At 59.8% G+C, this 56,354-nt stretch carries 53 protein-coding genes and 1 tRNA gene (1 of these 54 running past the window's edge); 25 read left to right on the forward strand and 29 right to left on the reverse strand.

All coding sequences use genetic code 11. The features are described from left to right. The coding region (locus EPK99_RS16880; RefSeq protein WP_164901804.1) for a methyl-accepting chemotaxis protein at positions 1-1,072 on the reverse strand (1,072 nt) is incomplete at its 3' end. A gap of 313 nt (positions 1,073-1,385) precedes the next feature. Here EPK99_RS16880 and EPK99_RS16885 point away from each other — a divergent pair. The 9 genes from EPK99_RS16885 (at position 1,386) to EPK99_RS16920 (ending at position 9,938) form a co-directional block, all read left to right on the forward strand. Further along, a tRNA-Ser gene (locus EPK99_RS16885) sits at positions 1,386-1,475 on the forward strand. Between the two features lie 158 nt (positions 1,476-1,633). Beyond that, positions 1,634-1,795, forward strand: a complete 162-nt coding sequence (locus tag EPK99_RS25345) for a hypothetical protein (RefSeq protein WP_164901805.1) — start codon at positions 1,634-1,636, stop codon at positions 1,793-1,795. Positions 1,796-1,972: 177 nt separating this feature from the next. Next, a complete protein-coding gene (locus EPK99_RS16890; protein ID WP_128444990.1) occupies positions 1,973-2,872 on the forward strand; it encodes a DUF72 domain-containing protein in 900 nt (299 codons plus the stop codon). Between the two features lie 119 nt (positions 2,873-2,991). Next, a complete protein-coding gene (locus tag EPK99_RS16895; RefSeq protein WP_128444270.1) occupies positions 2,992-4,875 on the forward strand; it encodes a peptidylprolyl isomerase in 1,884 nt (627 codons plus the stop codon). Positions 4,876-4,895: 20 nt separating this feature from the next. Beyond that, positions 4,896-5,912 (forward strand): anthranilate phosphoribosyltransferase, encoded by a 1,017-nt coding sequence (trpD, locus tag EPK99_RS16900; protein ID WP_128444271.1) that lies wholly within the window; start codon positions 4,896-4,898, stop codon positions 5,910-5,912. Between the two features lie 2 nt (positions 5,913-5,914). After that, entirely contained in the window at positions 5,915-6,730 is an 816-nt protein-coding gene (gene trpC / locus EPK99_RS16905; protein WP_128444272.1) for an indole-3-glycerol phosphate synthase TrpC, read from the forward strand. Next, a complete protein-coding gene (moaC, locus tag EPK99_RS16910; protein ID WP_128444273.1) occupies positions 6,730-7,209 on the forward strand; it encodes a cyclic pyranopterin monophosphate synthase MoaC in 480 nt (159 codons plus the stop codon). The genes trpC and moaC overlap by 1 nt, the downstream gene beginning before the upstream one ends. Before the next feature lie 2 nt (positions 7,210-7,211). Beyond that, positions 7,212-8,426 (forward strand): molybdopterin molybdotransferase MoeA, encoded by a 1,215-nt coding sequence (locus EPK99_RS16915; RefSeq protein WP_128444991.1) that lies wholly within the window; start codon positions 7,212-7,214, stop codon positions 8,424-8,426. 60 nt (positions 8,427-8,486) lie between these two features. Then, positions 8,487-9,938: a cryptochrome/photolyase family protein gene (locus EPK99_RS16920; RefSeq protein WP_128444274.1), complete on the forward strand. Its 1,452-nt coding sequence runs from the start codon at positions 8,487-8,489 to the stop codon at positions 9,936-9,938. Here the strand turns inward: EPK99_RS16920 and EPK99_RS16925 are convergent. Then, complete coding sequence (locus tag EPK99_RS16925) at positions 9,902-11,086, reverse strand: citrate synthase (protein WP_128444275.1); 1,185 nt, start codon at positions 11,084-11,086, stop codon at positions 9,902-9,904. The genes EPK99_RS16920 and EPK99_RS16925 overlap by 37 nt on opposite strands. Before the next feature lie 72 nt (positions 11,087-11,158). Between EPK99_RS16925 and EPK99_RS16930 the strand changes: the two genes are divergently transcribed. Further along, complete coding sequence (locus EPK99_RS16930; RefSeq protein WP_128444276.1) at positions 11,159-12,247, forward strand: citrate synthase/methylcitrate synthase; 1,089 nt, start codon at positions 11,159-11,161, stop codon at positions 12,245-12,247. A 48-nt stretch (positions 12,248-12,295) separates the two neighbouring features. Here EPK99_RS16930 and EPK99_RS16935 read toward each other — a convergent pair whose 3' ends face one another. From EPK99_RS16935 to EPK99_RS16950, 4 genes are all read right to left on the reverse strand, one after another. Next, positions 12,296-13,933 carry a CTP synthase gene (locus EPK99_RS16935; protein WP_342633750.1) on the reverse strand — a complete coding sequence of 546 codons (1,638 nt, stop codon included), beginning with the start codon at positions 13,931-13,933 and terminating at the stop codon, positions 12,296-12,298. 127 nt (positions 13,934-14,060) lie between these two features. Next, entirely contained in the window at positions 14,061-14,534 is a 474-nt protein-coding gene (gene secG, locus EPK99_RS16940; protein WP_128444278.1) for a preprotein translocase subunit SecG, read from the reverse strand. A gap of 93 nt (positions 14,535-14,627) precedes the next feature. Then, complete coding sequence (tpiA, locus tag EPK99_RS16945) at positions 14,628-15,398, reverse strand: triose-phosphate isomerase (protein ID WP_128444279.1); 771 nt, start codon at positions 15,396-15,398, stop codon at positions 14,628-14,630. A gap of 198 nt (positions 15,399-15,596) precedes the next feature. Further along, on the reverse strand, positions 15,597-16,484 hold the full coding sequence (locus tag EPK99_RS16950) for an alpha/beta hydrolase (RefSeq protein WP_425374214.1): 888 nt from the start codon (positions 16,482-16,484) through the stop codon (positions 15,597-15,599). 151 nt (positions 16,485-16,635) lie between these two features. Here EPK99_RS16950 and parE point away from each other — a divergent pair, with 151 nt between their 5' ends. Next, complete coding sequence (gene parE / locus EPK99_RS16955; RefSeq protein WP_128444280.1) at positions 16,636-18,726, forward strand: DNA topoisomerase IV subunit B; 2,091 nt, start codon at positions 16,636-16,638, stop codon at positions 18,724-18,726. A 47-nt stretch (positions 18,727-18,773) separates the two neighbouring features. Here parE and EPK99_RS16960 read toward each other — a convergent pair whose 3' ends face one another. Next, entirely contained in the window at positions 18,774-21,326 is a 2,553-nt protein-coding gene (locus EPK99_RS16960) for an HWE histidine kinase domain-containing protein (protein WP_128444281.1), read from the reverse strand. Between the two features lie 255 nt (positions 21,327-21,581). On the opposite strand from EPK99_RS16960, the gene EPK99_RS16965 reads away from it, so the two are divergent. Then, the gene (locus EPK99_RS16965) at positions 21,582-22,793 is read left to right on the forward strand and encodes an AI-2E family transporter (RefSeq protein WP_128444282.1); all 1,212 of its coding nucleotides are present in this window, start codon (positions 21,582-21,584) and stop codon (positions 22,791-22,793) included. A 105-nt stretch (positions 22,794-22,898) separates the two neighbouring features. Then, positions 22,899-23,354, forward strand: a complete 456-nt coding sequence (locus EPK99_RS16970; RefSeq protein WP_128444283.1) for a hypothetical protein — start codon at positions 22,899-22,901, stop codon at positions 23,352-23,354. Between the two features lie 2 nt (positions 23,355-23,356). Here EPK99_RS16970 and EPK99_RS16975 read toward each other — a convergent pair whose 3' ends face one another. The 3 genes from EPK99_RS16975 to EPK99_RS16985 all read right to left on the reverse strand — a co-directional run bounded on the left by EPK99_RS16975 (position 23,357) and on the right by EPK99_RS16985 (position 25,823). Next, positions 23,357-24,484, reverse strand: coding sequence for a DUF2336 domain-containing protein (locus tag EPK99_RS16975; RefSeq protein WP_128444284.1), 1,128 nt, complete (start codon positions 24,482-24,484; stop codon positions 23,357-23,359). Between the two features lie 143 nt (positions 24,485-24,627). Beyond that, positions 24,628-25,236, reverse strand: a complete 609-nt coding sequence (locus tag EPK99_RS16980; protein WP_128444285.1) for a flavin reductase family protein — start codon at positions 25,234-25,236, stop codon at positions 24,628-24,630. Then, positions 25,236-25,823, reverse strand: coding sequence for a nitroreductase family protein (locus tag EPK99_RS16985; RefSeq protein WP_128444286.1), 588 nt, complete (start codon positions 25,821-25,823; stop codon positions 25,236-25,238). The genes EPK99_RS16980 and EPK99_RS16985 overlap by 1 nt, the downstream gene beginning before the upstream one ends. A gap of 106 nt (positions 25,824-25,929) precedes the next feature. Between EPK99_RS16985 and EPK99_RS16990 the strand changes: the two genes are divergently transcribed. Next, positions 25,930-26,919, forward strand: a complete 990-nt coding sequence (locus EPK99_RS16990; RefSeq protein WP_128444287.1) for a hypothetical protein — start codon at positions 25,930-25,932, stop codon at positions 26,917-26,919. A 4-nt stretch (positions 26,920-26,923) separates the two neighbouring features. Here the strand turns inward: EPK99_RS16990 and EPK99_RS16995 are convergent, their stop codons facing one another. The 4 genes from EPK99_RS16995 to EPK99_RS17010 form a co-directional block, all read right to left on the reverse strand. Next, complete coding sequence (locus EPK99_RS16995) at positions 26,924-27,778, reverse strand: lysophospholipid acyltransferase family protein (RefSeq protein ID WP_128444288.1); 855 nt, start codon at positions 27,776-27,778, stop codon at positions 26,924-26,926. Positions 27,779-27,881: 103 nt separating this feature from the next. Then, a complete protein-coding gene (thrS, locus tag EPK99_RS17000; RefSeq protein ID WP_128444289.1) occupies positions 27,882-29,903 on the reverse strand; it encodes a threonine--tRNA ligase in 2,022 nt (673 codons plus the stop codon). A gap of 119 nt (positions 29,904-30,022) precedes the next feature. Beyond that, positions 30,023-30,376 carry a membrane protein insertion efficiency factor YidD gene (yidD, locus tag EPK99_RS17005; protein ID WP_128444290.1) on the reverse strand — a complete coding sequence of 118 codons (354 nt, stop codon included), beginning with the start codon at positions 30,374-30,376 and terminating at the stop codon, positions 30,023-30,025. A 4-nt stretch (positions 30,377-30,380) separates the two neighbouring features. Beyond that, a complete protein-coding gene (locus EPK99_RS17010) occupies positions 30,381-30,827 on the reverse strand; it encodes an iron-sulfur cluster assembly scaffold protein (RefSeq protein WP_128444291.1) in 447 nt (148 codons plus the stop codon). Positions 30,828-31,106: 279 nt separating this feature from the next. Between EPK99_RS17010 and folE the strand changes: the two genes are divergently transcribed. The 3 genes from folE (at position 31,107) to EPK99_RS17025 (ending at position 33,260) form a co-directional block, all read left to right on the forward strand. Beyond that, positions 31,107-31,721, forward strand: coding sequence for a GTP cyclohydrolase I FolE (gene folE, locus EPK99_RS17015; protein ID WP_128444292.1), 615 nt, complete (start codon positions 31,107-31,109; stop codon positions 31,719-31,721). A gap of 15 nt (positions 31,722-31,736) precedes the next feature. Continuing rightward, positions 31,737-32,198: a phosphoribosyl-AMP cyclohydrolase gene (gene hisI, locus EPK99_RS17020; protein ID WP_128444293.1), complete on the forward strand. Its 462-nt coding sequence runs from the start codon at positions 31,737-31,739 to the stop codon at positions 32,196-32,198. Between the two features lie 105 nt (positions 32,199-32,303). Continuing rightward, on the forward strand, positions 32,304-33,260 hold the full coding sequence (locus EPK99_RS17025) for a patatin-like phospholipase family protein (protein WP_128444294.1): 957 nt from the start codon (positions 32,304-32,306) through the stop codon (positions 33,258-33,260). Between the two features lie 37 nt (positions 33,261-33,297). Here the strand turns inward: EPK99_RS17025 and EPK99_RS17030 are convergent, their stop codons facing one another. Both EPK99_RS17030 and EPK99_RS17035 read right to left on the reverse strand, forming a co-directional pair. Then, positions 33,298-33,732, reverse strand: a complete 435-nt coding sequence (locus tag EPK99_RS17030) for a CBS domain-containing protein (RefSeq protein ID WP_128444295.1) — start codon at positions 33,730-33,732, stop codon at positions 33,298-33,300. Positions 33,733-33,830: 98 nt separating this feature from the next. After that, the gene (locus tag EPK99_RS17035; protein ID WP_128444296.1) at positions 33,831-34,589 is read right to left on the reverse strand and encodes a rhomboid family intramembrane serine protease; all 759 of its coding nucleotides are present in this window, start codon (positions 34,587-34,589) and stop codon (positions 33,831-33,833) included. Between the two features lie 211 nt (positions 34,590-34,800). Here EPK99_RS17035 and EPK99_RS17040 point away from each other — a divergent pair, with 211 nt between their 5' ends. The 3 genes from EPK99_RS17040 (at position 34,801) to EPK99_RS17050 (ending at position 37,153) form a co-directional block, all read left to right on the forward strand. Beyond that, positions 34,801-35,391, forward strand: a complete 591-nt coding sequence (locus EPK99_RS17040; RefSeq protein ID WP_164901807.1) for a PAS domain-containing protein — start codon at positions 34,801-34,803, stop codon at positions 35,389-35,391. An 89-nt stretch (positions 35,392-35,480) separates the two neighbouring features. Continuing rightward, complete coding sequence (locus tag EPK99_RS17045; protein WP_128444298.1) at positions 35,481-36,089, forward strand: PilZ domain-containing protein; 609 nt, start codon at positions 35,481-35,483, stop codon at positions 36,087-36,089. A gap of 452 nt (positions 36,090-36,541) precedes the next feature. Further along, positions 36,542-37,153, forward strand: coding sequence for a transglutaminase-like cysteine peptidase (locus tag EPK99_RS17050; protein WP_128444299.1), 612 nt, complete (start codon positions 36,542-36,544; stop codon positions 37,151-37,153). Between the two features lie 450 nt (positions 37,154-37,603). On the opposite strand, the gene EPK99_RS17055 is transcribed toward EPK99_RS17050, so the two are convergent. Continuing rightward, positions 37,604-38,248: an outer membrane protein gene (locus EPK99_RS17055; protein ID WP_128444300.1), complete on the reverse strand. Its 645-nt coding sequence runs from the start codon at positions 38,246-38,248 to the stop codon at positions 37,604-37,606. Between the two features lie 318 nt (positions 38,249-38,566). Between EPK99_RS17055 and EPK99_RS17060 the strand changes: the two genes are divergently transcribed. The 4 genes from EPK99_RS17060 (at position 38,567) to EPK99_RS17075 (ending at position 41,588) form a co-directional block, all read left to right on the forward strand. Then, positions 38,567-38,764 carry a hypothetical protein gene (locus EPK99_RS17060; RefSeq protein WP_128444301.1) on the forward strand — a complete coding sequence of 66 codons (198 nt, stop codon included), beginning with the start codon at positions 38,567-38,569 and terminating at the stop codon, positions 38,762-38,764. A 135-nt stretch (positions 38,765-38,899) separates the two neighbouring features. Further along, positions 38,900-40,429, forward strand: coding sequence for an aldehyde dehydrogenase (NADP(+)) (locus EPK99_RS17065; protein ID WP_128444302.1), 1,530 nt, complete (start codon positions 38,900-38,902; stop codon positions 40,427-40,429). 164 nt (positions 40,430-40,593) lie between these two features. Then, positions 40,594-40,809: a hypothetical protein gene (locus EPK99_RS17070; RefSeq protein WP_128444303.1), complete on the forward strand. Its 216-nt coding sequence runs from the start codon at positions 40,594-40,596 to the stop codon at positions 40,807-40,809. A 464-nt stretch (positions 40,810-41,273) separates the two neighbouring features. Beyond that, on the forward strand, positions 41,274-41,588 hold the full coding sequence (locus EPK99_RS17075) for a DUF1883 domain-containing protein (RefSeq protein WP_128444304.1): 315 nt from the start codon (positions 41,274-41,276) through the stop codon (positions 41,586-41,588). A gap of 13 nt (positions 41,589-41,601) precedes the next feature. Here EPK99_RS17075 and EPK99_RS17080 read toward each other — a convergent pair whose 3' ends face one another. Both EPK99_RS17080 and EPK99_RS17085 read right to left on the reverse strand, forming a co-directional pair. Next, positions 41,602-42,915: a replication-associated recombination protein A gene (locus EPK99_RS17080; protein ID WP_128444305.1), complete on the reverse strand. Its 1,314-nt coding sequence runs from the start codon at positions 42,913-42,915 to the stop codon at positions 41,602-41,604. Further along, a complete protein-coding gene (locus EPK99_RS17085) occupies positions 42,912-44,315 on the reverse strand; it encodes a DegQ family serine endoprotease (protein ID WP_128444306.1) in 1,404 nt (467 codons plus the stop codon). The genes EPK99_RS17080 and EPK99_RS17085 overlap by 4 nt, the downstream gene beginning before the upstream one ends. A 209-nt stretch (positions 44,316-44,524) precedes the next feature. Here EPK99_RS17085 and EPK99_RS17090 point away from each other — a divergent pair, with 209 nt between their 5' ends. Beyond that, positions 44,525-44,887, forward strand: coding sequence for a lysozyme inhibitor LprI family protein (locus EPK99_RS17090; RefSeq protein ID WP_128444307.1), 363 nt, complete (start codon positions 44,525-44,527; stop codon positions 44,885-44,887). A gap of 43 nt (positions 44,888-44,930) precedes the next feature. Here the strand turns inward: EPK99_RS17090 and EPK99_RS17095 are convergent, their stop codons facing one another. The 10 genes from EPK99_RS17095 to pcsA all read right to left on the reverse strand — a co-directional run. Further along, on the reverse strand, positions 44,931-45,260 hold the full coding sequence (locus EPK99_RS17095; RefSeq protein ID WP_128444308.1) for a DUF5615 family PIN-like protein: 330 nt from the start codon (positions 45,258-45,260) through the stop codon (positions 44,931-44,933). Further along, a complete protein-coding gene (locus tag EPK99_RS17100) occupies positions 45,260-45,484 on the reverse strand; it encodes a DUF433 domain-containing protein (RefSeq protein WP_128444309.1) in 225 nt (74 codons plus the stop codon). The genes EPK99_RS17095 and EPK99_RS17100 overlap by 1 nt, the downstream gene beginning before the upstream one ends. Before the next feature lie 82 nt (positions 45,485-45,566). After that, the gene (ilvD, locus tag EPK99_RS17105; protein WP_128444310.1) at positions 45,567-47,402 is read right to left on the reverse strand and encodes a dihydroxy-acid dehydratase; all 1,836 of its coding nucleotides are present in this window, start codon (positions 47,400-47,402) and stop codon (positions 45,567-45,569) included. 220 nt (positions 47,403-47,622) lie between these two features. Continuing rightward, a complete protein-coding gene (gene glmS, locus EPK99_RS17110) occupies positions 47,623-49,449 on the reverse strand; it encodes a glutamine--fructose-6-phosphate transaminase (isomerizing) (protein ID WP_128444311.1) in 1,827 nt (608 codons plus the stop codon). Between the two features lie 114 nt (positions 49,450-49,563). Then, entirely contained in the window at positions 49,564-50,925 is a 1,362-nt protein-coding gene (gene glmU, locus EPK99_RS17115; protein WP_128444312.1) for a bifunctional UDP-N-acetylglucosamine diphosphorylase/glucosamine-1-phosphate N-acetyltransferase GlmU, read from the reverse strand. A gap of 131 nt (positions 50,926-51,056) precedes the next feature. Then, positions 51,057-52,130, reverse strand: a complete 1,074-nt coding sequence (locus EPK99_RS17120) for a BMP family ABC transporter substrate-binding protein (RefSeq protein ID WP_128444313.1) — start codon at positions 52,128-52,130, stop codon at positions 51,057-51,059. Positions 52,131-52,174: 44 nt separating this feature from the next. Beyond that, positions 52,175-53,095, reverse strand: a complete 921-nt coding sequence (locus EPK99_RS17125) for an ABC transporter permease (RefSeq protein ID WP_128444314.1) — start codon at positions 53,093-53,095, stop codon at positions 52,175-52,177. Continuing rightward, complete coding sequence (locus EPK99_RS17130; RefSeq protein ID WP_128444315.1) at positions 53,092-54,177, reverse strand: ABC transporter permease; 1,086 nt, start codon at positions 54,175-54,177, stop codon at positions 53,092-53,094. Before EPK99_RS17130 ends, EPK99_RS17125 begins: the two co-directional genes overlap by 4 nt. Continuing rightward, positions 54,161-55,711: an ABC transporter ATP-binding protein gene (locus tag EPK99_RS17135; RefSeq protein ID WP_128444993.1), complete on the reverse strand. Its 1,551-nt coding sequence runs from the start codon at positions 55,709-55,711 to the stop codon at positions 54,161-54,163. The genes EPK99_RS17130 and EPK99_RS17135 overlap by 17 nt, the downstream gene beginning before the upstream one ends. A 188-nt stretch (positions 55,712-55,899) precedes the next feature. Then, positions 55,900-56,354, reverse strand: partial view of a phosphatidylcholine synthase gene (gene pcsA / locus EPK99_RS17140; protein ID WP_342633745.1) — the 3' portion only. The gene runs 274 nt beyond the window's last position; only the last 455 of its 729 coding nucleotides appear in the window; its start codon lies beyond the right edge, outside the window; its stop codon occupies positions 55,900-55,902.

The raw sequence follows: 56,354 nt of genomic DNA on the forward strand, positions 1-56,354 counted from the left end.
CGCTGTCGATGGAGGCGCCGCTTTCGGCAACCGTGTTCAGCGTGCCGCGCAGCTGCTCGATCGCCAGGTTGAAGTCTTCCCGAAGGCTTTCGAAGTCCGGCGCGAAGGGCTGTGCGAGCTGGAAGGTGAGATCGCCGGCGGCGAGGTGCTTGAGCCCGTCGGCTAAGCCGGATGTGGCCTGCGCCATCGCTTCCGCTTGTACCCGGTCCCGTTCTGCAGCTACACGACGCTGCTCCTCCGACTGGTTGCGCTGCGCATCCGCTTCCTGTTCCATATTGCGCACACGAAGGCCATTGTCCTTGAACACCTGAACAGCGCGGGCCATTCCGCCCACTTCATCCTTGCGCTCAACGCCGGACACGTCTGCGGCAAGATCGCCGTCCGACAGCCGCTTCATCACATCGCTCAGTGCCTGCACGGGCTTCACCAGCCAGATCTTGATCATCAGGAAGCTGAAAATGGTAATGACAACAAGACCCGCAATCACGCCGCCGATCGTGGTCCAGTAGATGGAGGCCGACGTGGAAGACAGGTCCGCCTTGCGCACAGTCGATGCCTTGGCGAGATCCTCCACTTTGGCCGCAAAAGATTGCGTCATCGTGCGGAAAAACGGCTGGCATTCGGTGAAGAATACCTCCGTCGCGTTTTTGATATCGATATAGGTCAGCGCCTTCGAGCCGAGTGTGATGGTCTTTGAGCAGGACTGGTCCAGAATGGTGATCGCCTGGGCCTTCAGATCCTTGATGCTGTTATCCTGCGGCATATCGACGGCGGCGCGATCGGCAAGGGCGTTGAACTCCTCGCGGGCTGCTGCGATTTCGTCGAAGGCTTTCTTTTCCTGCTCCTTGTTGGAAGTCAGCAGGATGTCACTGATCGCGGCACGCATGGTCTGAAAAGTTCGGCTGGCGCGGGCAAGTGAAACAGCGGCGTCCTCTTCTGCGGTCAATAGGCTGGAATATCCACTATCTACCTTTGTGATCTGGTCGCCGGCATAAAGAGCCAGGCCTAAAGCAAAAAGCCCGAAGGCGGCCAGCAGGACCAGGAATTTGCCCGTGATTGAAACGTTCTTCATCTGAGACCCATTTTCGTAAACGTTACGGATAGGCAGATGCGCGAGGCTGATATCGAGATGGCGCGCAAGCGTTTCCGAATATGACTTTATCCCCCTCCGAGGGTTGGAAGGACTATAGAGGCGGAAGCTTTTATCCTTTGTTAAAAACGGGCCGTGTCAAAGGCTGCTTTTAGATGACGGCGCGGCTTTACGGGGATGCCTTGGAGATGCCGGCTGGTTGACGCGGAGGATAGTCCGGTTATAAAGCCAAAACTTGCTGTGGCATGGTCCGCCGTTACCTCGAATCGAGAAGCTGCGCACCTGCATCGAGCTTGGAAGAGTGTCCGAGTGGTTTAAGGAACCGGTCTTGAAAACCGGCGTGCGGGAAACCGTACCGTGGGTTCGAATCCCACCTCTTCCGCCACAACCCTATGATTGCGGGCTGCAAGTCATTGCGGATCTCGTCACGTCTCCTCTATGCATCACGATCCTCCGCCCGATTGCCATTTGGTCCAGTTCGGCGCAAGGAATTGTCGCTAGCGTTCCTTTGCCGGGATGAGCCCGGCCAGAGGGGAACCATGTATGTCCAACACCAATGATCAGGTCACCGAGCCTTCCGAACAGGCCATCGCGCTGTTTCTCCAGGACAATGATATGGACAAGCTGACGGATGCGCTGGTCGATGCGCTTTATCAGGCCTTCCGGATCATGGACGACAACACCGGATCCGAGCGCCTTCACTGAAGAGTAAAAGCTGCCCACTGGCTTCGTGATCGTCTCTGTCGTCTATCTTGGCAAAGCCATCCATTGAAAGCAGATCATCGTCTTTATCGGCGCCTTCTTCATCTTCACCAAATAGCAGGAACCCGCCGTTCCCCCTGGCGTTCGTGCCTTGGAATAGCCAAGGTGCGAGTTGATGAAATGGGCAAGACCGGCGATCTCCGGATTGGAATTTCGGGCTGGACCTACAAGCCGTGGAGAGGCGTGTTCTATCCGCAGGGTCTGCCCCAAAAGCGGGAGCTCGCCTATGCTGCGGCGCACTTCCGATCCGTCGAGATCAACGGAACCTTCTATGGCCTCCAGCGACCGCAGAGCTTTCAGTTCTGGCATGATGCGACGCCTGAGGATTTCGTCTTCGCGGTCAAGGCGCCTCGCTACATTACCCATATGCTGCGCCTGACGCAGCTGGAGATACCGATCGCCAATTTTCTGGCGTCCGGGGTTCTCGCCCTGAAGCACAAGCTCGGACCCATCCTCTGGCAGTTCCCGCCGCAGATGAAGTTCGATCCGGATCGATTCGAACGTTTCTTTGCAGCACTCCCTGTGGACACGGTTGCGGCCTCTGTGCTGGCACAGCGTCACGATGCACGGCTTGACGATCGGTCTTATCTGGAGCCTGGGGATTGTCGTCCGATGCGCCATGCGGTCGAAATCCGCCACGACAGCTTTCGCAGTGACGCCTTCATCGCCCTGCTGCGCCGCTATGGAATAGGGCTGGTCGTTGCGGATACGGTGGACTGGCCGCTCCTGATGGATCTCACTTCAGACTTCGTCTATTGCCGGCTTCACGGCTCCGAACAGCTTTATGTGAGCGGCTATGATGACGATGCGCTCGACCATTGGGCTCATCTCATTTGCCATTGGGTGCAAGGCGAAGATCCGGAAGATGCTCTGCGGGTGGATGTCCCCTCGCCTTCCCTGGCGTCCGGCCGCGATGTCTTCGTCTATTTCGACAATGACGTGAAGGTAAGAGCGCCCCGCGATGCTGCAGCGCTTGCTGCGCGACTTGGAGGCGTAAGCGCGAAACCGGTAGCGGAATGAGCCTTCCAGATCATGCTCAAGCTTTTCCTGAGCTATCGCTTCATTTCCTCGGCAGATTGATTTAGAGACAGTCGCACAGCCCGCCCTTTCGGCGGAAGATTGCTCGCTAGGTTGTTTCGATGCTTGATTCCCTCAGAAATGCCGCCCGCTCCTGGGTGGCGAAAGCCCTTCTTCTTCTTCTTGTCGCATCGTTCGCGATCTGGGGCGTGTCTCGATCGCTTGTGACCGGCACGTCAAGTACCGTCATGACGGTTGGCGACCAGGAAATCTCTTCGGAAGAGTTCCGGCTCGCCTATCAGCGCCAGCTTGCCAATCTTGCACGACAATTCGGCACGCGGTTGACACCTGACCAGGCGAAGGCATTCGGCGTCGAAAACGAGGTTTTTCAGCAGCTTGCCGCCGGTGCCGCACTCGATCAGCTGTCGGACGACATGAACCTGGGGCTTTCGCAGGACAAGCTCGCCGCCCTGATCGCCGACGATCCTGCCTTCAAGAGCGTCAATGGCCAGTTCGACCGCACCCTGTTCACCTCGCGGCTGCGCAATGCCGGCCTGCGCGAGAACGACTACATTACCGAACGCAGCAAGGTCGCGGTACGCAGCCAGGTGGTTGAAGCAGTGTCGGATGGCTTCAAGCCACCGCAGGTTCTGGTCGACGCGCTGAAGCAGTATCGCGACGAAAGCCGCACGATCGAATACCTGCTGTTGTCGAATGCCAATATCGATCCGGTCAAGGCGCCGGCGGAAGACGTTCTCGCAAAGTGGTTCGACGGTGTGAAAAGTCGCTACCGCGCGCCGGAATACCGCACATTTACCTATGTGAAGCTGCAGCCTGCCGACATCGCCGATGCGTCATCCATCACCGACGAACAGGTTCGGGCGGAGTACGAAAAGCGCAAGGACAGCTACAAGACGCACGAGACGCGGACGGTGGATCAGCTGACATTTCCAAACAAGGAAATGGCCGATGCCGCCTTGGCACAGCTGAAGGCCGGCACCACCACCTTCGATCAAGTCATCGCCGACCAAGGCAAGACGCTTGCCGACGTTCGTCTGGGCGATTTCTCCAAGGAGACCATGCCGGACCAGAACCTTGCCGAGGCTGCCTTCAAGATCGGCACCAATGGCGGCACGACACCCGTTGTGGAGGGCACGTTTGGCCCGGTGATTCTGCGTGTCAGCAATGTTCGCCCTGAAACCACGCGCTCCTTTGACGACGTGAAGGAAGAATTGCGCCAGCAGATGGCCGTCACTTCAGCCGCACAGGAAGTCACCAGCGTCCACGACCGGTTTGAGGATCTGAAAAGCGGCGGCGCTTCCCTGGAAGACGCGGCTAACCAGCTTCACCTCAAGGCTGTTACCGTCACCACCGATTCGTCAGGGCAGAACGAACAGGGCCAGCGAATTACGGATCTGCCGGCATCGACTGCGCTGCTTGCCGAAGTCTTCCGCATTGAGGCGGGCGCGGACACCTTGCCGGTCAATCTCGGCAATGACGGCTATGTCTGGTTCGACCTGCGCAACGTGACGCCCGAACGTGAGCGGGCACTTCAGGATGTGCATGACAAGGCGGTTGTCGATTGGACGGCGGACCAGCAGCGTCAGGCTCTAGCGGCGAAGGCGACCGAGCTCAAGGCGCGTCTGGACAAGGGCGAGAGCCTTGCAACGATTGCCGGAGAGCTTGGGATCGCAGTGGAGACCAAGCAGGGTCTGCGCCGCAATGCCGAGGATCCGATTTTTGGGAGCGAGGCAACCTCCGCCACTTTTGCCGGACCTGTGGACATCACCGGCACCGCCCTTGCTGCAGATGGCGAAAGCCGTCTTCTCTTCAAGGTCACCAGCGTCGATCAGGCATCGCCGGATGCTTTGGCGGGCGACGAGCAGTTGCAGCGCATGGCGCAATCGGCAGGCGACGATATGCTTGACCAGATGGTGAACAGCTTGAAGACCACCTATGGTGTCACCATCAATCAGTCGGTCGTAAACCAGGCTACGCTCCAGTAAAGCCAACAGACGAGGCGCGCATGCCTGAGTTGAAACCGCTCATCGCGAAAGTGGCCAACGGCGAAAGCCTTGATGTGGACGAGGCCCGCCAGGCCTTCGAGATCCTGATGTCGGGGGAAGCCACGCCGTCACAGATCGGCGGCTTCCTCATGGCCCTGAGGGTGCGTGGGGAGACGGTTGCGGAAATTACTGGCGCCGTCGCCACGATGCGCTCCAAGATGCTGCCGGTTACCGCGCCTGCCGATGCCATAGACATTGTCGGCACTGGTGGTGACGGTGCAGGCACCTTTAACATCTCGACGCTCGCCTCCATCATCGTGGCAGGTGCCGGCGTGCCCGTCGCCAAACATGGCAATCGCGCACTGAGCTCCAAATCGGGAACAGCGGATGCTTTGTCTGCTCTGGGCGTCAATCTGGACATCGGGCCGGACATGATCGCCCGTTGCATCCGCGAGGCGAAGATCGGCTTCATGTTCGCGTCCATGCACCACGCTGCCATGCGCCATGTCGGCCCGAGCCGGGTGGAGCTCGGAACCCGGACAATATTCAATCTGCTCGGTCCGCTTTCCAATCCGGCTGGTGCCAAACGTCAGCTTCTCGGGGTCTTCGCGCCGAGATGGCTGCAGCCGATTGCCGAGGTGTTGCGCGATCTTGGATCCGAAAGCGTATGGGTCGTCCATGGCGACGGCCTGGACGAAATCACCACCACAGGCATGACTCAAGTGACGGCGCTGGAAAATGGCCAGATCCGCTCCTTCGAACTGACACCTATGGATTTCGGCGTCCAGCCGGCAACGCTCACGGAACTGAAGGGTGGAGATGGCGTAGCGAACGCGGCTGCCCTTCGGGGTGTGCTAGGCGGTGCGAAGAACGCCTACCGGGACATTTCGCTTTGCAATGCAGCCGCCTCCCTTGTCATTGCGGGCAAGGCGGAGACCATTGCCGACGGCATGCGGCTTGCCACGCAGTCCCTGGAGAGCGGACAAGCCGCGGCAGCGCTGGATCGGCTCGTCGCCATATCGAACGACAAGGAATGACCATGACGGACATCCTCAGGAAGATCGAAGCCTACAAGCGTGAAGAGATCGCGGCGGCAAAGACCAGCCTTCCACTCGTTGAATTGAAGGCGCGGCTGGCGGACCAGCCCCCGCCACGTGGCTTCCTCAATGCTTTGAGGGCGAAGCGCAAATCCGGTGCCCTCGGGCTGATCGCCGAGATCAAGAAGGCCAGCCCGTCGAAAGGCCTCATCCGCGCCGATTTCGATCCGCCGGCCTTGGCTGCGGCCTATGAAGCGGGCGGCGCCACTTGCCTTTCCGTCCTGACCGATGGGCCGAGTTTCCAGGGTGCGCCCGAATTCCTGACGGCGGCTCGCGCGGCCTGTTTCCTTCCCGCCCTGCGCAAGGATTTCATGTTCGAGCCCTATCAGGTCTTCGAGGCACGCGCCTGGGGCGCCGACTGCATCCTGCTGATTATGGCCTCGCTTACCGACGACAAGGCGCTTGAGCTCTATGACGTCGCCACCGAGCTGGGCATGGATGCGCTTGTCGAAGTTCACGACGCAGCGGAAATGGAGCGGGCGTTGAAACTCCCCTCGCCGCTCATCGGCATCAACAACCGCAACCTCAGAACCTTCGAGCTGAACCTTGCAACCAGTGAGGAACTAGCCCCCATGGTGACCGGTGACCGCCTGCTTGTCGGCGAAAGCGGAATCTTCACCCATGCTGATTGCGAGCGGCTGAAGAAGGTTGGGATCGACACTTTCCTCGTCGGCGAGAGCCTGATGCGCAAGGACGATGTTGCGGCGGCGACGCGTCTTCTATTGACGGGCGATGGCGCGGCCATAGCTGCCGAATGATGAGCGACCTCACGCATATCGGCCAAACTGGCGAAGCCAATATGGTTGATGTCGCCGACAAGGCTGAAACAAGCCGCTCCGCCACGGCGGAAGGCTATGTACGCATGCTTCCGGAGACCTTGGCATTGATCCGCAAGGGCGATGCCAAGAAAGGCGACGTGATCGGCACCGCCCGGCTTGCCGGTATCATGGCGGCCAAAAAGACCTCCGACCTGATCCCGCTATGCCACCCCCTGATGCTCGGCAAGGTCGCCGTCGAGATCACCGAGGACGAAGCACTTCCCGGCCTCCGCATTACCGCGACCGCCAAGGTCACCGGCAAGACCGGCGTTGAGATGGAGGCACTGACAGCCGCATCCGTCGCCTGCCTCACTATCTACGACATGGCGAAGGCGGTCGATCGGGGCATGGAGATCGGCGGCATCAGGCTGCTGGAAAAGATCGGCGGCAAGTCCGGTCATTACCGGGCGGAGACGTGATGATGGCGCTCCTGCCGGTTGCAGATGCCAGGAGCCGTCTTCTGGATCGTGCAAATCCGATCAGAGCCACGGAAACGGTTGTTCTCGGACAAGCAGACGGCCGCGTTCTGGCGGTCGATGTCGTGGCGCGCCTCACCCAACCGCCTTTTAACGCTTCCGCCATGGACGGCTATGCCCTGAAGGCAGCCGACGCTTCCCATCTCGGCTCGGAACTTCGTGTCGTCGGCAGCTCCGCTGCCGGGCATGCCTTCCATGGTGTTGTCGGAGACGGCGAAACCGTGCGCATCTTCACCGGCGCTCCTCTTCCGGACGGTGCCGATTCGGTGCTGATCCAGGAAGATGCGGAGGTGCTGGATGGTGATCGGATTCGCACGAAATTCGAAGTGGTGAAGGGGCGGCATGTTCGCCCGAAAGGTCAGGACTTTCTGGAAGGCGAAACCGTCCTGACGGCAGGCACTCTGCTGGATTTCTCCCATCTCACCGTGGCCGCCGCCATGAACCACCCGGAACTGACGGTCTATCGCCGCCCGCTTGTTGCGGTTCTGGCAACTGGGGATGAACTGGTGCAGCCCGGCGTGACACCCGGACCGGCACAGATCATTGCGTCGAACACATTCGGTGTTGCTGCGCTGGTCCGCCAGAATGGCGCCGAAGTTCTCGATCTCGGGATTGTCGGCGACCGGACGGAAGATATCGCCTCCGCCCTTGAAAAGGCGCAGGTGGCCAGGGCCGATGTTCTGGTGACGCTGGGTGGCGCCTCTGTCGGCGATCATGACCTGGTGCAGGCGACGCTGAAGGCGGTCGGCATGGAGCTGGATTTCTGGCGCATCGCCATGCGACCCGGCAAACCCCTGATGGTCGGTCGGCTTGGAGACATGCAGGTCCTCGGCTTGCCCGGCAATCCGGTGGCGAGCCTGGTGACCAGCATGCTTTTTCTGGAGCCCCTTCTGCGCCTTCTCGCACGACTGCCGGAAAAGCACCGGGAAGCAGAAGCAGTGGTCGCGAAACCGCTGCCTGCCAACGATCAGCGCCAGGATTATCTGCGCGCCAGGATATGGCGGAGCGAGGACGGCCGCCTGATGGCCGAGCCTTTCGAAAAACAGGACTCGTCGATGATGAAGGTCTTTGCGCATTCGGACGGCCTGATCATCCGCCCGCCCCATGCGCCGGCCCTGGTCGCAGGATCGCCCTGCCCTGTACTCCTCATCCGTCTGTAACCTGATCCAGATCTGCCGGCCGAACGTACTGCTCTAGCGGAACGTTACCCGGAGAACAGTGTGCCCTTAGAGAAGCCGCCGACAGTAATTCTCTGGTTCCGCAAGGATTTGCGGCTCGATGACAATCAGGCGCTCCACGCTGCAATCGGTTCGGGCGGAGACATCGTGCCCGTCTATATCCGGGAGCCGCAAGCGCTCAATGTCGGCCCGCTTGGCGGGGCGCAGGATTGGTGGCTGCACCATTCGCTAAGCGCGCTCAAAACCTCACTTCGTTCCGTGAGCAGCGACCTTGTCCTTCTCTCGGGTCAGGCAGTGGACGTGCTTGCCCGCCTTGCCAAAGAGACTGGCGCTGACACCGTCTTCATCAACCGCGCTTATGAGCGCGATGTGGTGGACCGCGAAATCGTGGCGCAGCTAAAGGCGCAGGGGATCCGGCTGATCGCCTTTCACGGAAAATTGCTGCATGAGCCCGGCAGGATTCGAACCGGCTCAGGCGGGTCGTTCAAGGTGTTTACGCCGTTCTGGAACGCCATCCAGAAGCTGGGCGAACCGCATGAGCCAGTCGATGCGCCAGCAAATGTCCCGGCGCCCGAACACCTACCCCGATCGGAGGACCTGGAGAGCTGGGCACTCCTGCCAAGCAAGCCTGATTGGGCTTCCGATTTCTCAAAGCTCTGGACGCCGGGAGAACAAGGCGCAAAGGACAAGCTGGAAGCCTTCATCGGGCGCGACCTGCAGGACTACAAGCGGGGCCGCGACCTGCCAGCCGTTGACGCAACCTCTACCTTGTCCGCACATCTCGCCCATGGCGAAATCAGCCCCGCAAGGGTCTGGCATGCGACGCGCAACCTTCCCCGCTCGTCAGCGGAAGAGGTCTCGCATTTTCGACGCGAACTCGCCTGGCGCGATTTCTGCTACAGCCTGCTGGAGGAACTGCCGCGACTCGATGAGGTGAATTGGGATCGCAAATTCGATGCCATGCAATGGCACTACGATCCGGCTGAGTTTAACGCCTGGACGAGAGGCCAGACAGGCTATCCCATTGTTGACGCAGGCATGCGCCAGCTCTGGCGATACGGCTTCATGCACAATCGGGTGCGGATGATCACGGCCTCGTTCCTGATCAAGGATCTTATGATCGACTGGCGCAAGGGCGAAAAATGGTTTCGCGACACGCTGGTCGATGCCGACCCCGCCAACAATGCCGGCAACTGGCAGTGGGTAGCAGGCTCCGGGGCCGATGCGTCACCCTTCTTCCGCGTTTTCAACCCGGTTCTACAGGGCGAGAAGTTCGACGCCGAGGGCGATTATGTCCGGGAGCATGTGCCGGAGCTTGCAAGGCTGGACAGCAAATACATTCACCGGCCGTTCGACGCCCCGCCTCAGGTTCTGGCGAAAGCCGGCATTGAATTGGGAAAGACCTATCCCAAGCCGATCATCGACCACGGCTTTGCCCGAGACCGGGCCCTTGCGGCCTATCGCGCCCTGCGCGGCGGTGGAGAGGACGCATGATCTTCCGGGCGATCGGCTGACTGATCGTAGCGGGCGCGGGGCCGGATGATCTCGCCGCTTGCGGTCTGCTCCATGGCATGGGCAAGCCAGCCCACCGTCCGCGACAGGGCGAAGATGACGAGCGGCGCTTCTTCCGGAAGTTTGAAGCGCGCTGCCAGCGCTGCCAGCGCGAAATCCAGGTTTGCTGGTTCGCCCAATAGTTCTTCCCCGGCCACGGCGAGCTCGACAAACAGCGGCGGAGGATCGAAGCTCGTCAGAATGGCTTTAGCCCGCGGATCGCCTTGGGGATATAGCTTGTGACCGAATGGCCGGATTATGCCCTCTGAAGACAGCATGTCTCGGATCGCTTCCTTTACGCCGACTTGTCTCGCTCGTTCGACCAATCGGTTTGCTCCAATCCAGGCGCCTCCATGCTTTGGACCTGTGAGGGTCGCCAATCCGGACAGCACCGCCGCCGACAGAGCTGCGCCGGACGAAGCGGTAACGCGCGCGGCAAAGGCAGAAACGTTCAGTTCGTGTTCGGCAGCAAGGACCAGCACAAGACGTATTGGTTCCGCGGCCTCGGGCCGTTGCCAGCCCTCTGCGAGCCGCTGATGCAGCGGCAGATCCTCGTCGAAAGGCGCAAGGGCCGATGCCACCGTAAAAAGTACGCTTGCAGCCTCGGCTTTCAGAGCCTGCGTGCTTCGGCCCATTGTCGGAAGGTCGGCAACCACCCGGGCTGCCAGCATCCCGAATGCCGCTGCAATCCGCGAGCCGTCTTCTGCAGTACCAGCGGTTCCGCAAGGGATAATTACAGCCTCGGTGTCCCACAGCAGCGCCGCGAGGTTTTCGAGGGTGAGTTTCCGTGCCAGTTCCACCGCAGACCGGCCACGATAGAAGAGTTCGCCATCGGAGATCGCCGATATCGACGTCGGTAGTACCGGTTCGCCCCAATGGATCGCCTCGACCGCAACCTCGGCTGACGCCCTGCGGCCCACATGGCGCTCGGCCAGCCGTTCTACATCCGAAAGCTGATAGAGGCTGCGGCGCGGGTCGGCCGGATCGGACTTGGCGCGGATCCGGCCTCGGCTGACATTGGCATAGAGCGTCTGCGGCTTGGTCTTCAGCCGAGCAAGCGCTTCTTCCGCGGTGATCCAAAGTGACTTCATATTGATCAATATCATCAAGATTGACGTCAATCATAGTAGGGCCGATCCTCACTTGCGTAAAGGAGAACCGTTATGAAAAATGGATTGGAAGACGTCGTCGCAGCCGAGACCTCTCTGTCGGATGTTGATGGCGCCGCAGGACGATTGATCATCAAGGGCAAGTCGCTCGACGAACTGGTCGGAAACACCACGTACGAGGATGTCGCAGCCTTGCTGTTGAACGGCATGTTCGACAAGCCCATCACAGCGCTGCCACTTCGGGCTGCTCTTGGGCAGGCGCGGCTTGCGGTGTTCTCTCATCTGGCTGCCGTGGACGATACCTTGCTGGCGCTTCCGCCCGTCGATGCGATGCGGGCGCTATTGGCCCGCCTTCCCGACGGAGAGGATTTCGCGACTGCGGTTCGACTTCTGGCCGCGCCCGCAGTCCTCTTGCCCGGACTTCTTCGGCTTCGGAATGGTCATGCTCCCCTCGCCCCAAATGCCGATCACACCCAAGCGCAGGACATTCTCGCCATGCTGACGGGGACACCACCGAGTGCGGAGCAGGTAGCGGCTCTCGACGCCTACCTCGTCACGATTTCCGACCACGGGCTGAATGCTTCCACCTTTGCGGCAAGGGTGATTGCCTCGACCCAGGCCGGGCTCACCTCCTCCGTGCTTGCTGCGATCTCGGCACTGAAGGGGCCGCTGCACGGCGGCGCGCCGGGACCCGTGCTCGATATGCTGGATGACATCGAAACCCCTGATGCAGCCCGGGCGTGGATCGATAGCGCATTGGATCGCGGCGACCGGTTAATGGGCTTCGGCCACCGCGTCTATCGGGTCCGCGACCCGCGTGCGGACGCCTTGAAGAAGGCGCTCCGGCCGCTAGTGGCGACAGGCCAGGTGGATGTGGAGAAAGTGGCGCTGGCCGAAGCCGTGGAGCGAGCGGCGCTGGAAATATTGAAAGAGCGCAAACCGGATCGGCCGCTCGACGTCAATGTCGAGTTCTACACGGCGCTTCTGCTGGATGTCCTCGGCTTCCCGAGAGAGGCCTTCACCGGCGTCTTCGCAATCGGCCGCACCGTTGGCTGGATCGCGCATGCCCGCGAGCAGGCGCTTGAAGGCCGGCTGATCCGCCCGCGCTCGCTTTACGTCGGACCGCTGCCCCAGGCGGCATAAGCACTGCCGCAAAACGAAAACCCGGCCGTAGCCGGGTTTTCGGAAGTATTACACGAGCCGGCTCTGCTCGAGCGCGGCTTCGACGAAGCTTGCAAACAGCGGATGCGGATCGAGCGGACGGCTCTTCAATTCCGGGTGATACTGGACGCCGATGAACCACGGATGATCCGGATATTCGATCGTTTCCGGCAGCAACCCGTCCGGCGACATGCCCGAGAATACGAGGCCGCAGCTTTCGAGGCGATCCTTGTAGTCTCGGTTCACTTCGTAGCGATGACGGTGCCGCTCGGAAATATCCGCAGAACCGTAGATCTCGGCGATCTTGGTGTCCTTCTTGAGCGTCGCCTTGTAGGCGCCGAGCCGCATCGTACCACCGAGATTGCCGGATATTGACCGCTTTTCAAGCTCATTACCGCGTAGCCATTCGGTCATCAGGCCGACGACCGGCTCCTGCGTCGAACCGAATTCGGTCGAGGATGCGTGTTCTATTCCCGCCAAATTGCGGGCAGCTTCGATGACCGCCATCTGCATGCCGAAGCAGATCCCGAAATACGGAACCTGGCGTTCACGGGCAAAACGGGCAGCATTGATCTTGCCCTGCGAACCGCGTTCGCCGAAACCGCCAGGCACCAGGATGCCATGCACCTTTTCAAGCCAGGGAGCCGGGTCTTCCTTTTCGAAAACCTCCGACTCGATCCATTCCAGATTGACCTTGACGTGGTTGGCAATCCCACCGTGATGCAGCGCTTCGATCAGAGACTTGTAGGCGTCCTTGAGGCCGGTATATTTGCCGACGATCGCGATCGTCACTTCGCCTTCCGGCGTGTGGATGCGGTTGCAGACCTCTTCCCATTTGTCGAGACGCGGCTTCGGTGCCGGTTCGATACCGAATGCGGCCAGCACCTCCGAATCGAGGCCTTCCTTGTGGTAGGCCATGGGGACGTCGTAGATATTGGCGACATCCAGCGCCTGGATGACGGCGGATGCCCGGACATTGCAGAACAGCGACAGCTTGCGCCGTTCGGCTTCCGGGATTTCTCGGTCTGCGCGCACCAAAAGGATGTCGGGAGCGATGCCCATGGCCTGCAGTTCCTTGACGGAGTGCTGGGTCGGCTTGGTCTTCAACTCGCCGGCCGCCGGGATGAACGGCATCAGCGTCAGGTGGACATAGATCGCGGTGCCGCGCGGCAGGTCGTTGCCCAGTTGGCGGATCGCTTCCATGAAAGGCATGGCCTCGATGTCGCCGACCGTGCCGCCGATCTCGCAGATGACGAAGTCGTAGTCGTCGTTCCCCTCCGTCACGAAATCCTTGATCTCATTGGTGACGTGCGGAATGACCTGAACGGTCGCGCCGAGATAATCGCCGCGGCGTTCCTTATCGATGATGTTCTTGTAGATGCGCCCGGTGGTGATGTTGTCGGTCTTGGTGGCCGAGCGCCCTGTAAAGCGTTCGTAATGGCCAAGATCCAGATCCGTTTCCGCCCCATCATCCGTAACGAAGACCTCCCCATGTTGGGTTGGGCTCATCGTGCCAGGATCGACATTGAGATAGGGATCGAGCTTCCGAAGCCGCACCCGGTATCCCCGGGCCTGCAGCAATGCACCGAGTGCCGCGGCCGCAATTCCCTTGCCAAGAGAGGAAACCACGCCGCCTGTGATGAATACATATCGCGCCATGGGAGTCACCGGATACCTTGTCATTCATGATTCCGCCAGCACAAATCGTCCATTTGGACAAATGACCTGTGGAATCTTCCCAAAAGAAAACCGGCAGGCTTTGGGCCTGCCGGAGCTTGAAATTCGAACCGGAGCCTTACTGGCCGGTCGGGACGCCGCCTGCAGGCGCGGCGGGTGCCGTAGGCTGAGGCGCCGCAGGGGCAGTACCGGTTGCCGGTGCCTGACCGACGGCAGGCGCTGCGGGCGCAGGGGCCGATGCTGCACCCGAATCGGAGGGGACGCCATTGCCAGCGGGCGGCTGCGTCGGCGCCGGGCCGAGCTGGTTGAGAATGCCTTGCCCCTGACCCTGCTGGCTTTGCGGAATGCGGTCGAGGATATCTGTAGGCCGCGATTCGTAGCGCGCCAATATGCCTAGGGCGAGAGAGGTGATGAAGAAGAGCGCCGCCAGGATGCCCGTCGTGCGCGTCAGGGCGTTCGCCGTTCCGCGCGCGGACATGAATCCGGAACCGCCGCCGATGCCGAGCCCGCCGCCTTCGGAGCGCTGGATCAGCACCACGCCGACAAGCGCAAGCACGATCATGAGATGAATGACGATCAGAACAGTCTGCATAAAATGATGTCCCTGCCCCTCGCCGGAGCAACAAAAGAAGTTTGGCGGCTCTTTACATGAGGGCTGGCTGCATTCCAAGCCCCCATAAGCGCTTTAGACAGTGAGCCCGTCATAGACGGAATAGATGGCGAGAAAGTCTGCGGCTTTCAAGCTGGCGCCGCCGATCAGCGCACCATCGACATTTTCGACGCTCATCAGGTCGCGCGCGTTGGTTGGCTTCACGGAGCCGCCATAGAGAAGCCGCATGTGTCGCCCCTCTTCGCCGAACCGCTGCCCAAGTTCCGCACGCATGAAGGCATGCGCGACGCCCACATCCGTTGGGGTTGGGGTCAAGCCGGAACCGATTGCCCACAGCGGCTCATAGGCAATCACCGTGTTGTCCGCAGTGGCATCGAGCGGAATGGAGCCGATCATCTGCCGCATAAGGACGTCAAGGGTCTGGTAGGCGTCGCGCTCGTCGCTCGTCTCGCCAATGCAGATGATGGCAGTTAGCCCTGCCTCATGCGCCGCCTGTGCCTTCGCCTTCACCAGCTGGTCGGTCTCGCCGTGGTCCGTGCGACGTTCGGAATGACCGAGAATGACATGGGTGCCGAAGCAATCGGCAATCATCTCCGCCGAAATGTCACCCGTATGGGCGCCATGGCTGGCTTGGTGGCAATCCTGAGCGCCCACCATCAGCGGGCTGTCTGTGCACAAGGCGGTCGCAACGTAAAGAAGCGTCGACGGCGGACATATGAGAGCGTCCACCCGCTCCGACAGCATGCCGTGAACACCGTCCGCCATGGCCTTGATCTCCCCCAGCGACTGACGGGTGCCGTTCATCTTCCAGTTCCCGGCAACAAGCGGCCGCACGTCTGGTGTCATGGATTACTGTTCCTCTCCTCATTCAGCGGCCAATGGCATGCCGCCGCCGTCCGCAGGAAATGCTGCGGATCGTCCCTCCCGAATAAGTATCGTAGAAAACACCTTGTTTTCAAGGCCTTACTTCAACCAGGGTTAGTCTCCCGGAAATTCGGCCTTTCAATCGGTTGAAGCCGCAGTGCTTGATCCGAAGAACAGCAGTCACTTTTTGGCGGCAAGTATGAAATTCAACACTTCGCGCCAGTCGACCATCCGGATCGGCGTTCCATGGGATCCGGTCTGGAACAGCGTGTAGCGGGTAGGATAGCCGGCCTGCCGCAGCTTTCGATAGATCGCGATCTCGTCATCGGCCTTGTAGACGCTGTCTGCGCTGCCATGGGCGAAATAGATCGGCAGTTTCAGTTTCGCGAGCGGCGTACCGGCAAGCTGAGGGTCCGGAGGACCGCCGAGTATTGCCATACCTTTCATATAGCGCACCGCCTCCGCGTCCCGGCTGATGCCCTGGCAGATGAAGCCGCCCATGGAGGCGCAGGCGAGGATGACTGGCCGGCCCGAGGATTGCTCGAAGGCGTAGCGGATGAGGGCCGCGATGTCGGCCACGCCCTTGTCGCCGAAGGAAATGACGCTCGGCGAATAATAGATGCCGCCACTACCTACGGCGAGGTTCTTGAGGCGGTTGAAGTTGCCGCCGAACGTATAGTCGTTGACGCCGAGGCGACGGTCTCCGCCGCGTCCATGGATGAAGATCACCGTAAAGGCAGCGGCCTTCTGTGGTCCCACTCTGGTGACATCAAGCGAGCGCCCGCTGATCTGCAGTGTCTCGTTTTCTTGAACGCGCCGTACGCCAAGAGACACGTAGTCATCCTTGACGTGCCGCTCGGGCTCCCGGTCCCGACCGTTGATGTCGCGCATTTCCTGATAATCGATGACCTTGTAAGCGCCGCCGTCCGCCGTCTGCATCACCGTCACCTGCGAGAAGAGATCGTCCTTGTATGGGGCGATCGGCCCCTCCTGCGCAAAAACGGTCGAGCTCCAGGTGGCCATCAGAACGACGACCATCGAGCGGCGTATAAAATCAATTGTGGACATGCGGCACTTCACCTGCTTACTAACCGTCAGCCGCCTTGCCATTGCAGGCCGCACGACGCATTCCTCAAACACAACCGTTTCCCCAGCATCATCGCGATCAAGCCGTTTTTCTGGCACTATCGCGGATGATTCGAAACAGCACGAGATGGGTATGGCCTCTTCCTCCGCACCGCGACAGGTACTACCGGCGCAGCCGACGGATGACAACAATGACCTGTTCGGCGATCTGCCACCGGCGCCTAAGCCAGCCGAGCCGGCGCCAGCATTGAAGGCCGAGCCAACGGCGAAGCGCGCTGCCCCCGTGCAGCAGGCAGCCGAAGAGTACGGTGCCTCCTCGATCCGCGTTCTGGAAGGCCTTGAGCCGGTTCGCATGCGGCCCGGCATGTATATCGGTGGCACGGACGAAAAGGCACTGCACCACCTCTTTGCCGAGGTGATCGACAATTCCATGGACGAGGCAGTCGCCGGCCATGCCAACTTCATCGAAGTGCATCTGGACGTCGAGGGTTGCCTCACCGTCACGGATAACGGTCGTGGCATCCCCGTAGAAAACCATCCCCAGGTGCCGGGCAAGTCCACGCTCGAAGTCATCATGACCAAGCTCCACGCAGGCGGCAAGTTCGACGGCAAGGCCTATGAGACCTCCGGCGGCCTTCACGGCGTCGGCGTTTCCGTCGTCAATGCCCTTTCCGATCTGCTTGAGGTCGAAGTGGCGCGCAACCGCAAACTCTACCGCCAGCGCTTTTCCCGCGGCGTCCCGCAGGGTGGTTTGGAAGACTTGGGCGACGTGCATAATCGTCGCGGCACGAGGGTCCGTTTCCACCCCGACCCGCAAATCTTCGGCGATCATGCCAAATTCGATGCCGGCCGGATTTTCCGGATGGCGCGGTCGAAGGCCTATCTGTTCGGTGGCGTGGAGATTCGCTGGAGCTGTGATCCAGGCATCGTGGCGCCAGGCGGCGAAATCCCCGAAAAGGCCGTCTTTCACTTTCCCGGCGGCCTCAAGGACTATCTTGCAGCGACGCTCGGCAAGGATTTCACCGTCACGCGCGAGATATTTGCTGGGCGGACGGAGAAGACCGGTGGCCATGGCGCGATGGAGTGGGCTATTACTTGGTATGGCGGCGACCCCCAGGTGCATTCCTACTGCAATACCATCCCGACGCCCGAAGGGGGCACCCATGAGGCAGGCCTGCGCATTGCGCTGACAAAGGGCCTCAAGAATTATGCAGACCTGACCCAGAACAAGCGTGCGAAGGAGATCACCACCGACGACGTGATGATCTCGGCCGTCGGCATGCTGTCGGTCTTCATCCGCGAGCCGGAATTCGTTGGCCAGACCAAGGACAAGTTGGCAACGGTCGAAGCGCAGCGCTTGGTCGAAAACATTCTGCGCGATCCGTTCGACCATTATCTCACCGGCAATCCCAACGAGGCTGCAAAGCTGCTCGAATGGGTAATCGAACGCTGCGAGGAACGCCTTCGCCGCCGCAAGGAAAAAGAAGTCAATCGCAAGACGGCGGTGCGCAAGCTGCGCCTGCCGGGCAAGCTAGCTGACTGCTCGCAGAATACCGCTGAAGGCGCCGAGCTTTTCATCGTCGAAGGCGATTCGGCAGGTGGTTCGGCAAAGCAGGGCCGTAACCGCGCCAACCAGGCCATCCTTCCGCTCCGCGGCAAGATCCTCAATGTCGGCAGCGCCAGCCGCGAGAAGCTTTCGGCAAACCAGCAGATTGCAGACCTGATCCAGGCGCTGGGCTGCGGCACGCGCACCAAATACCGTGAAGAAGACCTCCGCTATGAGCGCGTCATCATCATGACGGACGCCGATGTCGATGGTGCCCATATCGCCTCGCTTCTGATCACCTTCTTCTATCAGGAAATGCCCGAGCTCGTTCGCGGCAACCACCTCTACCTGGCCGTTCCACCGCTCTATGTCCTGCGCCAGGGGGGCAAGACGGTCTATGCCCGCGACGACATCCATCGGGCGGAGCTGATGAACACGGTCTTCAAGGGCAAGAAGGTCGAAGTCGGCCGGTTCAAGGGCCTTGGCGAGATGATGCCGGCGCAGCTCAAGGAAACGACGATGGACCCGGCCCATCGTACTCTTCTGCGGGTTGCGATCGACGACGTCGATTTCGAGGGCACACGCGAAGCCGTGGACAATCTGATGGGTACGAAGCCGGATGCCCGCTTCCGGTTCATCCAGGAACGTGCAGCCTTTGCCGAAAATCTGGACATCTAAAATCAGGGCAAGCGCCTGCCGGCGCTGCCACGAATCACTGCAGGGCGTCAGTTTTCGCGCGCGCTTAGCACTTTCCTGACCGCCGCGATCAGTGCTGCGGCCTCGTATGGCTTCCGAACCACCGGCGCCGAGAAACTGGCGGGGATGATCGAACGATCGCTGTAGCCGGTTGCGAATATAAAGGGCACTTTGCGGCGTAGCAGCTCCTCGGCAATCGGTAGGGACGTAGCCGAGCCGAGATTGACGTCGAGAATGGCGACGTCCGGCGTGAAGTCCTTCAGTCGTCGCAGGGCATCCGTAACGGACGGCGTCGTTGTCACACGGTTCACCCCATGAGCGGCAAGCATGGATTCCACGTCGGCCGCGATCAGCATCTGATCCTCGACCAGAAGAAATTCGAGATCCTTGAACGACCCGACTGTCTTTTCGCGTGCATTGGCGCCGTCGTCGACCAAGCTCTCAACTGAGACTGCGTCACCTTCCGTGTGAAAGTACTTACCCGGAATGACGAACTTCGCCTCAACGCCTTCGGGCGGATAGTCTATCAATGCCTCCCCTTCGAGTTCGAATGGGACGCTTCGCGATATCAGCACGCTTCCGAAGCCGTTGCGCGAAGGCGGCTGGATGGTCGGCCCGCCGCTTTCATGCCAGACCAGCTCGCATTGCCCCTCTGGAAGCAGACGCCAGGTGATATCAAGCCTGCCGTCCGGCACCGAAAGGCTGCCGTATTTGGCCGCATTGGTGGACATTTCGTGCAGGACGAGCGCCATCACCGAAAAGGCGCGGCTATCGAGCCAGACCTTCGGCCCTTCAAGGCGAATGGTTCTTTCGCCTTCCTTGTAGGGCTGCAGTTCGGCGTCCAGAAGATCTTTCAGGCCGCCTCCCTCACCGCCGCGCACAACCTGGTCATGCGCATATGCTAAGGCCTGTACCCGACCCTTGAGCGAGCTCACATAATCCGGCAGGCTGCGGGCCGCGTCCACCGGGTGGCCAATCAGCGCCTTGATCACCGATAGAATGTTCTTCACCCGGTGATTGAGCTCTTCGTTGAGCATACGCTGGCGCACATCCGCCTTGCCGCGTTCATCCGCCAGCAGTTCATTGTGATGAAGCACGATCTCCACCAGGACGGCGCGGATGGCGTCCGAAATCTCGCGGTCGCTGTCCGTCCACGGCTGCGCCTTGAGGCGCACCATTTCCTTCCAGATGTCGAAGCTCTTGCGTGGCGTCAGGCGGTCGCCCAACGGACCCGACTGGTAGAGCTTGTCGGGGTTGCCCGCCCAGTCCAAAGTCTGCACGACTTCCTTACGGAAAAAGAACAGGTAATCGCGGGGCCGCTGCGACAGTGGGATAGCAAGCAGGCCGCACACGTCTTCCGGGGAAATGTGAATTTCCGGAAACGATCTCGACAGCTCGTTGGTCGACCAAACCTTGCCACCAGCTTCAACACTGACCTTATCCGCCAGCGCACGCATCAGGTGCTCGGGCGGTACGGACCCGTTGCCGCTCCAGACTCCGTCGAGCCACAGCCCGACGCCGTCACAGGGCAGCATCTGCCCGAAATCGCCCAGCGACCGACGAAGAAGGTCGCTGATATTGGCGTGAGTGGACGCAGCCTGAAGAAAACGGTCGAGCGACCGCCGCGCCTGGTTGGCGGCCTCGATCAGTTGCTTCTGCTTCAAAGCGCTCAAATGCAGAGAGAAGAACTCTCCGAAGGTCTCTGCCGCTACGCGTTGCGGCATGGTGAGGACTTTCGGCGAATAGTGGTGACAAGCGATCAGGCCCCAAAGATCGCCTTCGACCATGATCGACACGGACATGGAGGCCGCGACGCCCATGTTGCGTAAATACTCGCAGTGGATCGGCGAGACACTTCTGAGATGGGAGAAGGACAGGTCGAGCGGTCGTCCATCCGCATCCAGTTCCGAAACGATCGGCACCCGCGCACCGCTAGCGTCGGAAATCACCCGGATCGTGTTCTTGATATAGAGTTCCCTCGCCTGCTTGGGGATGTCGCTGGCCGGGAAATACTGTCCCCTGAAGCTTTCAAGGTCGCGCCGCTTGTATTCGCTGACCACCTTGCCGGCGCCGTCCTGCTCGAACCGATAGACCATGACCCGATCATAGCCGAGCATGGCGAACATGAGACGGGCGGCGCTTTCTACGAGCTTGTCGATGCTCGTCATGTTGCGGACGCGGCTGATGAGCATCCGCGCCACTTCGAGCGGCTGGTCACCATCGGCGGAGGCAGGCTCGAATTCGATGACGACCTTGGAGTCAAACCGGTGCAGCGCAACGTCGAAGGCCTTGCCGGACGTCATTCGTGTCCCATGCCGAAGCGCCGGCCGAGCCGGGTCGTCCGATGTCGCCAGTGCATTGCGCAGCGAATGTGCAGCCTCGCCGCCGACGATATCTTCCAGCCTCAGTCCGTTGATTTCGCCACCGAAACCAAGCATGTCCGGTGCATTTTCCGAGTGATGGAGAATGATGGATCCGCCCGGGTCGCAGGCCAGGAGACAGCCGTGCCCCTGGATGCTGCCAGGAATATGAATAGGCTCACGGTCGCAGTTAGTGAGGTCGACCGCTTGGGTATCGCGCATCACATGGGTCCTTAAGCCCCCGCCGGCAATAACGGCATGAAGGTGTTCGGTTCCGTCAAGTCCTGGTAAAGGGCTTTCAGAAGGTTTAGAATCAGGTCGATGCTGAAAACGCAAATCGACGCACATAAATCAGTTCTATCTCATCTACCGAGGAGGGCAAGTATTTAGCCTTCGTGAGACGGGTTGAAATATGCTTGCAGCATTGCACCTGATATACCATATCCCGGTTGAAAAACGGGAGCGGCAGGAGACCGAATGAGCAGCATCGATCGTAAGGGACCAAAGGAGCCACCGCGCTGGCTGGGTCCGGTGATGTCTACTCGCGTTGCGCTCATCCCTCCGATTTCAGCAGCTCGCTGGCTTCTCGTTCTTATTGTCGCGGCGGGCATTTACTTCTTTCATGGCTTTCTTGTTCCGGTGCTTGCCGCTCTGGTCATCGGCTTTGCAAGCTGGCCCCTGTACAGAAAACTGGTGAGGCAGGTCGGGGGAAGCACGACCATCGGCGCCACGCTTGCCATCCTCTTCATCCTCGCCTTCCTTATCGTTCCGATTGGCATCGCCATCGCCTATACGATCGGCGAAGTCCGCCAGTGGATCGTATGGGCGGCAGAGGTCAATCGTTTTGGCGCTCCACCGCCGGTGTGGATTGCCGGTTTGCCCTTCGGAGGCGAATGGCTTGCGCTTCAGTGGACCAACCACATCGGATCGCCTGGCTCGATCGGCGAGTTGATCCAGATCGTCAGCGGTGCCAATATCGGCAACATCTACCGTGCCCTCGTGGCGGCCGGTGACGGTGCCTTCCACATCATCCTCACTATGCTTTTCATGCTGATCGCGCTGTTCTTCGTCTATCGTGACGGCGCATCCTTCACCAAGCAGCTCGATCTGCTGGGCGAACGTATTCTGCCCACCCGTTGGGAACGGATTTCGCGCATAGTTCCGGCCACGATCAGCTCAACGGTTACAGGCATGACGCTCATAGCCATCGGCGAGGGGATCGTGCTGGGTATCGCCTATTGGATTGCCGGCGTCCCCTCTCCGGTGACTCTCGGCGTCATTACCGGCGTCATGGCACTTATCCCTGGCGGAGCACCTCTTTCGTTCACGCTGGTATCCGCCTACCTCGTCGCCAACGGCAAATATGTGGCGGGTTTCGGCCTTCTGGCATGGGGAACGGTCGAACTCTTCATTGTCGATAAGACGATACGCCCACGTCTTGTCGGAGGACCGATCAAGCTCCCATTCCTGCCCACATTCTTCGGACTTATCGGCGGCGTGAAGACCATGGGCTTTCTCGGCCTGTTTATCGGGCCCGTGCTGATGGCACTCATGGTTTCGATCTGGCGCGAATGGATCCGCGAGGTCAAGATGGCCGAGACCATCGAGGTCGCTCCTCCGGTTCTTCCCGGCGATGGATCGGGCCTGTCGCCCGAAGCACCTGTGGTCAAGAAAGCTTCTTCCCCCTGATCGGTCTTCATTCCGTCCAAATGGCAGAGAATATCGGAGTCTGGGCCGCGCTGGAATTACAGGCCATCGCCTGAACTGACGTACTATGGCCTTAGGGGAGCGAGTATGAATTCTGCGCTGATCGTGATGACGATCCTTGGCTGCAACGATAGCGGGACCGACTGCCATTACATAGCAACCGTCAATCAGCGCTGGCCGACCGTGGCATTGTGCGACTCTGTGTCCGAAGAGCAGTTGCCAACCTTTGCCAACCAGCCCTACCCCATGATCATTGCCGTCTGCCAAAACCCTGATGTGGCGAAACTGCCCGCCACCATTCCGCTCCCCCAGGCCAAGCCGAAAACACAGGAGGCGGCTCAATCGACGCCCTCGACCCCGCAAGGAATAACCCAACCAGCAACAGATGTCTCAGAGGAGGAAAAGCAGTCGCTTGCCGCGCGGGCGATCGAGAGAGTCCGTAATGTGCTACCGACCACGGAAGGCGTTCGGACCTTGGTGAACAAGCCGGTGCGTCTTGTCGAAGATGGTTATTCCTGGGTGGCGAAGAGGTTCCAACCCTGAGATCAGGCAGCCAGCGACGCGTTGCTGGCATAGGCCCGGGCGCTTGCTCGAATTTCTGACCGCTGCATCTTTTCGATCATGCCAAGCATTTCCGACACAGGCGAATCCCCTGCGGGTACATGCGAAAGCCTGTCGATCAACTGGCTGGAAATACTCCCTGTCTGATGCCCTGCCGCAGCTTGACGCCAAAGCAGCACCGCTTCTACAAAAACAAGTGCAAGCGCACGGCTTAATCCACACGCCTCGAACAATGCCCGCACGGCATGTCTGCGGCCCGTCGCGAGGATCGGTCGCACCCGCTGCTCGGTCAATCCGGACAGCACCACGACAGCGCCCACGAAGAAGTCTACTTTTCCGGCGCAAAGCGCCTGGATGAGGAAGGCAGGTGTAAGCCGCCCGCTCGCCCGCAAGTGTTCTGCCAACGACAAGATCTCTTCGGGCGGTACTATTCCTGCAATCGCAACGGTCGCGGCCTCCTCCGCCTCTCGGGTCATCCAGTCGATGCGCTTCTGTGACAAGGCCGTCCGAACCAGAAACGAACTTGCCAGCGCAATGCTGACATGCTCGACCAGCAATTGGCGAGCGTCTGCCGGCAGGTCTTCCCGATCAAGCAAGAGGTTGCGTATCGAAGCCAAGGCGCCCAGCCGCTCTGTGATCCGCCGAAGCGAGACGCGGGTAATCTGAGCGGTTGGATTTTCCAGAAGCAGGATGTTTTCTGCCTCGTCGCCGATTTCTGCAATGGCAGCGGACGCACCACGCGGCAGATCGGGACGCGAGGAGATCATGCCGCGGGTAAGGCCATCGCCCCGGCCCGCCAGATCGACAAGGTCAGCCTCGTTCAGGGCGGGCGAACGCGCAATCACGGTGCAGGCGATTTCCGGCTGATCTTCGGCTAAGGCTGCGACAACTGCGCGCGGGGCGTGGGGCGAATCCGCAAGACCCTTGGCAAGAGCGAGTCTTACGCGTGGGGACGGATCGTCAAGCAGATAGGTCATGGCAAGCAACGCCGATCGCTGCTCTTCGCTGCCAGAAGGCAGGCGCAAATAGGCCTGAGCCAGCGCAGTCGCGGCCTTGGATCGGTCACCCGCCTTTGCCGTCTCCGCCCAACGAAGAAATGCCTGTACGATCACAACGCGCCCCGGATACCCTGCCGGAGACTCTTAACTCCGGCTGGATTTACGTTATGGGCAAAACGTTTAAGATTGGTTCACCACGTTTCTTAATCACGTCGTGTGCCGCAGGCATCTCCATTGCCTGGGTGGTCTCTGAAGCCTCAGGTGCCTGTAGGGCGGGTGATCTCGAAAACATCCGAGCCGCCGTCCGTGTAATCGCGGTAACCCATCCGGGCCAAGGGACGCGCAAGCCCCATGTCGATCCGCCCGTCACGGATGACCGCCTCGGAGATATGGATCCCGACCACCTGCCCGAACACCATGAAGGCGTCGGCACCGTTCCCATCCAGCCCTCTCGGCTGGATGACCTCCGTCAGTCGGCACTCCAGGACTGTAAACGCTTCGGCAACATAGGGTGCATCGACAATTTCACCGAGGCGTGCCGTGAGCCCAGCCAGCTCGAATTCATTGGTCCCGTAATCTACTGGAGCCGACGACGCATTCATCTGCTGCGCCAGATGGCGGCTGGCAAGGCTGGCCGTAAACATGCCGGTCTCCTCGGCATTTCTCAGGCTATGCTTGCGGCCGGATGAGGAAAACATGACGAGCTTCGGCCTGTCGGAAACGATGTTGAAGAAGGAATAGGGCGACAGATTGTAGGAGCCATCCCTCCCCTTTGTGCCGATCCAGCCGATCGGGCGCGGTGCCACGATCGCCTTGAACGGATCGTGGCTTAGACCATGCGCGTTCGTATCCGTCCGGTAGAACATCAGGCTTGCCCGTCTCCGGCATAGGTGACGATGTCGGAAAGTTGCGGGCGTGGCCGGTCAGGTGTGGGAAAGTCCGTGGAGCCGATGTGTATGAAACCGGCCACCTTCTCGCCTTCGCGCACACCAAGAATAGTGAGAGCCCGGCCGTCATAGGCGATCCATTCGCTCCGCCAGTTGGCGACATAGCCTTGAGCGTTCGCGGCCATCAGCATGTTGAGGCAGACGGCACCGGCGGACAAAACCTGCTCCCATTCCGGGATCTTTGCATGTGGGGCAGCCGTGCTGACCACAGCGACGACTAAGGGCGCGCGGGTGAACCTGGCCCGTTCCGCCTCCTGAGCGGGGTCGGCCAGATCCGGATTGTCCTGCAGAGCGATCTTGAGAAACTCCAGACCGAGGCTCTCGCGCACTGCACCGCGATAGACAATGAACCGCCAGGGCGCGAGTTTACCATGATCGGGAACCCGTGCCGACGAGGCCAAAATAGATTCCAGCTCTTCCTGAGAAGGCCCGGGCTCCTTGATCTGGGCAACCGGAGTAGAATGTCTGTCGCGGAGGTAGTCGGTGAGTTTGACGTCGTTTTGCATGTCTAATGCTCTCAATCGGATCTGCAGTCGGCGTGAGGCCTTGAAATTGCCCAGGCATTGGTCTTCAAGTGGCTGTTCGTAAAACGAGAGTCAACCGGCCACCTCTATGTCAGGCATTCGCTTCACATCCCGCTGCATTCTCGCCGGCTTGGCCCTGCTGGGCGCAGCCATGGGCGCAGAAGCGCAGGACGACGCGTTCCGGAATTTCCACCAGTTGGACAGCACAGCGAAAATGCCGAAGCTCAACGCCTTTTCGGCAGCGCCGGGATTATCTGGCGTCGCGGCGAAGGATATCCGGCTCGAGGCGAAGCTGACGCCTGACGGCGATATCATGCAAGATGGACTGGCTTGGCGCGTTTTCAGCCCCCTGGCAGGTCAGGACGGCAAGCTTCCCCTCGTTGCAAGCTCGAACGGCGGCTCCGCCGCGTTCCAGTTGGCGCCGGGTGACTACTTCGTCAATGTCGCCTTCGGCCGCGCCGGTGTCACCAAGAAGATCACGGTTCCGATGGATGGCCAGGTCGCAAAGCAAACGCTGATTCTGGATGCCGGGGGATTTGTATTGAACGCGGTTGCAGGGGCTGAGCAGCGCATTCCGCCCGCGCAACTGAGCTTTTCCGTTTATTCTTCCGAAGTTCGGGAAAATGGCGACCGCGCCCTCGTCATGTCCGACGTCAAGCCAAACACGGTTGTCCGCCTCGCCGCCGGCACCTATCACATCGTTTCGGAATATGGCGAAGTCAATGCCGTGGTTCGCGCCGACATCCAAGTAGAAGCGGGAAAGCTCACGCAGGCAGTGCTGCAGCACAAGGCGGCCCAGGTGACGCTGAAGCTGGTTTCCCAGGCCGGCGGAGAGGCCATTGCCGATACGGCCTGGTCAGTGCTGACAGCTGCAGGTGACGTGGTCAGCGAAAGCGTAAGCGCTTTTCCCTCCATGGTGCTTGCCGAAGGCGATTATCTTGCCATCGCGCGTAATAAGGACAAGATTTACCAGCGGGAATTCAACGTAAAGGCCGGTCGCAACTCGGACGTGGAGGTTCTGATGCGGAACGCACGTCCGACGGCAACAAACGAGGACGCCGCCGAGCCTCAGGATTAGCCGTTCAACCCACTTTCTGCAGCAGTCGCGCCCGCTTCGGTGGGTTTGGCACTGTTCGCATGGCGAAGACCGCATCGTAAAGTGTCGTCAGCAGATCCTTGCGATCCGAAATGCCTGCCATCTCCTCCCAGCCCATCACACGGCCGACCCGCGCCGTAATGGTGCTGCCCGAAAGTCGCTTGAACTCACGGATCAGAAGCGACAGGCGCAGCGTTATGGAGATCCGGCTCGCGATATGGAAGAGCCGACCGTTCTGGCCATGAAAATAGATGGGAACCACATCCGCCCGCGCCGCCTGGATGAGCTTGGCGGGAAAGATCTTCCAGGGAAGGTCCTCAGCACGCCCGAAGCCCTTCTTGGCCGTTGCCACGCCTCCGGCCGGGAAGATGATGATCGTCGTGCCGTCTTTCAGCAGCCTCATGGCTTCGTGCCGGGTCTGCATGTTGATGGAGACTGCTTCCTTGGTTTCCTCGAACGATACAGGCAGCGAATAGGCTGCCATTTCCGGCACCTTCAATAGCTCGTTATGGATGAGCACCCGAAAGGGCCTGCCAAGCTGTTCTGCCAGTGCAAGGACAGCAATCCCGTCACCAATGCCGAAGGGATGGTTCGCGACGATGACCAGCGGTCGGTCGCTTGCAATGGCGGGGGGCCATTCGCCTTCGGTGTCGAGTTCCACATCGATCAGGTCCAGCATCTTGCCGAACACACGATCTGTCTTACCGACAATATCCGTACGCCAGATGTCGTATAGCCTGGCATAGCGGTCCCGGCCGGACAGGCCTTCGATCGAGCGGATGAACCAGCGCTTCAGGCGCCGGTCCTTTTCGTTGGAGTAGGAAAGTTCCTTGAACCGCAAGTCAGTCTCCGCGGAATCCCGCCCATGACAGAGGAAAAGGCATATTACAGTCGTGTTACAGATTTCTGACAACGCCTGTGCTCACAGGCGTTGTCAAGCTGCTTTACGCTGCCCGCCTGCGGGACAGGCGCCGCTTGACGTCCGGAGGCGTTGCTTCCTCGGACAGCGTTGCAAGTGCCTCTTCGAGCGGCATGGACGTCTGGGCCTGCGAGCCGAGGCGGCGGATATTGACCGAACGCTCCTCGGCCTCCTTCTTCCCGCAAACGATGATGACAGGCACCTTCGTCACGGAATGCTCACGGACCTTGTAGTTGATCTTCTCGTTGCGGAAGTCGGTTTCAACAACCATGCCAGCATCGCGCAGAAGCTCCGCAACCTCACGGCCATAGTCGTCTGCATCCGATGTGATGGTTGCGACAACCACCTGCATCGGTGCGAACCACAGCGGCATATGGCCGGCGAAGTTTTCGATCAGGATCCCGAGGAACCGCTCCATGGAACCACATATGGCGCGGTGGATCATCACCGGCTGGCGCTTTTCCGAGGCCTGATCGATGTAAAAGGCACCGAAACGCTCGGGCAGGTTGAAATCTACCTGGGTGGTCCCGCACTGCCATTCACGGCCGATTGCGTCCTTCAGAGTGTATTCGAACTTAGGTCCGTAAAATGCCCCCTCGCCTGGAAGAATCCCGGTCTTGATCCGCCCCCCGGATTGTTCCTCGATGGTGTTGAGCACCTGCATCATCACGCTTTCCGCCCGGTCCCAAAGGGCATCCGAACCAACCCGCTTGTCGGGGCGCGTGGAGAGCTTGACCACGACTTCATGGAAGCCGAAGTCTTCGTACACGGACAGGATCAGGTCGTTGATCCGAAGGCACTCGGCCGCCATCTGCTCGTCGGTGCAGAAGACATGCGCATCGTCCTGCGTGAAGCCGCGCACGCGCATCAGGCCATGCAAGGCACCCGAGGCTTCGTAACGATGCACAAGGCCGAATTCCGCCAACCGGATAGGGAGTTCGCGGTAAGACTTCAACCCATGCTTGAAGATCTGCACGTGGCCTGGGCAGTTCATGGGCTTCAGTGCAAATACGCGGTTATCCGCTTCCTTGTCATCGGGATGGGTGAAGGCATAGGCCGATTTCACCGCAAACATGTTCTCCTGATACCAGCCCCAGTGACCGGAAGTTTCCCATAGCGACGCATCCAGAACCTGGGGCGCGTTGACCTCCTCATAGGTGCCTGAAAGCCGGCGACGCATATAGGATGTCAAAGTCTGGAACATCCGCCAGCCCTTGCCGTGCCAGAAGACAACGCCTGGACCTTCTTCCTGAAAGTGGAACAGATCCATTTCGCGGCCGAGCTTGCGGTGGTCGCGCTTCTCCGCTTCCGCCAGCACATGCAGATACTGGTCAAGCTCTTCCTGGGTCGCCCAGGCAGTGCCGTAGATGCGTGTCAGCATGGGCTTGGTCGAATCGCCACGCCAGTAGGCGCCAGCAACCTTCATCAGCTTGAACGCCGTGCCAATCTGACCGGTGGAGGCCATGTGCGGGCCGCGGCAGAGGTCGAACCAGTCCCCCTGACGATAGATCTTCAGATCTTGCCCTTCCGGAATCGTATCCACAAGCTCAACCTTGTAGGCCTCGCCCTTGTCGGCAAACACATCACGCGCCTTTTCGCGCGACCAGATTTCCTTCGTGAAGGCCGCGTTCTTCTGAATGATCTCCTTCATCTTCTTTTCGATCTTTGGCAAATCGTCAGGCGTGAAGGGCCAGTCCTCGCGGCTATCTGGATGGACTCGCTTGAAATCGTAGTAGAATCCGTTTTCGATCACCGGGCCGATGGTCACCTGGGTGCCGGGCCATAGTTCCTGCACGGCTTCAGCCATCACGTGCGCCGCATCGTGGCGGATGAGTTCCAGCGCACGCGGATCGGTACGGGTGACGATCTCGATCTTCCCGTCGATGACAGGATCCGAAAGATCGCGAAGTTCGCCATCGAGCGCGATGGCAACAGCCTTCTTCGCCAGCGACTTGGAAATGGATTCCGCAACGGCAAGACCGGTCGTACCGGGCTCGAATGCACGGATGGAGCCATCGGGAAATGTAAGGGAAACGGATTGCGACATGTCTTTCTCCTGTCCAGTCCCGCCAACGAATGCGGGTGGGGGTAAAAAGGCCGGATTCGCCGGCCAGGAACGGTCGGCGTGATAGGCCGTTTCGCAGTTCTAGTAAAGCTGCCGCAAAGTCAGTGGCGCCAATAACGCCAAGGTAACCACCAGCGCTGGTAAGCGCTAAGAGAAACAGGCACGGGGTCATGCCCCATGCTGCCACCCGGTCCGCAGCGGGCAACCCGAAACAGCGTCATCCAGCCTCCAGACCAGAGTCCATGGCGAGCGATCGCTTCATAGCCATATTCGGAACAGGTAGGAATGTGGCGGCAGCCATTACCGACAAAGCCGGACAAGGTCAGCTGGTAGAAGCGGATGAGAGCGACGCCTAGCAGCCTGCCAGGTGTCCAGGGATAAGGCCCGGGCCAGTTGCGTGAGCGGCGCCCACGTCCGTCCTGTCCATGCTGCCCATGTTCGGGGGCTTGGCACATGGGTTCAAGCCGTGACCGGCTGCGCCGTTTTGGCTTCGATCTGGTCGATCGCATCCACTACGGCATCGAAGGTCAGCATAGTCGAAGGATGGCGCGCCTTGTAGTCCTTGACCGGCTTCAGGTAGCGCATATCTTCGAAACGACCCGTAGGTCCCTCACCGCCCTCTTTGAGCATAGCCAACGTATCGACCCTGGCCTGGCGGATTTCCTCAGGTGTTGCGCCCACCACATGCTGCGCCATGATCGAGGATGACGCCTGTCCCAGAGCACAAGCGCGCACCTCATGAGAAAAATCCACCACTCTACCCTGATCCATTTTCAGATAGACGCGTACTTTGGAGCCACAGAGCTTTGAATGTTTCTCCGAACTCGCATCCGCATCCGGCAAAACGCCGCTGCGCGCGATATTGCCTGCAAACTTTAGGATCTTGCTATTGTAGATATCGTCCATGAAAGGCTCGCTTCGGCTAAACCGTCTCCGATGAACACATCGTCCATCGCTGCGGCCTACCGGAATGGGTTTACTCAACATATATGTGATGTTGACGCGCAATCATCAAGAATGGCTGTTTTTACGAAATCCTCTCCAATTGAGAATAGGATATCTTGTAAATGCAGGCGCTGCGGAGCAGATAACGGCACATGACAGGGACCGGCAGAGTTTAAGTCCTTGCCAGGTGGGATGAAGAGCCAGTCGGATGCGGCCTTGAACCGCGTCAGGAGACGTTAGATGGATGCCATTGTGAAGAATTTTCCGGCTTCGAAAGACAAGGACGCCCGTCCTAGCCAACAGGAAGCCGAAGAAGCCGTAAAGGTTCTGCTGCGCTGGGCCGGTGACGACCCGACCCGCGAAGGTCTGCTCGATACGCCAAAGCGCGTGGCGGCATCCTATCGGGAACTCTTTGCCGGTTATGACCTGTCGCCAGAGGAAGTTCTTGGGCGGACCTTCGAAGAAATGTCCGGGTTCGACGACATCGTCCTCGTGCGCGACATTTCTTTCTTTTCACACTGCGAACACCATATGTTGCCGATCAAGGGCAAGGCCACCGTGGCGTACCTGCCGAACGGGCCGGTTCTCGGCCTTTCCAAGATCGCCCGCGTAGTCGAGATTTTCGGCCGCCGCCTGCAGACGCAGGAAAATATGACGGCTCAGATCGCGGGCGCCATTCAGGAAACGCTGAAACCCCGCGGCGTGGCCGTGATGATCGAGGCCGAGCATATGTGCATGGAAATGCGCGGCGTGCAGAAGCAAGGATCGAGCACGCTCACCACCACATTTACCGGCGAATTTAAGAGCAATGCCGCCGAACAGGCCCGTTTCATTACGCTGACCCGCGGCCGCTGACGCCAAGAGATCGACATGGCCATTCATTTCCCGGCTCCCTCATCGCACAAGGTCGAGCTTGAGGGCGCTGGCGCCTTTTCGCCTCGCTTCGATGCGGCAGGTCTGGTGACGGCCGTCGTCACCGACATCCGGGACGGCGAATTGCTGATGGTCGCACACATGAATGCCGAAGCACTTCGGCTGACGCTTGAGACCGGCATCGCTCATTATTACAGCCGGTCACGGGCAAAGCTCTGGAAGAAGGGCGAGACCTCCGGCAACCTTCAAACGGTTCATGAGGTGAGAACCGACTGCGATCAGGATGTTGTCTGGCTGAAGGTTTCCGTCAGCGGCCATGACGCTGCCTGCCATACGGGGCGCCGATCCTGTTTCTACAGAACGGTTCAGGTAGAAGATGATGAAGCTGTGCTTGTCATCGCCGACGATGAGCGTCATTTTGATCCAGAGGCTGTCTATCACGACGGGGAAACCAAATAAGCCTCTGTACTCTTTTCGGACGCCTTTCCCCGATAAACGGTTTTGAAACCACGTTCTGCGCTTAATGGGTTTTGCGACGACGGTTGGTATGGAGGATGTTCGTCGATGCTGAACTGGAGTCGGAACCGCAACGATCGGCAGAATGCTCCGGCAGATGTCGGCGGTTTACAAGCCATCGAGCCCTCCCTGCCCGTCGTCATTGCACCGCCGCCGAAGGCCAAGCTGGCTCTCGCATTGGGAGGCGGCGCGGCCCGCGGCTGGGCCCATATTGGTGTGCTTCGGGCGCTGGACGAATCGGGCATAGAGGTCGGAATGATCGCCGGCACCTCAATCGGCGCCCTGGTCGGCGGCTGTTATCTGGCCGGCAAACTCGACGAACTGGAGCAATTTGCCCGCTCTCTCACCATGCGGCGGATCGCGGGACTTCTGGATCTCACCATCGGCGGCGGCGGTCTCTTTGGAGGCATGCGGCTGACGAAGCGCATGCAGGAACATCTTGAAGGGCTTTCCATCGAAGATCTGGGGCGACCGATGGTTTCGGTGGCGACCGAACTCCACACGGGCCACGAGGTCTGGATTTCTAGCGGTTCCCTCATCACAGCCCTACGCGCGTCCTACGCCCTGCCGGGCATCTTTGAACCGGTGATCTGCAACAACAGGGTTCTGGTGGATGGGGCGCTCGTCAACCCCGTGCCGACATCCGTCTGCCGTGCTTATGAGCAGCCGCTCGTGGTCGCGGTCAATCTGAATTACGAGATTTTCGGCCGGTCGGCCGTCGTCAAGCACAGCGCCAGTGTCCAGCCGCTCGAAAGCGGCCGCAACCGAGCCGACCGCAGGGTCAGCGTCACCGGCACCATGGTGCAGGCGTTCAACATTATCCAGGAACGCATTTCCCGGGCGCGACTGGCCGGCGATCCGCCGGATCTGGCGCTCCATCCGCGCCTTAGCGATATCGGGCTTTCAGAATTCCACCGCGCCGGCGAAGCCATCCAGCGCGGCTATGACGAGACCATGGCCCAGATTTCGGCGCTTAAGCGAATGCAGGAGGTTTTTGCAGTTTGAGCTGCAAAAATCCGCTGCGGGGCTAACCCGTTCGGGCTTAGCTTGCGATATAGGCCTTCATCTGCTCGGCCTCTGTCTCGACCTCGCGGATTCGGGATTTGACGACGTCTCCGATAGAGATGATGCCGCCAAGCTTCCCGTCTTTTTCGACCGGCACGTGGCGGAAACGTCCAGCGCTCATCATGCCCATCAGTTCGTCCACGGTATGCTCTTCCCGGCAACGCTGCACGCTCGTGGTCATGGCCAATCTGACCGGCTGAGCAAGTACCGCCGTTCCTTCAGTCGCAATGGCGCGCACGAGATCCCGTTCGGTAAAAATGCCGGCGACCCGGTCTTCCATGCCGGTCACGACAACGGCACCGATCCTTCGGTCGTTCAGTATCTGCGCGACTTCCAGAAGGTTTCTATCGGGGCTGACTGTCACGACGTCACGTCCTTTGGCATCAAGCATGGTCTTTACGGTTGTCGACATGGCTCTCTCCTCCACAACCACCTTGCCGCCCGATGTCTCCCTCATCGGCAGCTTGCAGTTCTCCTGCCGGGTAAATTTAGAACGAGTTCAAGAAGATATCAAGCTGGCGTATCGGGCGAAGGCCGGCTGGAAACCGGGTCGAAAAACGCGAACAGAAGGAAGCCGAAAAGAAAACCTCCGATATGCGCGTCCCAGGCGACTTCTCCTACGTCCGCTCCGATCAGCGGAAGTCCGAGCGCGATGAGGACATTCCCGAACAGCCACATCAAGGTGAAGATGACCACCGTTCTGTTGCGGAAGGCGCCAATGATGGATTGCCGTGGATAGAGATGCCCGCCGATGCGATCATAGCCGCGGTTGCGGGGGAAAGCGAAGCGGCAGGCCGCACCCATCAGCGCCGACACGACGCCAGATGCGCCGACGAGGATGGTCTCCTGCCCCCAGTGCAGGCCGGCATGAAAGAAGGCTGAGGCCGCGGAGGACAATATCCAGAAGAGGATATAGCGGATGGTTCCGATGCGGCGGATCACCGGCGCACCGAAAGCGGCAAGCCAGAGCGCGTTGAAGCCGATATGCTCGAGGCTGCCATGCAGCAGCGAGTAGGTGACCGGTGTCCAGAGCCATGCCAGATCCTGTTCCGTCAGCGGATAGACATACCGTAGCGGTGTAAAGCCGAAATGGATGAGGACGTAGGACTGTCCCTCGTCGTCCAGCAGATAGGCCCAAAGCCCGTAGATCACAAAAAGCAGGACCAGGGTAAAGACAAGGCTTCGCGGCATGTTGAAGATCGGCTGGGGCGCCTGCGGATCGGCCTGAAGCGCCGCGTCTTGTCCGGAGAAGTCCGGTCTGTCATCCATGGTCTTGCTTTCCTATGATGTGAGCAAGCCTTAGCCCAGCGATGAGCCGAATAATAGCGAGTACGCGCATCCAGCACCGATGCTTCGGTCACCATTGCGACAGGAACGAACTGTTAACCACCATGCCGCCTCTATGGCACGAAATTCGCTACGGGATGGTCTCGGGTCGCCCTTCCGGCGCGAACTGTATCGAAATGGAGCACAGCGGCGTATGCGGACCCAGGCAACCAGGGAAATTTTCGACCACTGGGTGCAGCTGTGCGGCGATCAGGCTGCTCCGCTTCGCACTCAGATCGATCCTATGCTCCTGCGCCGCGTCCTGCCACACCTGTTCATCGTCATCACGGAAGGTTCGGACGATCCAACTTTTCGGCTCGCCGGCACGCGGATCTGCGATCTTTTCGGTACAGAGTTGAAGGGGCTTGCTTTCAAGGCGATCTGGTCCGACAGCAGGAACGCGCAGCCGTTAGAGATCTGCCGCAGCGCGATCCAGTATGAGCGACCAGCCCTGCTCGATGTTCTTGCGGAAGGCATGAACGGTTCGCGGCCTTACGAAATGCTGCTGCTACCGTTGAGGCCCGGCCCTGAAGCAAGCGATCGTGTACTCGGAGCGCTGGTGCCACAGGCTCAGGCTCTGTCAGTCGCCTCGCCTCCCATCAACGGCCTTGCTTTGCAGAAGTGGACCTTTCTCGAAAAGGACGGTGCGAAGCAGACTCCGGAAGACACGGACGCACAACGTGATGGCCCGGCAATGCGAGGGCTGCTCGGTCTGAGGAGCTTCGGCACCGGGAGGGCCTTCTGAAAACTGCAGGCCTGGAGTCGATGGCACTTGGAACCTTATATTAACCCACGCGCCTTATGTTCCAGACAACCTAGCCGAGAGATGCTCTCATGTACTCTTTCCAGCCTGCCCGGACATCGCCGCAAGCTGCGTCGCCGCCACGCTCATTCCAGCGGGTAGCGGTGAATATCGGAGGTCGCCTTATGCTTGCCGATCACGAGGAGTACCCTTGCACGGCATCTGAAATGTCCCCGGGCGACGTAAACATTTCCTGCATGGGACGCCCGCGCATCAACGAGCGCGTCGTTGCCTATTTCGACCATATCGGGCGCCTGGAAGGGTCCGCTATCGCTCTCACCGATAGCGGCTTCACCATGTCGATCAATGCCACGGACCGTAAGCGTGAGAAGCTCGCAGCTCAACTCACCTGGATCGCCAACAAACACGAACTTGGCCTGCCGGAAGACCGGCGTCATGACCGATTGACGCCTCGCAACACTATATCCCAGCTCGCACTTGAAGACGGAAGCTCTTATCCCTGCCGCATCGTCGACCTCTCGCTTTCGGGGGCGGCTTTGGATATTGAGTTTCGCCCATCGATCGGGACGCCCATCCGGCTCGGCAATATGCGCGGACGCGTCGTACGCCATTTCCTTGAAGGTATCGCAATCGAATTCAACGCGGTTCAGTCTCGCGAAGCTTTGACCGAGTTCCTTTAGCCAGCCAGCCCTTCACTCTTCCGTCGCCACCCGAGCCTGCTCCTTGCGAGCAGGTTTTTCGTTTTAGGGCATCCGGAAATAACTGTCTCTTTTCGAGAATTATTTTTATCCGGCCCCAGAGGAAAAGCTTGGTTCGTCGCGCTGATACCGAACTTGACCTGCCTGTCGGCACTTCCGGCAAGGCCTCGGCAAACCCGGCGATTACCGAAGGGCACAAATATACCCCGACGATAAAAATCAAAGGTTTTGAATAGGATACGGGAAGAGGGCTCAGTCTTGAGCTCAAGTTTTCGGCGCTGACGGCGTGGCCAATCTGGTTAATGCTTTGTACAACGGCGTCAGAGGCATTTTAGCTAAGTTTGATTATAATAAGCATTTGATTTTACTACGTTATTTTTCGGTCGCTCAAAATCTCTGTGGCAATGTCTTCCTCACAACGGGGAGACAAAAAAATGAAACACCTCCAGGGACTGGGCCTCGCCATCGTTACTGCAGCCATCGCATTTGGCTTTGCCGCACCCTCCTTCGGCATGCCTGCCGGAGCAATGCAGGTTATCGGCAAGGCGAACCCGCCGATCGGTCATTATGAATTCTGCAAGACCTATGTCAGCGAATGCGCCGCCACCTACAAGGATGCCGGTCCCCTGGATTTGACGGAGGACAAGTGGCGCACGCTGCTCGACGTGAACTACACCGTCAATACCTCGATTACACCCATGACCGACCAGGAAATCTATGGGGTCGAAGAGCGTTGGGCCTATCCACGCACGGTCGGCGATTGTGAAGATTTCGTTCTTCTCAAGCGCAAGATGTTGATGCAGAAGGGGTTCTCGCCTTCCGACCTGCTCATCACCGTCGTACTGCAGCCAAATGGCGAAGGCCATGCCGTCCTGACAGTCCGTACCGACCGCGGCGATTTCGTGCTCGATAACATGCGCAACAAGGTCCTGATCTGGACCGACACCGAATACACCTATCTGAAGCGGCAGGCGACAGATGATCCGGCGCGCTGGGTTAAGCTTCAGGACGGACGTGCGACCGCCGTCGGCAGCGTCAGTCAGTAAGCAGCCACTGAACAAACTCCCCTTTGCTCCTGCGTCCTAGGATCAATCGATAGTCAGGTTTCGGGTGCGGCGCGAGCGGATTTTGTTTTTGAACAGGAGGGAAGGCTGCAGTGGAGCCTTCCCTCCACAAGGACTTTCCGACGGTGTGGTTTGTCAGGCGAACGCCCGAAGGGCCAGAGGCGAAATTCGCCGTGTCCCGAAGGGAGATGATGGAAATCGCCCATTTCCGCGTCGCAGAACCTTGATGGATATAAGATCCACCTTCAGGCTCGCTCCTGGAACTGGACGATTTCCCCTCAAACCCGCTCCAAATCCTGAATGTCGGATTGTGGTCCCAAGAGCGGTATCTGCAAAACCTGCCTGACATCGACAAGACCTGCACAATGCAACAGCGCCGCGCATCCTAAAGGGACACGCGGCGCTGTTGACGAATTGCCGAAGCGGTCGATGCTAAAATTTGTAGTCGATACCAGCGGTGATTGAATGATCGTGAACGTCACGCTTGCTTTCAGTGCCAGCCGTGAAGCTGCGGACACCGCTCGTCATGACGTAGTCGTATTCAACGCGAGCCGAGATGTTGCTGGTCAGCTTCTGTTCGATGCCAGCGCCAAGCAGAAGGCCGGGCTTCCAGCCATCGGGACCCGAAACGCCGCCATGGTCGCGGTAGTTTGTCATGGCAAGACCGCCGGTGCCGTAGATCAGCGTCTGATCGAGCGGCACGCCCGCTTTCGCCTTTGCCGCGATGCGGTGGCGCTCGTTGAGCTTACCGCCGTTTACCTTCACATCGGCATCGCCGAGATAGGAATAATCCAGTTCACCGCCGACCACAGCGCCGCCCACGTCGGCATTATAGCCGCCATGAACGCCAAGATTCATGCCCTTGCCGCCATCGAACGGATTGAGCTTTGGCGAGGTTAGTCCGCCGTGGACACCGGCATAGGCGCCGGTCCAGTCTGTCGGACCGGCGGCCGGCTCGTTATAGGCCGGCGGTTCTGCATAGTTGGAGGTCACGTCGGCAGCCCAGAGAGGCGCAGACAAAGCGGGGCTGAGGAAAAGAGCTGCGGAAGCAGCCAGAACGAGGGGCTTGAAGGTCATGTCATACTCCATACAAAGCCTGCTAGACGGCAGATGCGCAGGCGATACATCCGGCTTAACCCGCAGGACGGTTCGCTCGGCCTACCCAGACCCCTCGAACGCGCAGCCAATCCTGCACCGGTCTCTATTCATTTTCACGAATCTATAAACAGTCCATTAACTGCGCGGCCATAGCGCAAGCACCGTAGATCCAGGCCGCTCACTGTTGCGTGAAAGCTGGCGTGGGCAGATCGTGCACAAATTCGTGAGTCAGCTGGTTTGAGACATTCCGGTCGCATTGGTGGTTTAGGTGAAAGCAGCACTCAGGAGATCGCAACGATGGAAGATCTTACTTTGACGGAAGCCGTAACTGACCCGCTCATTCGTGTGATGCTGGAAGCGGACGGTATCGATACGAGTTCATTTGCGACCAGTCTCGAGAACGCAAAAAGGCGGTTTATCGACCAAGGTATCGAGCGCCTGCGCCAGGAGCGCGCCGAGCATTTCTACCGTTGGATGGACGACCGCCTTCAATAATCACGTTCTACAGCTCCTAATATAAAATCATACTTTTTAGCCTCCAGCGCTTCCCACAGCGCATCTGCGCCGGTAGAACTCCCGGCGTCAGATCACCATATTGATGGCACCAGCCATGATCGAAAGGGACATCCAATGACCATTAGCGGCAACCTCCTGATCGGGGGCAAAGGGACGCGCGGATCGAACGGAGAGTTCTCCGCCGTTGAAGCGTCGACCGGCAAGCCTCTGGAAGGATCGTTCGGCGGAGCAACGAAAGCCGATGTGGAAGCGGCAACGAAGCTTGCCTGGCAGGCATTCGACATCTACCGCGAAACCTCGCTGGAAGATCGCGCTGCCTTTCTTGAGGCAATTGCCCAGGAAATAGAAGCGCTGGGAGACGAACTGGTCGTGCGCGCCATGGCCGAGACCGGTCTGCCACGTGGCCGTCTCGAAGGCGAGCGTGGGCGCACTGCCGGCCAGCTTCGGCTGTTCGCCAAGGAGGTCCTCGACGGCCGCTTTCAGGAACTGCGCTTCGATCCGGCCAATCCGGAACGCAAGCCGGCGCCGAAGCCGGACCTCAGACTGCGCAATATAGCCGTTGGCCCCGTCGCCGTTTTTGGAGCCTCCAACTTCCCGCTCGCCTTTTCGGTCGCCGGTGGCGACACCGCATCCGCGCTTGCAGCGGGATGCCCTGTCGTCGTCAAGGCGCATTCGGCACATCCCGGCACGTCCGAACTTGTTGGCCAGGCCGTTCAGCGCGCAGTTGAGAAGTGCGGGCTGCCGGCCGGCGTCTTCGCCATGCTGTTCGACACGGGCTTTGAAGTGGGCCAGGCTCTGGTTGCCGATCCTCGCATCCGTGCAGTCGGTTTCACCGGCTCGCGCCGCGGCGGCACGGCGTTGATGAAGATCGCCTCCGAGCGCAAGCAGCCGATCCCGGTTTATGCCGAAATGAGCAGCATCAACCCGGTCATCCTGTTCCCAGGCGCTCTCAAGAACCGCGCTGAGCAGATCGCAACCGGCTTCGTCAACTCGCTCGTGCTCGGCGCCGGCCAGTTCTGCACCAATCCCGGGCTTCTGATCGCAGTCGAAGGCGAAGATCTGGATACTTTCATTGCCAAGGCGGGGCAATTGCTACCTGACATGCCGGCGCAGACCATGCTTACCGGCTCCATCAGCAAGGCCTATTGCGAGGGTGTCGCCCGGCTTGAGAAGCATCCGGAAGTCACGCTCGTAGCGAAGGGCAAGACGGGCGGCGAATTCGACGGCGTGGCCTCCTTGTTCCAGGCCAGCGCCTCAGCTTTCCAGGCTCATCACGAACTGCAGGACGAAGTGTTCGGCGCTGCCGGTCTGGTGGTGAAGTGCCGCGACGTCGCAGAGCTTGAAAGTGTACTCGATGGGCTCGAAGGTCAGTTGACGATCGCGCTTCATGTGGATGAATCGGACATGGAAGACGCTGCGCGCTTGCGGCTGAAGCTTGAAATGTTGGCAGGCCGCCTCCTGGTCGACGGTTTCGGTACCGGTGTCGAAGTTTCGCCGGCCATGGTTCATGGAGGCCCCTACCCCGCGACGTCTGACGGGCGCACGACCTCGGTCGGTACGCTTGCCATCTACCGCTTCTTGCGTCCGGTGTCCTACCAGGACTTCCCCACAGCCATGCTGCCTCAGCCACTTCGCCAGGCGTAACGCCACTTGCAAGCATTTGAGGAGGGCCGCCCCCGTGCGGCCCTTTTTCATTTCGTGCATTATCGAGATCCGACGAGACATTAAAATCCCTCGATACGGAACCTTTTCGCGGTCGCGGTCGTTTTAATAGATTCGTTCACGTGACAGAGAGGAGCACCGCGTCCATGACAATGTCCGCCGCACAACACTCCGTACCCTCGCCAAGGGAGCATATCCTGACGGTCAAGGAGGCTTTGGAGCCACTGTTCCTTGCCCTTGAGGAGGAAGCGGAGGTGAAGATGATCGCCGCTGCGGTGAAGGCCGGCTGGTCAATGGAAGAAGCGGTCGCAGCCGTGGACGAATTGCGCCGGACAGAGTTGCTGCCCGTCAGTCAGCATTAATCTGAACATTACACAAAGATCGCGCCGTATCCGCCATCGAAGCGGGAAATCTGCATGTGATCTGAATGCTGCTGCGGAGCCTCGCAGCGGCATTTTGGTTGTACTACCGGCTACGGTTCACAATCCGATTCAAGGGACAGCGAAAGTGATCCCATAAATGCAAGTAGACTCCTGACTTCATCCAGCTTCATAAAATCCAGTTTGGAGTCGATGGCACAGGTCGGATAAAGAAAATCCCGCTGTGGGGATCCAGCGGGATTTCGAGGTGTTGGAGGTCAAATTTTTGTTTTGCGGCGATGGCAGGGGACGAACACCGCCAGATTTATCTTAATAGCTACGTTCCCGGTTTCGTCAGGTACAGCATTCGAAAGAATAACCCCCAGCAAGTGCATTAGGTTCCACCTTTCTTTAACTCAGCGGCATTAGAGTCCAGGAATCCTGTTGGCTGGCGTGACGAGGTGGAAATGGCCGGGCCGAACTTCCGTTTTACACATTACGATCTGAAGGCTCAGCGCGCCGGTGCGATCATCGAAGTGACGCTGAGCGCGGTTAACAATGTGCGGCTGATGACGGCTGCCAATTTCCAGCGCTTCACAGAGCTTCTTGATTTCAAATATGTCGGCGGCGTTGCCCGCAAATCGCCTATCCGGCTGACCATTCCGGAAAACGGCCATTGGCACCTGATCGTCGATATGGAAGGGCATCACGGTCTTGCGGATTCATCCGTCAAGATGATCGCTGCGCCGGGCGTCTCTCCTCAGCACAAGCAGGCGTCGTAACGTGTGACCGCGTTCAACCGCCACCGCGTTCCTTGCGAAGCCTTGCCCACCACTCTAGCCGCTTTTTGATGTCCCGCTCGAAACCGCGCTCCGGCGGATCGTAGAAGACCTGACGGCCCATCTTTTCCGGAAAGTAATTCTGCCCTGAAAAGGCATCCGGCTCATCGTGATCGTAGCGGTAGCCGTCCCCATACCCCTCCGTCTTCATCAACTTGGTCGGAGCGTTGAGGATCTGCTTCGGAGGCAGGAGAGACCCATTCTCCTTCGCCGCCCGCATGGCTGCTTTATAGGCAGTGTAGACGGCATTGGATTTGGGCGCCGTGGCGAGATAGACGCAGGCCTGCGCCAGAGCCAGCTCCCCTTCCGGAGAGCCGAGATAGTCATAGGCGTCCTTGGCGGCATTGCAGATGACCAGCGCTTGCGGATCGGCAAGACCGATGTCTTCCACCGCCATACGCACCAGCCGCCGTCCGAGATAGAGAGGATCCTCTCCGGCATCGAGCATGCGTGCCAGATAGTAAAGCGCCGCATCCGGGTCGGAACCCCGGACAGATTTATGCAGGGCGGAAATCAGGTTGTAATGCCCCTCCTGCGCCTTGTCGTAAACGGGCGCACGCCGCTGAACGATCTGCGCCAGTGCGGCAGTATCGAACACTTCACCTAGCCGTGCCGCGCGCCACACTTCTTCGGCTAGGGTCAGCACCGCGCGTCCGTCGCCATCCGCCATGCGCAGAAGGCTGGCACGGGCCTCAGAATCAAGCGGCAGCGGCTTGGCCTCCGTTGCCTCGGCCCGCTGCAGAAGCTCCGCCAGACTGTCCTCGTCATGGGGCCGAAAGGTCAAAACCCGCGCGCGAGACAGAAGCGCTGCGTTGAGCTCGAAACTCGGATTTTCCGTCGTCGCACCGACGAGTATAACAGTGCCGTCTTCCATCACGGGCAGGAAGCTATCCTGCTGGGCACGGTTGAAGCGGTGAATCTCATCCACGAAAAGAAGCGTCTGACGACCATCCATGCGCCGTAAACGCGCTCCCTCGAACACCTTCTTGAGGTCAGCGACGCCGGAGAAGATCGCTGAAATCTGCTCGAAGGCCAAGCCCGCCTCACCCGAAAGAAGCCTAGCCACGGTCGTCTTGCCCGTGCCGGGCGGCCCCCAGAAGATCATCGACCCCAGCGAACCGGAAGCAATCATCCGCCGCAGCACCCCATCCTCGCCCGTCAGATGCGGCTGCCCCGTTACCTCACCGAGGGAGGTCGGCCGCAGACGATCGGCAAGAGGCCGCCTATTGGCGACCTCCTCCGGAACCTTCGGGGCGAAAAGATCGCTCATCGGAAGAATTGCCGGATGCGCTGGCCGTTGCGTTCAATTTCGACGCGCCAGAAGCCCGGATCGTCGCCAAGCATCTTCTCCATGATCTTGGTGGTGTTTACGGCATCGCCATTCAGCGAAACAATGATGTCCTTGGGCTCAAAGCCAAGGCGCGCCGCCGGCGAACCCTTCGAGACATCGATTACGACCACACCGAGCTTGTCCGTCGGCATGTGAAGTTCCGTGGCAAGCTTTGGCGAAAGGTTGGCGACGCGCAAGCCCGCAAATGGGTTCCGGCCTTCAAGAAGACGCTCCTCGCGCGGCGTGCTTTCCGGTGCAGTGTTGAGCACCAGGGTTACATCCCGCAGCCCGTCTGCCGTCTGTACAGACAGCCGCGTTTGCTTGCCGAGGCCGGCGGTCGTCAGGCGGTAGCCCAGCGCGTCCGGGTGCTCAACGGAAATGCCATCGACAGCCGTCACCACCTCACCCGGCTTCAAACCCGCCTTGTCGGCCGGGCCACCTTCTGCCACGCGCGTCACCAGCGCCCCACGCGCGGCCTTGAGGCCGAGGGCTTCCGCGACATCCGAAGTGACCGCATCGAAAGTGGCGCCGACATAGGGCCGCTCGAAGCTCTTCTTGCCCTGTGCGGCGGTGGCAAGGAATACCTTGACGAGATTGGCAGGGATGGCGAAACCGATGCCGTTCGAACCGCCGCCACGGGAGAAGATTGCCGTGTTGATGCCGATCAGCTCGCCATTCATGTTCATCAACGCGCCGCCGGAATTGCCGGGATTGATCGACGCGTCGGTCTGGATGAAGAAGCCGAAGTCGCCGGAGGTGATCTGGTTGCGGGCAAGTGCCGAAACGATGCCGCTTGTCACCGTCTGGCCGACGCCGAAGGGATTGCCGATCGCAAGAACCAGATCGCCGACTTCGACCGCGTCCGAATTGGCGATTGCAAGAACGGGAAAATGTTCTTTCGCCTTGATGCGCAGCACGGCGAGATCGACGCTTTCATCCTTCAGCACCAGATCGCATGGAAACTCGCGTCCATCGGCCAGAGCAATCTTGATGTCGTCGGCGCCCTCGATGACGTGATTATTGGTGACGACCAGGCCGTCGTCCGAGAGAATGACACCGGAGCCAAGCGAAGACTGCTTCTCCGAGCGGTTCGGCATGCGCTGGCCGAAGAACTGGTCGAGGAAGGGATCTCCCGTCGCAAGGCCGGGACGCTGGATCACCCGTTCCGCATAAACATTTACCACCGCGCCTGCCGTCTGCTTGACGAGCGGCGCAAAAGACAGCTGCATTTCCGTGCGGCTCTGCGGCAGTGTCTTCTGCTCCTGGGCACCGGCACCCCCAGGCACCATTGCCGCCAGAAGAATGACGGCGAGCGACATACGCTTGAACAGGCTGGACATCTGATTCCTCGTTTAAATTTCGTAGGTGAAGTCTTAGCGTGGCAAGCTGGAAAAGAAAGGTGGCCGAAACTGGACCGAGCGGCTTCTTTGAAATCATCGACGAGAAGAAGACCGCCATCCTTGCCATATGGCTTGTCTGCCTCATCTTCCTCGCTTGAGGCTCAAGAATGTCTTGAGCGAACCGAGGCAAAGCGCATCAGGAGCACAATATGCGAGACTTCATCCACAGGATCGGCCTTGCCGGATTTCTATTCGGCACCGGGCTCGGCGCCGCTATTCATCCGGCAGCGGCCGCGAGCTTCGACTGCGAACGCGCCGAACTGGCCGCAGACGAGAAAAAGATCTGCGACACCCGCTCGCTCAACGACGCCGATGTGAAGATGGTCACCACCTTCGATATCCTGACGGGCCTGCTTCCCATGGGCAGTCGCGGTACCCTGCAAGAAGAGCAGAGCTCATGGCTCAAGAAGCGGCAGGCGTGCAACGCAGACGCCGAGTGCATTCGCAACGCCTATAGCGAACGCATGAAGCAGTTGGACGAGGCGTACAAGGGGCTAAGCCGGCCCATGTAGGCTGGCTGTTGGCTGTGAGACATTAAAGGGAGGCTGGTCGCAGTCAGATTACCTCTACAAGCCGTTCGTCAGATGCGAGCGCCATCAGGATATGAGGTAGCGCCTTGTCGAACCAGATAAGCAATTCGCGGCGACGTGAATTGGGGAGGCGTATCCAAATCACTTGAGGCCCCGACGGCGACAGGGTCTGCCGCTGTGCAAAATCTTCGTCCTTGGTGATGATAACATAGCCCGCTGACTTTGCCTTATCCCATATCTCTCGGTCCGAAGCTGAGGCTAAACCAAGGTCCATGACGTGCTTTGCCTCGTGACCCATCTGGACGAGCCACCTCGCCAGCGCAGGCGGCAGTTGCGCGTCAACGAAAAAGGGCATCAGGCGACGCGCAGTATCAAGTGATCGCTCTGTCGCGCGGCAAACTCCAACGCTCCGGTAATGTCACCGGGTTCAAGCAGCGGGTAATCTTCCAGGATTTCGTGTGGTGTTGCGCCGGATGCCAAGAGCTCCAGAATGTCCTTAACTCTCACTCGCAGGCCGCGAATGGTAGGGCGTCCGGAACAGATTGCCGGATCAACTGAAATACGATTAATTTCAGACATGTGGAGACCCCTTGAACAGTGTCACCTCAGAATAGCAAGCTCGGCATGCCATTGAAACATGCCGATTGCGTATGCTCGTTTATTACTCCGGCAGGATCCGAACGGCGCCCTTGTCGGCCGAGGAGGCAAATGCCGCATAGGCCTTGAGTGCGGTCGTCACATTGCGCTTGCGCGGTGCGGCCGGCTTCCAGCCAAGGGCATCCTGCTCATGGCGGCGCGCCGCCAACTCGGAATCAGGAACCTTCAGGTTGATCGTCCGGTTGGGGATATCGATCTCGATCAGGTCTCCCTGGCGCACGAGGCCAATTGCCCCACCCTGGGCCGCCTCTGGCGAAGCGTGTCCGATGGAAAGCCCGGATGTTCCGCCTGAAAAGCGGCCATCGGTAATGAGCGCGCAGGCTTTGCCCAAGCCCTTCGACTTCAGATAGCTGGTCGGGTACAGCATTTCCTGCATGCCAGGGCCGCCCTTCGGGCCTTCGTAGCGGATGACGACGACATCGCCCGCCTTGACTTCATTGCTAAGGACGGCCTTTACCGCAGCGTCCTGGCTTTCGAACACGACCGCCGGGCCAGCAAATTTCAGGATCGACTCGTCAACGCCGGCAGTCTTCACGATGCAGCCGTCGAGAGCGATATTGCCGTAAAGAACAGCTAGGCCACCGTCCTTCGAAAAAGGATGCTCCACCGAGCGGATGATACCCGTCTCGCTGTCGGTATCCAGTTCATCCCAGCGCGAAGACTGGCTGAAGGCAACCTGGGTCGGAACGCCGCCAGGCGCTGCCTTGAAGAACTCGCGAACCGTCTCCGAATTGGTGCGGGTGATGTCCCAGCGGTCGATCGCATCGCCGAGCGTTGCCTCGTGCACCGTGTAGCAGTCGCGGTTGATCAGGCCGCCGCGGTCGAGTTCGCCGAGAATGCGCATGATGCCGCCGGCCCGGTGAACGTCTTCCATGTGGACATCGCTCTTGGCGGGCGCGACTTTGGAAAGGCACGGGACCTTGCGCGACAAATGGTCGATGTCTTCCATGCCGAAATCGATCCCACCCTCATAGGCGGCAGCCAGGATATGCAGAACCGTGTTTGTCGAGCCGCCCATGGCGATATCCAGTGACATGGCATTTTCGAAGGCCTGTTTGGTGGCAATCGATCGCGGCAGCACGGTTTCGTCGTCCTGCTCGTAATGACGGCGGGCGAGATCAACAATCAGATGGCCGGCCTCGACGAAGAGGCGCTTGCGATCGGAATGCGTGGCAAGTGTCGAGCCATTGCCCGGCAGCGACAGACCCAGCGCTTCCGTCAAACAGTTCATCGAATTGGCTGTGAACATGCCCGAACAGGAGCCGCAGGTCGGGCATGCAGCGCGCTCGATGACCGCGACGTCCTCGTCGGAGATCTTGTCGTCGGCAGCAGCGACCATGGCATCGACCAGATCCAGCGCCACCTTCTTGCCGTGCATGACGACCTTGCCGGCCTCCATCGGGCCCCCGGACACGAAAACGGCCGGAATGTTCAGGCGCATGGCGGCATTCAGCATGCCGGGCGTGATCTTGTCGCAGTTGGAAATGCAGACCATGGCATCGGCGCAGTGGGCGTTGACCATGTACTCGACAGAATCCGCAATAATCTCGCGCGAAGGCAGCGAGTACAGCATGCCGTCATGACCCATGGCGATACCGTCATCGACCGCAATCGTGTTGAACTCCTTGGCGACTCCGCCAGCAGCTTCGATCTCCCGCGCAACCAGCTGGCCGAGATCTTTCAGATGCACATGGCCTGGCACGAACTGGGTGAACGAGTTCACGACCGCGATGATCGGTTTGCCGAAGTCGCCGTCTTTCATGCCCGTCGCGCGCCAAAGGCCGCGGGCGCCTGCCATGTTGCGGCCATGTGTCGTGGTTCTAGAGCGGTAAGTCGGCATGGTGTCGTCCTCGATCCTTGGGCGGCGCGCGCCTGTCGTCCGGCTGCGCCAACATCCTACCTTTTTAGGCTTTTCTACTCCAACGGCTCCAGGGTGTCACTACCACGCAAGGCAAAAACGGTACTGCGCGGTACGGTTGGCGGCGAAGGCTTAGCGTATGTTTGTCGGAGGGAAGGATCATCCTAGGCCTCTGCAGGCTCTATGCCTTGCAGCTGTCACTTCACTCCACAGTGACGGACTTGGCGAGATTGCGGGGTTGATCGACATCTGTGCCCATGAAGACGGCGGCGTGGTAGGCCAGCAGTTGGATGGGCAGGGCGAAGATCATCGGCGCGATGATCTCGTCCACATTGGGTAATGCAATGGTCGCCATGGTCGGCAGCTTCGACGCCGCAGCACCCTTCTCGTCGGTGATGAAGATAATCTTGCCGCCGCGGGCCGCCACTTCCTGCATATTGGAGACCGTCTTTTCGAAGAACCGGTCATGCGGGGCGATGACGATCACCGGCATGTTTTCGTCGATCAAGGCGATCGGTCCGTGTTTCAACTCTCCGGCCGCGTAGCCCTCCGCATGGATATAAGAGATCTCCTTGAGCTTGAGCGCGCCTTCGAGGGCCAACGGGAAACTCGTCCCGCGACCGAGATAAAGCACATCCTTGAAGCGCGACAGGTCGCGCGAAAGCGCCTCGATCTGCGGCTGTATCTCATTCAGAACGCGGCTCATGATGCGCGGCATCTCAATAAGATGCTTGACCAAGGCGCGTTCGTCACCGGCTGAGATCGTGCCGCGGGCCCGTCCGGCGCCGATCGCCAAGGCTGCGAGGACAGCGAGTTGGCAGGTGAATGCCTTGGTGGATGCCACACCGATTTCGGGGCCGGCAAGGATCGGGAAGATGGCATCCGCTTCGCGGGCGATGGTGGATTCCTGGACATTGACGACAGCGCCGATCTTCAGTCCATTGTCCTTGCAATAGCGTAGCGAGGCCAGCGTATCGGCCGTCTCGCCGGATTGGGAAATGAAGAGAGCCGCTTGGCTTGGCGACAAAGGCAGTTCGCGGTAGCGGAACTCGGAGGCAACATCGATTTCGACCGGCAGGCGCGCATAGCGTTCGAACCAGTATTTGCCGATCAGGCCGGAGAGATAGGCCGTACCGCAGGCCGAGATGGCAAGACCAGATACGGCGCCGAAATCGATCGCCGTGCCGTTCGTTTTGATCGTGTGAGCCGCAAAATTCACATAGTGGCTCAGCGCGTGAGAGATGATTTCCGGCTGTTCATAGATCTCCTTTTCCATGAAGTGCCGGTGGTTGCCCTTGTCCACCATGAAGGCAGATGCCTGAGAGATCTGGCTGCGGCGCGTGACCGGCTTTCCTTCGAAATCTATCACCTCGAGGCTGTCGTGGGTGAGGATGGCACAGTCGCCATCGACAAGGTAGGTGATCTCGCTGGTGAACGGAGACAAAGCGATCGCGTCAGAGCCGAGGGACATTTCGCCGCTTCCGTGGCCGATCGCCAGGGGAGGACCGGAGCGAGCCGCCAGGATCATGCCCGGAGCGTCCCGGAACAGGACCACGAGTGCGAAAGCGCCCGATACACGGTTGAGCATGGCCAGCATGGCCGCGCGTTGATCAAGCCCCTGGCGGCGATATTTCGCCAGCAGATGCGCCACGACTTCCGTATCCGTCTGGCTCTCAAAAACGGCCCCCTCGGACAGAAGTTCGTCCTTCAGTTCCGAGAAGTTCTCGATAATGCCGTTGTGGACCAAGGCCACGCCATCCACGAAATGCGGATGGGCATTGGTCTCGTTCGGCACGCCGTGAGTTGCCCAACGTGTATGGGCGATGCCCACAGTTCCCGGAAGCGGATCGGCATCCAGCTTCTTCTCCAGGTTGAAGAGCTTGCCTTCGGCCCGGCGGCGTTCCATCACGCCATCATGAATAGTGGCCACGCCAGCACTGTCGTAGCCGCGATATTCTAGACGGCGGAGCGCATCCACTAATCGCGCCGCTACCGGCTGCCGACCAACAATCCCGACGATGCCACACATAAGGACCCCCTGCCCGTTCGAACATGCCGCATTCCTAGCCGATTGCTGTCAATCCGCAATCGGTCAGCGGTCATTTTGGATATCTGAAAGTTAAGCTGAAAGCGGTAAGCCAAGCTATTTCTGCGCCTTACGGGATGCTTTCATTGCCAGAGCTCTCTCGCGGATCAGCCTGGCCCGCTCCGGCTTGACCACCTGCCGCGCCCGCCCAAGGGCCAGGGCATCGGCCGGGACATCCTCGGTTATCACACTGCCCGAGGCGATATAGGCGCCTCTGCCCACGGAGACCGGTGCCACAAGCGAGGAGTTCGAGCCGATAAAGGCGTCCTCGCCGATGTTCGTATCGTGCTTGTTGACGCCATCGTAATTGCAGGTGATGGCGCCAGCGCCGATATTGGAGCGGGCACCGACCACCGCATCGCCGATATAGGTCAAGTGGTTGACCTTGGCGCCCTCGCCGATCCTGCCGTTCTTAACCTCACAGAAATTGCCGACTTTCGAGCCCACGCCGAGATCTGCGCCCGGCCTCAGCCGCGCAAACGGCCCAACCATGGCTCCGGCGCTGATATGGGCACCTTCGATATGAGAAAAGGCGTGGATGATCGCACCGCCATCGACACGCACTCCCGGTCCGAATACGACGTTTGGTTCGATCAGCGCGTCCTGGCCGATTTCCGTGTCGTATGATAGAAATACAGTCTCTGGCGCCACCATGCTCACGCCGGAGATCATCAGCTCATGGCGGCGCCGTTCCTGCCAGGACTTTTCGAGCGCTGCAAGCTCCGCCCGATTATTACAGCCCGCCACCTCGCGCTCCGGCGCGTCCACCACGGCCACCTTGCCGCCGTCTGCTCGCGCGATCTCCACGATGTCCGTCAGGTAATATTCGCCCCTTGCGTTGCCGTTACCGATCTTGTCCAGCAGCGCCAGTGCTTTTCGTCCGTCGATCGCCATCAACCCGCTATTGCACCAGCCAACTCTGCGTTCTTCGTCCGACGCATCCTTTTCTTCGCGGATGGCGACAAGTTCCCCACCTGCCACAAGCAGACGTCCGTAGCCCGTCGGATCATTTGTGTGAAATCCGATGACCACGATATCTGCGCCTTCCTTGAGCTTCTCGCGTGCAGCGATCAAAGTCGCCGACGCAATCAGCGGAACATCGCCGTAGCCGATCAGAATATCGTCATAGCCGCGCTGGATGGCTTCACGTGCCGCTAGCACCGCGTGGCCCGTCCCCAGGCGCTCGGTCTGCAGGAAGGTCTCAACGTCTACGCCGCCAACGGCGCCGGCCTTGGCCACCGCTTCCGCATCACGTCCCACAACCAGCGCCGCCGATCCGACCTCTGCCCCCGCGACCGCTTCCATCACATGCGCGATCATCGGCCGTCCCGCGATCGGATGCAGCACTTTCGACATGGACGACTTCATCCGCGTGCTGTCGCCGGCGGCGAGAATAACGGCTAGGCAGGAACGGCTCATGCAGAATCTCCTTCGGGAATATGCGCGCTTCATAGCAGCAAGCCACGGAAGGCGCGACAAACGGCTTGTGTGCAGCGGAAACAAAAAGGGCGCCCCAAAAGGACGCCCTCAGATCACAGGCGATCGTCGCCTTATTTCGGAAGCTTGTCGTCCACGCCTTCGATGTAGAAGTTCATGCCGAGCAGCGCTCCGTCTTCAGCCTTTTCGCCCGCCTTAAGCCAGGGCGTACCGTCCTGCTTGTTGATCGGGCCGGTGAAGGGATGCAGTTCGCCGGACTTGATCTTGGCTTCGGTTTCCTCGGCCATCTTCTTCACGTCGTCAGGCATGTTGGTGTAGGGCGCCATGGTCAGCACGCCTTCCTTCAGGCCGTCCCAGGTCTGCTCGGCCTTCCAGCTGCCGTCCAGCAGAGCCTTGACGCGTTTAACGTAATAGTTGCCCCAGGTATCGACGATCGCCGTCAGCTGTGCATGCGGACCAGCGGCGATCATGTCGGATGCCTGGCCGAAGGCATGGATGTTGCGCTGCTCGGCAACCTGCATGGGAGCGGTCGTGTCGGTGTGCTGGGTGATGACATCGACACCCTGATCGACCATGGCCTTGGCGGCGTCGGCTTCCTTGCCCGGGTCGAACCAGGTGTTGACCCAGATGACCTTGAGCTTGAAGCTCGGGTCGATCGAGCGGGCACCCTGCTCGAAGGAGTTGATGCCCATTACGACTTCCGGAATCGGGAAGGAGGCGATGTAGGCGGCGCCATGATTCTTGGAGGTCTTGGCGGCAATCTGGCCGAGAATATAGCGGCCTTCGTAGAAGCGGGAATTGTAGGTGCCGAGGTTCGGGCCGGACTTGTAGCCGGTCGCATGCTCGAACTTGACCTTCGGGAACTTGGCGGCAACCTTGACCGTCGCATCCATGAAGCCGAACGAGGTGGAGAAGATCAACGAGCAGCCGGAGCGTGCCAGCCGCTCGATCGCACGTTCAGCATCCGGACCTTCCGGCACGTTTTCAAGGTAGGAGGTTTCGACCTTGTCGGCGAATTCCTTCTGGACCTGCTGGCGACCGAGATCATGGGCCTGCGAATAGCCGCCATCGGTATGCGAGCCGACATAGACGTAGCAGACCTTGGTCTTGTCGGCAGCACTTGCAGCGGAGGAAAAGCCGAGCACGGCGGCGGCCGAGGCGGCAAGGGCAAATGTAAGCTTCTTCATGGGGACCCCTGTTTGGTTTGAAGTTATCCGGTAGGCCATGGTGTTCATCGCTCCGGTACGAAAGCTTTTCCCAGTGACGCGGGCGTATTCATCAACGTCGTGCGCCGATTATGGGAAATGATGACGAGGACGACAATAGTCGCCGCATAAGGCAGCATGGAGAGGAACTGGGATGGTATCCCGAGACCCAGCGCCTGCGCGTGCAGCTGCAGGATCGTGACGGCGCCGAAGAGATAGCCGCCAGCAAACACCCGCCAGGGGCGCCAGGATGCGAATACCACCAGGGCCAGCGTGATCCAGCCGCGGCCCGCCGACATGTTTTCCACCCATTGCGGCGTGTAGACCAGCGACAACTGGGCGCCGGCCAGGCCAGCGCAAGCTCCGCCGAACATGACCGCCAAATAGCGAGTGCGTATGACCTTGATGCCAAGAGCATGGGCCGAGCCATGGCTGTCGCCGATGGCCCGCAGCTTGAGGCCCGCGCGGCTGCGGAACAGGAACCAGTTGACGCCGATCACGAGGGCAATCGACAGATAGAAAATCAGATCCTGCCTGAAAAGAACCGGGCCGATCACCGGAATGTCAGACAGAAGCGGAATGGGAATATTCCCGAGCCGAATGCCGGGAATGCTGACATAGCTTTCGCCGATCATGCCGGATGCGCCAAGCCCCAGAAGAGTCAGTGCAAGGCCTGTCGCCACCTGGTTTGCCACGAGCGTCAGGGTGAGGAAGGCAAACAGAAGCGAGAAGATTGCGCCGCCGGCAATTCCGCTGACGATGCCGATATAAGGCGAGCCGGACATCTGCGCACCGGCAAAGGCTGCCACAGCACCCATGATCATCATTCCCTCGACGCCGAGGTTCAGCACGCCAGAGCGCTCCGTCACCAGTTCGCCGATCGCAGCGATGACCAGCGGCGTCGATGCGGTGATGACGGTGAGCAGGATGGCTTCGAACATGCTCATGCGACACCCCCGCGCATCCGCGTCCATGTGATGCGGATCTTGTAGTAGATGAGCGTATCGCAGGAGAGCACGAAGAACAGCAACAGGCCCTGGAAGACGCGTGTTACCTTGTCAGAAACCCCGATCGACAGCTGGGCCGCCTCGCCGCCGAGATAGGTAAGGCCGAGCACCAGGCCGGAGGCGACGATGCCGAGCGGATTGAGGCGTCCGAGAAAGGCGACGATGATCGCCGTGAACCCGTAGCCCGGAGAGATTGCCGGCTGAAGATGGTTGATCGAGCCGGAGACTTCGCAAATCCCGGCGAGACCCGCGAGCGCGCCGGAAAAGAGAAAACCGAACCAGATCATCTTCTTGGAAGAGAAGCCCGCGAACCGCCCTGCCCGCTCCGACTGGCCGAGCACCGTAATCTCGAAGCCTTTCAGGGTATAGCGCATCATGAACCAGGTAAGCCCGGCAGCGACGATCGCAAAAATGAAGGCCCAATGAGCCCGCCCCGATTCCTCCCAGATCGCCGGCAGTACCGCCTCCGGCGCAAAGTCCCGCGAGACGGGGAAATTGAATCCCTTCGGGTCCCGCCAGGCGCCACGGATGAGCCAATCCAGAAAAAGCTGGGCAATATAGACCAGCATGAGCGACGTCAGGATCTCATTGGTATTAAAATGCGCCTTCAACATCGCCGGGATTGCCGCGAAAAGAGCGCCGCCAAGGGCTCCGAGCAGCAGCATGAGCGGCAGCACCAGCGGCGAATGCCAATCATAGAAGACGATCGGGAGATAGGACCCGGTGATGGCGCCGATGGTGAACTGCCCCTCCGCACCGATATTCCAGTTGTTGGAGCGATAGCATACAGCTAGCCCCACCCCCATCAGGATGAGCGGTGCCGCCTTGATGGCCAGTTCGTGCAGGGACCAGGTTTCCAGCAGCGGCTCCACGAAGATGGCGCTCATAGCCGCAACCGGGTCTTTTCCCAGCATGGCGAACATGATAGCGCCGAAGACGAGCGTCAGCGCAAGCGCCAGCAGCGGCGACAGGATGGAGAAGGCGGGCGACATGGCAGCCCGTTTTTCAAGCTCGATGTGCATGCGCCACCTCCGAACCAGAGTGACGTTCGTGAACGCCGCCCATGAGAAGGCCGATGCGTTCCATGGTCAGAGTGCCGGCAGGATAAGGATCGGAAAGCTGGCCTTCCGATATGACGGCGATATTGGTCGCCACTTCGAAGATCTCATCGAGATCCTGGCTGATGACCACAACGGCCGATCCGGCTCGCGCAAGATCGATCAACGCCTGGCGGATACGGCTTGCGGCGCCCGCGTCCACCCCCCAGGTGGGCTGGTTGACGACAAGAAGAGCCGGCTGGCGATCAAGCTCGCGCCCGACGATGAACTTCTGGAGGTTGCCGCCTGAAAGAGCGCCGGCCGCCGGATCCTCTCCGCTTTTGCGCACGTCCATCTCGGCGCAGACCCGCTGGGTGGCCGACCGGACTGACGCGTGCCGGATGATGGAGAACAGGCCGCCGCCCAGGAAAGCCCTCCTGTCGGACTGGTTGCGGGCAAGCAAAAGATTGTCGGACAGCGGCATGCCGGTGACTGCGCCGTGACCATGCCGCTCTTCCGGAACGAAGCTCGCACCCATCAGCCTGCGCCCGTTGATGCCGATTTCACCAACCGCTCTGCCGCGAATCTGAACAGCGTCGTTTTCCGGGACGGTGTGTTCGCCGGACAAAATGTCGAAAAGTTCCCCCTGCCCGTTTCCGGCGACGCCTGCGATCGCCAGAATCTCTCCGGCCCGCACCTTCATCGTAATGTTCTTGAGCGAGACGCCAAAAGGCGTGCTCGCGGGAACCGACAGGTCCGCCACGTCGAGACGAACCTCGCCGGGCTGCACGCTCTCCCGGTGGACCTCGGCGATGTCCGATCCCACCATCATGCGCGCCAGCGACGCAGGCGTTTCCTGACGCGGGTCGCAAGCGCCGGTGACCTTGCCATGGCGCAGAACCGTTGCCCGGTCGCAGATCCGCCGCACCTCCTCCAGCCTGTGAGAGATATAGAGAACGGAGCGGCCTTCGTCGCGCAGCTTGAACAGCGTCTCGAACAGACGATCCGCTTCCTGCGGCGTCAGTACCGATGTCGGTTCGTCGAGAATGATCAGCTTGGGGTTCTGCAAAAGAGCCCGCACGATTTCGATGCGCTGGCGTTCGCCGACCGATAGATCTGCAACATGCGCCTTGGGATCGAGCGGCAGCCCGTAAGCCTTGGAGAGAGACGCCGCCTCATCCGAGATCTGCGCAAGCGAAATCTTAGGGTCGAGCGACAAGGCGATATTCTCGCCGACGGTCAGCGCTTCGAAGAGAGAGAAGTGTTGGAACACCATCCCGACGCCCAGTTTCCGTGCCTCGCCCGGCGAGCCGATGGTCACGGTTTTTCCCTGCCAAACGATCTGGCCGGCGCTGGGCTGCAGCACTCCGAACAGCATTTTCACGAGCGTGGATTTGCCCGCGCCGTTTTCGCCGAGCAGAGCGTGGATTTCTCCACCGGCTATATCGAGATCGATATGGCTACAGGCGGCAAAGCTGCCGAAAAGCTTGGTCAGTCCACGAACCGACAACAGCGGCATGGCCACAGCGTCTTCCGACAATGTCACAGAGCCCCCTCTGAACTGCGGGCTAACCTTCTGACGAGGTTTTGGCGCACCGCAACTGATGCTTCACAATATCCACGTCCCGTTGGGGACAATCCGCTGATATTGATACTGCTTTTGTTGCCGTGCACAATACTAAACAGAGACGGCGCAACACGAATCCGCTATTTTCCCAACCGGGGAAAGAACTGTAGCACGCCGCCTATGCAGTAGAGATAGAGGCCGCTCACGACAACGCCTGTGACGACCCAATCCGGCGTATCGAAGTGGAGGAGCAGCGAGTAGCCCCCCAATGCGCACCAGATGAAACCGACCGCCAGGTTGAGCGGGCGAAGCCGCTTTACCCGAACCGGGTGAAGGAAATTGATCGGCAGGAAGGTCAGGACGACGGATATCAGAACAATGGCCAGCGCGACATTGGCGCTTGCATCGATCACGAAGAGCGTGAAGATCACCATGTTCCAGACCACCGGGAAGCCCGAGAAGAAATACTCCTCCGTCTTCATTCCCGTGTCGGCATAGTAGATGGCGCTGGATACCACGATGGCGCCCGCGGCAACGAAAGACCAGGGTTCGCCTATCATGCCGCTCTGGTAAAGGGCGAAGGCCGGCAGAAGCA

It is taken from the genome of Neorhizobium lilium, from assembly GCF_004053875.1.
GTDB classification, from domain to species: Bacteria; Pseudomonadota; Alphaproteobacteria; order Rhizobiales; family Rhizobiaceae; genus Neorhizobium; species Neorhizobium lilii.

Excerpts from the sequence above, each read along its gene's own strand:
- EPK99_RS25345 (WP_164901805.1), top strand. The coding sequence starts at position 1,634 with ATGTCCAACACCAATGATCAGGTCACCGAGCCTTCCGAACAGGCCATC.
- EPK99_RS16890 (WP_128444990.1), top strand. The coding sequence starts at position 1,973 with ATGGGCAAGACCGGCGATCTCCGGATTGGAATTTCGGGCTGGACCTAC.
- EPK99_RS16895 (WP_128444270.1), top strand. The coding sequence starts at position 2,992 with ATGCTTGATTCCCTCAGAAATGCCGCCCGCTCCTGGGTGGCGAAAGCC.
- trpD (WP_128444271.1), top strand. The coding sequence starts at position 4,896 with ATGCCTGAGTTGAAACCGCTCATCGCGAAAGTGGCCAACGGCGAAAGC.
- trpC (WP_128444272.1), top strand. The coding sequence starts at position 5,915 with ATGACGGACATCCTCAGGAAGATCGAAGCCTACAAGCGTGAAGAGATC.
- moaC (WP_128444273.1), top strand. The coding sequence starts at position 6,730 with ATGAGCGACCTCACGCATATCGGCCAAACTGGCGAAGCCAATATGGTT.
- EPK99_RS16915 (WP_128444991.1), top strand. The coding sequence starts at position 7,212 with ATGGCGCTCCTGCCGGTTGCAGATGCCAGGAGCCGTCTTCTGGATCGT.
- EPK99_RS16925 (WP_128444275.1), bottom strand. The coding sequence starts at position 11,086 with ATGAAGTCACTTTGGATCACCGCGGAAGAAGCGCTTGCTCGGCTGAAG.
- EPK99_RS16930 (WP_128444276.1), top strand. The coding sequence starts at position 11,159 with ATGAAAAATGGATTGGAAGACGTCGTCGCAGCCGAGACCTCTCTGTCG.
- secG (WP_128444278.1), bottom strand. The coding sequence starts at position 14,534 with ATGCAGACTGTTCTGATCGTCATTCATCTCATGATCGTGCTTGCGCTT.
- tpiA (WP_128444279.1), bottom strand. The coding sequence starts at position 15,398 with ATGACACCAGACGTGCGGCCGCTTGTTGCCGGGAACTGGAAGATGAAC.
- EPK99_RS16950 (WP_425374214.1), bottom strand. The coding sequence starts at position 16,484 with ATGTCCACAATTGATTTTATACGCCGCTCGATGGTCGTCGTTCTGATG.
- parE (WP_128444280.1), top strand. The coding sequence starts at position 16,636 with ATGGCCTCTTCCTCCGCACCGCGACAGGTACTACCGGCGCAGCCGACG.
- EPK99_RS16960 (WP_128444281.1), bottom strand. The coding sequence starts at position 21,326 with ATGCGCGATACCCAAGCGGTCGACCTCACTAACTGCGACCGTGAGCCT.
- EPK99_RS16965 (WP_128444282.1), top strand. The coding sequence starts at position 21,582 with ATGAGCAGCATCGATCGTAAGGGACCAAAGGAGCCACCGCGCTGGCTG.
- EPK99_RS16970 (WP_128444283.1), top strand. The coding sequence starts at position 22,899 with ATGAATTCTGCGCTGATCGTGATGACGATCCTTGGCTGCAACGATAGC.
- EPK99_RS16980 (WP_128444285.1), bottom strand. The coding sequence starts at position 25,236 with ATGTTCTACCGGACGGATACGAACGCGCATGGTCTAAGCCACGATCCG.
- EPK99_RS16985 (WP_128444286.1), bottom strand. The coding sequence starts at position 25,823 with ATGCAAAACGACGTCAAACTCACCGACTACCTCCGCGACAGACATTCT.
- EPK99_RS16990 (WP_128444287.1), top strand. The coding sequence starts at position 25,930 with ATGTCAGGCATTCGCTTCACATCCCGCTGCATTCTCGCCGGCTTGGCC.
- thrS (WP_128444289.1), bottom strand. The coding sequence starts at position 29,903 with ATGTCGCAATCCGTTTCCCTTACATTTCCCGATGGCTCCATCCGTGCA.
- yidD (WP_128444290.1), bottom strand. The coding sequence starts at position 30,376 with ATGTGCCAAGCCCCCGAACATGGGCAGCATGGACAGGACGGACGTGGG.
- EPK99_RS17010 (WP_128444291.1), bottom strand. The coding sequence starts at position 30,827 with ATGGACGATATCTACAATAGCAAGATCCTAAAGTTTGCAGGCAATATC.
- folE (WP_128444292.1), top strand. The coding sequence starts at position 31,107 with ATGGATGCCATTGTGAAGAATTTTCCGGCTTCGAAAGACAAGGACGCC.
- hisI (WP_128444293.1), top strand. The coding sequence starts at position 31,737 with ATGGCCATTCATTTCCCGGCTCCCTCATCGCACAAGGTCGAGCTTGAG.
- EPK99_RS17025 (WP_128444294.1), top strand. The coding sequence starts at position 32,304 with ATGCTGAACTGGAGTCGGAACCGCAACGATCGGCAGAATGCTCCGGCA.
- EPK99_RS17030 (WP_128444295.1), bottom strand. The coding sequence starts at position 33,732 with ATGTCGACAACCGTAAAGACCATGCTTGATGCCAAAGGACGTGACGTC.
- EPK99_RS17035 (WP_128444296.1), bottom strand. The coding sequence starts at position 34,589 with ATGGATGACAGACCGGACTTCTCCGGACAAGACGCGGCGCTTCAGGCC.
- EPK99_RS17040 (WP_164901807.1), top strand. The coding sequence starts at position 34,801 with ATGCGGACCCAGGCAACCAGGGAAATTTTCGACCACTGGGTGCAGCTG.
- EPK99_RS17045 (WP_128444298.1), top strand. The coding sequence starts at position 35,481 with ATGTACTCTTTCCAGCCTGCCCGGACATCGCCGCAAGCTGCGTCGCCG.
- EPK99_RS17050 (WP_128444299.1), top strand. The coding sequence starts at position 36,542 with ATGAAACACCTCCAGGGACTGGGCCTCGCCATCGTTACTGCAGCCATC.
- EPK99_RS17055 (WP_128444300.1), bottom strand. The coding sequence starts at position 38,248 with ATGACCTTCAAGCCCCTCGTTCTGGCTGCTTCCGCAGCTCTTTTCCTC.
- EPK99_RS17060 (WP_128444301.1), top strand. The coding sequence starts at position 38,567 with ATGGAAGATCTTACTTTGACGGAAGCCGTAACTGACCCGCTCATTCGT.
- EPK99_RS17065 (WP_128444302.1), top strand. The coding sequence starts at position 38,900 with ATGACCATTAGCGGCAACCTCCTGATCGGGGGCAAAGGGACGCGCGGA.
- EPK99_RS17070 (WP_128444303.1), top strand. The coding sequence starts at position 40,594 with ATGACAATGTCCGCCGCACAACACTCCGTACCCTCGCCAAGGGAGCAT.
- EPK99_RS17075 (WP_128444304.1), top strand. The coding sequence starts at position 41,274 with ATGGCCGGGCCGAACTTCCGTTTTACACATTACGATCTGAAGGCTCAG.
- EPK99_RS17080 (WP_128444305.1), bottom strand. The coding sequence starts at position 42,915 with ATGAGCGATCTTTTCGCCCCGAAGGTTCCGGAGGAGGTCGCCAATAGG.
- EPK99_RS17085 (WP_128444306.1), bottom strand. The coding sequence starts at position 44,315 with ATGTCCAGCCTGTTCAAGCGTATGTCGCTCGCCGTCATTCTTCTGGCG.
- EPK99_RS17090 (WP_128444307.1), top strand. The coding sequence starts at position 44,525 with ATGCGAGACTTCATCCACAGGATCGGCCTTGCCGGATTTCTATTCGGC.
- EPK99_RS17095 (WP_128444308.1), bottom strand. The coding sequence starts at position 45,260 with ATGCCCTTTTTCGTTGACGCGCAACTGCCGCCTGCGCTGGCGAGGTGG.
- EPK99_RS17100 (WP_128444309.1), bottom strand. The coding sequence starts at position 45,484 with ATGTCTGAAATTAATCGTATTTCAGTTGATCCGGCAATCTGTTCCGGA.
- ilvD (WP_128444310.1), bottom strand. The coding sequence starts at position 47,402 with ATGCCGACTTACCGCTCTAGAACCACGACACATGGCCGCAACATGGCA.
- glmS (WP_128444311.1), bottom strand. The coding sequence starts at position 49,449 with ATGTGTGGCATCGTCGGGATTGTTGGTCGGCAGCCGGTAGCGGCGCGA.
- glmU (WP_128444312.1), bottom strand. The coding sequence starts at position 50,925 with ATGAGCCGTTCCTGCCTAGCCGTTATTCTCGCCGCCGGCGACAGCACG.
- EPK99_RS17120 (WP_128444313.1), bottom strand. The coding sequence starts at position 52,130 with ATGAAGAAGCTTACATTTGCCCTTGCCGCCTCGGCCGCCGCCGTGCTC.
- EPK99_RS17125 (WP_128444314.1), bottom strand. The coding sequence starts at position 53,095 with ATGAGCATGTTCGAAGCCATCCTGCTCACCGTCATCACCGCATCGACG.
- EPK99_RS17130 (WP_128444315.1), bottom strand. The coding sequence starts at position 54,177 with ATGCACATCGAGCTTGAAAAACGGGCTGCCATGTCGCCCGCCTTCTCC.
- EPK99_RS17135 (WP_128444993.1), bottom strand. The coding sequence starts at position 55,711 with ATGCCGCTGTTGTCGGTTCGTGGACTGACCAAGCTTTTCGGCAGCTTT.